Annotated in this window: 45 protein-coding genes and 1 riboswitch (2 of these 46 only partly in view); of the genes, 33 read left to right on the top strand and 12 right to left on the bottom strand. The window is 69.6% G+C overall.

The features are described 5' to 3' along the window. Nucleotides 1–669 carry the end of a vitamin B12-dependent ribonucleotide reductase gene (locus ACH4YL_RS19850; RefSeq protein ID WP_398508675.1) on the top strand. It extends 2,214 nt beyond the left edge of the window, so only the last 669 of its 2,883 coding nucleotides appear in the window; its start codon lies beyond the left edge, outside the window; the stop codon is at nt 667–669. A gap of 83 nt (nt 670–752) precedes the next feature. Here the strand turns inward: ACH4YL_RS19850 and ACH4YL_RS19845 are convergent, their stop codons facing one another. Then, entirely contained in the window at nt 753–1,460 is a 708-nt protein-coding gene (locus ACH4YL_RS19845; protein WP_398508674.1) for an RraA family protein, read from the bottom strand. Between the two features lie 51 nt (nt 1,461–1,511). Continuing rightward, complete coding sequence (locus ACH4YL_RS19840; RefSeq protein ID WP_398508673.1) at nt 1,512–2,039, bottom strand: TerD family protein; 528 nt, start codon at nt 2,037–2,039, stop codon at nt 1,512–1,514. Between the two features lie 289 nt (nt 2,040–2,328). On the opposite strand from ACH4YL_RS19840, the gene ACH4YL_RS19835 reads away from it, so the two are divergent. From ACH4YL_RS19835 to ACH4YL_RS19820, 4 genes are all read left to right on the top strand, one after another. Further along, nucleotides 2,329–2,934 carry a YdbC family protein gene (locus ACH4YL_RS19835; RefSeq protein WP_398508672.1) on the top strand — a complete coding sequence of 202 codons (606 nt, stop codon included), beginning with the start codon at nt 2,329–2,331 and terminating at the stop codon, nt 2,932–2,934. A gap of 106 nt (nt 2,935–3,040) precedes the next feature. Continuing rightward, complete coding sequence (locus ACH4YL_RS19830) at nt 3,041–3,700, top strand: histidine phosphatase family protein (protein ID WP_398508671.1); 660 nt, start codon at nt 3,041–3,043, stop codon at nt 3,698–3,700. 12 nt (nt 3,701–3,712) lie between these two features. Then, nucleotides 3,713–4,612 carry an ADP-ribosylglycohydrolase family protein gene (locus ACH4YL_RS19825; RefSeq protein ID WP_398508670.1) on the top strand — a complete coding sequence of 300 codons (900 nt, stop codon included), beginning with the start codon at nt 3,713–3,715 and terminating at the stop codon, nt 4,610–4,612. Nucleotides 4,613–4,786: 174 nt separating this feature from the next. Continuing rightward, complete coding sequence (locus ACH4YL_RS19820) at nt 4,787–6,490, top strand: DUF4153 domain-containing protein (protein WP_398508669.1); 1,704 nt, start codon at nt 4,787–4,789, stop codon at nt 6,488–6,490. A gap of 109 nt (nt 6,491–6,599) precedes the next feature. Here the strand turns inward: ACH4YL_RS19820 and ACH4YL_RS19815 are convergent, their stop codons facing one another. Next, nucleotides 6,600–8,153, bottom strand: a complete 1,554-nt coding sequence (locus ACH4YL_RS19815; protein ID WP_398508668.1) for an MFS transporter — start codon at nt 8,151–8,153, stop codon at nt 6,600–6,602. A 120-nt stretch (nt 8,154–8,273) separates the two neighbouring features. On the opposite strand from ACH4YL_RS19815, the gene ACH4YL_RS19810 reads away from it, so the two are divergent. From ACH4YL_RS19810 to ACH4YL_RS19800, 3 genes are all read left to right on the top strand, one after another. Then, the gene (locus tag ACH4YL_RS19810) at nt 8,274–8,900 is read left to right on the top strand and encodes a TetR/AcrR family transcriptional regulator (RefSeq protein ID WP_398508667.1); all 627 of its coding nucleotides are present in this window, start codon (nt 8,274–8,276) and stop codon (nt 8,898–8,900) included. A 61-nt stretch (nt 8,901–8,961) separates the two neighbouring features. Next, nucleotides 8,962–9,663 carry a ribonuclease HII gene (locus tag ACH4YL_RS19805; protein ID WP_398508666.1) on the top strand — a complete coding sequence of 234 codons (702 nt, stop codon included), beginning with the start codon at nt 8,962–8,964 and terminating at the stop codon, nt 9,661–9,663. Between the two features lie 82 nt (nt 9,664–9,745). Beyond that, nucleotides 9,746–10,366, top strand: coding sequence for a hypothetical protein (locus tag ACH4YL_RS19800; RefSeq protein WP_398508665.1), 621 nt, complete (start codon nt 9,746–9,748; stop codon nt 10,364–10,366). A 144-nt stretch (nt 10,367–10,510) separates the two neighbouring features. Here ACH4YL_RS19800 and ACH4YL_RS19795 read toward each other — a convergent pair whose 3' ends face one another. Both ACH4YL_RS19795 and ACH4YL_RS19790 read right to left on the bottom strand, forming a co-directional pair. After that, on the bottom strand, nt 10,511–11,140 hold the full coding sequence (locus ACH4YL_RS19795) for a hypothetical protein (RefSeq protein ID WP_398508664.1): 630 nt from the start codon (nt 11,138–11,140) through the stop codon (nt 10,511–10,513). 223 nt (nt 11,141–11,363) lie between these two features. Beyond that, the gene (locus tag ACH4YL_RS19790) at nt 11,364–13,544 is read right to left on the bottom strand and encodes a RecQ family ATP-dependent DNA helicase (protein ID WP_398508663.1); all 2,181 of its coding nucleotides are present in this window, start codon (nt 13,542–13,544) and stop codon (nt 11,364–11,366) included. Between the two features lie 110 nt (nt 13,545–13,654). Here ACH4YL_RS19790 and ACH4YL_RS19785 point away from each other — a divergent pair, with 110 nt between their 5' ends. The 7 genes from ACH4YL_RS19785 (at nt 13,655) to ACH4YL_RS19755 (ending at nt 23,994) form a co-directional block, all read left to right on the top strand. After that, nucleotides 13,655–15,082 carry a DUF4192 domain-containing protein gene (locus ACH4YL_RS19785; RefSeq protein WP_398508662.1) on the top strand — a complete coding sequence of 476 codons (1,428 nt, stop codon included), beginning with the start codon at nt 13,655–13,657 and terminating at the stop codon, nt 15,080–15,082. Nucleotides 15,083–15,196: 114 nt separating this feature from the next. Further along, complete coding sequence (locus ACH4YL_RS19780; protein WP_398508661.1) at nt 15,197–17,254, top strand: glycogen debranching N-terminal domain-containing protein; 2,058 nt, start codon at nt 15,197–15,199, stop codon at nt 17,252–17,254. A gap of 106 nt (nt 17,255–17,360) precedes the next feature. Next, entirely contained in the window at nt 17,361–18,128 is a 768-nt protein-coding gene (locus ACH4YL_RS19775) for an NUDIX hydrolase (RefSeq protein ID WP_398508660.1), read from the top strand. A gap of 157 nt (nt 18,129–18,285) precedes the next feature. Beyond that, nucleotides 18,286–20,049 carry an ATP-binding cassette domain-containing protein gene (locus ACH4YL_RS19770; protein ID WP_398508659.1) on the top strand — a complete coding sequence of 588 codons (1,764 nt, stop codon included), beginning with the start codon at nt 18,286–18,288 and terminating at the stop codon, nt 20,047–20,049. 159 nt (nt 20,050–20,208) lie between these two features. Then, nucleotides 20,209–21,093 carry a FadR/GntR family transcriptional regulator gene (locus ACH4YL_RS19765; protein ID WP_398508658.1) on the top strand — a complete coding sequence of 295 codons (885 nt, stop codon included), beginning with the start codon at nt 20,209–20,211 and terminating at the stop codon, nt 21,091–21,093. Nucleotides 21,094–21,442: 349 nt separating this feature from the next. Continuing rightward, nucleotides 21,443–23,005 carry an RNA polymerase sigma factor gene (locus ACH4YL_RS19760; RefSeq protein ID WP_398508657.1) on the top strand — a complete coding sequence of 521 codons (1,563 nt, stop codon included), beginning with the start codon at nt 21,443–21,445 and terminating at the stop codon, nt 23,003–23,005. 173 nt (nt 23,006–23,178) lie between these two features. Then, nucleotides 23,179–23,994, top strand: a complete 816-nt coding sequence (locus ACH4YL_RS19755) for a serine protease (protein WP_398508656.1) — start codon at nt 23,179–23,181, stop codon at nt 23,992–23,994. 141 nt (nt 23,995–24,135) lie between these two features. Here the strand turns inward: ACH4YL_RS19755 and ACH4YL_RS19750 are convergent, their stop codons facing one another. Further along, nucleotides 24,136–24,366 carry a hypothetical protein gene (locus ACH4YL_RS19750; protein WP_398508655.1) on the bottom strand — a complete coding sequence of 77 codons (231 nt, stop codon included), beginning with the start codon at nt 24,364–24,366 and terminating at the stop codon, nt 24,136–24,138. A 436-nt stretch (nt 24,367–24,802) separates the two neighbouring features. Between ACH4YL_RS19750 and ACH4YL_RS19745 the strand changes: the two genes are divergently transcribed. From ACH4YL_RS19745 to ACH4YL_RS19725, 5 genes are all read left to right on the top strand, one after another. Next, a complete protein-coding gene (locus ACH4YL_RS19745) occupies nt 24,803–26,920 on the top strand; it encodes a type IIA DNA topoisomerase subunit B (RefSeq protein WP_398508654.1) in 2,118 nt (705 codons plus the stop codon). Between the two features lie 96 nt (nt 26,921–27,016). Continuing rightward, the gene (locus tag ACH4YL_RS19740) at nt 27,017–28,177 is read left to right on the top strand and encodes a sensor histidine kinase (RefSeq protein ID WP_398508653.1); all 1,161 of its coding nucleotides are present in this window, start codon (nt 27,017–27,019) and stop codon (nt 28,175–28,177) included. Further along, the gene (locus ACH4YL_RS19735) at nt 28,174–28,866 is read left to right on the top strand and encodes a response regulator (RefSeq protein ID WP_398508652.1); all 693 of its coding nucleotides are present in this window, start codon (nt 28,174–28,176) and stop codon (nt 28,864–28,866) included. Before ACH4YL_RS19740 ends, ACH4YL_RS19735 begins: the two co-directional genes overlap by 4 nt. A gap of 101 nt (nt 28,867–28,967) precedes the next feature. Then, on the top strand, nt 28,968–29,462 hold the full coding sequence (locus ACH4YL_RS19730) for a DUF485 domain-containing protein (RefSeq protein WP_398508651.1): 495 nt from the start codon (nt 28,968–28,970) through the stop codon (nt 29,460–29,462). After that, nucleotides 29,459–31,096 carry a cation acetate symporter gene (locus ACH4YL_RS19725; RefSeq protein ID WP_398508650.1) on the top strand — a complete coding sequence of 546 codons (1,638 nt, stop codon included), beginning with the start codon at nt 29,459–29,461 and terminating at the stop codon, nt 31,094–31,096. Before ACH4YL_RS19730 ends, ACH4YL_RS19725 begins: the two co-directional genes overlap by 4 nt. Before the next feature lie 52 nt (nt 31,097–31,148). Here the strand turns inward: ACH4YL_RS19725 and ACH4YL_RS19720 are convergent, their stop codons facing one another. Together ACH4YL_RS19720 and ACH4YL_RS19715 are read right to left on the bottom strand one after the other, a co-directional pair. Next, entirely contained in the window at nt 31,149–31,868 is a 720-nt protein-coding gene (locus ACH4YL_RS19720; protein ID WP_398508649.1) for a response regulator, read from the bottom strand. Beyond that, nucleotides 31,865–33,514: an ATP-binding protein gene (locus ACH4YL_RS19715; protein ID WP_398508648.1), complete on the bottom strand. Its 1,650-nt coding sequence runs from the start codon at nt 33,512–33,514 to the stop codon at nt 31,865–31,867. The genes ACH4YL_RS19720 and ACH4YL_RS19715 overlap by 4 nt, the downstream gene beginning before the upstream one ends. Nucleotides 33,515–33,784: 270 nt before the next feature. Here ACH4YL_RS19715 and ACH4YL_RS19710 point away from each other — a divergent pair, with 270 nt between their 5' ends. From ACH4YL_RS19710 to ACH4YL_RS19685, 6 genes are all read left to right on the top strand, one after another. After that, nucleotides 33,785–38,083: a discoidin domain-containing protein gene (locus tag ACH4YL_RS19710; protein WP_398508647.1), complete on the top strand. Its 4,299-nt coding sequence runs from the start codon at nt 33,785–33,787 to the stop codon at nt 38,081–38,083. A gap of 119 nt (nt 38,084–38,202) precedes the next feature. Next, nucleotides 38,203–39,210 (top strand): LacI family DNA-binding transcriptional regulator, encoded by a 1,008-nt coding sequence (locus ACH4YL_RS19705; protein ID WP_398508646.1) that lies wholly within the window; start codon nt 38,203–38,205, stop codon nt 39,208–39,210. 159 nt (nt 39,211–39,369) lie between these two features. Further along, entirely contained in the window at nt 39,370–40,782 is a 1,413-nt protein-coding gene (locus ACH4YL_RS19700) for an extracellular solute-binding protein (protein WP_398508645.1), read from the top strand. A 3-nt stretch (nt 40,783–40,785) separates the two neighbouring features. Then, complete coding sequence (locus ACH4YL_RS19695; RefSeq protein ID WP_398508644.1) at nt 40,786–41,742, top strand: carbohydrate ABC transporter permease; 957 nt, start codon at nt 40,786–40,788, stop codon at nt 41,740–41,742. A gap of 16 nt (nt 41,743–41,758) precedes the next feature. After that, nucleotides 41,759–42,634 carry a carbohydrate ABC transporter permease gene (locus ACH4YL_RS19690; protein ID WP_398508643.1) on the top strand — a complete coding sequence of 292 codons (876 nt, stop codon included), beginning with the start codon at nt 41,759–41,761 and terminating at the stop codon, nt 42,632–42,634. 111 nt (nt 42,635–42,745) lie between these two features. After that, entirely contained in the window at nt 42,746–44,362 is a 1,617-nt protein-coding gene (locus tag ACH4YL_RS19685) for a glycoside hydrolase family 13 protein (RefSeq protein WP_398508642.1), read from the top strand. A gap of 19 nt (nt 44,363–44,381) precedes the next feature. Here ACH4YL_RS19685 and ACH4YL_RS19680 read toward each other — a convergent pair whose 3' ends face one another. After that, nucleotides 44,382–45,617 carry a citrate/2-methylcitrate synthase gene (locus ACH4YL_RS19680; RefSeq protein ID WP_398508641.1) on the bottom strand — a complete coding sequence of 412 codons (1,236 nt, stop codon included), beginning with the start codon at nt 45,615–45,617 and terminating at the stop codon, nt 44,382–44,384. A gap of 86 nt (nt 45,618–45,703) precedes the next feature. On the opposite strand from ACH4YL_RS19680, the gene ACH4YL_RS19675 reads away from it, so the two are divergent. After that, nucleotides 45,704–46,846, top strand: coding sequence for a citrate synthase/methylcitrate synthase (locus tag ACH4YL_RS19675; protein WP_398508640.1), 1,143 nt, complete (start codon nt 45,704–45,706; stop codon nt 46,844–46,846). Between the two features lie 57 nt (nt 46,847–46,903). On the opposite strand, the gene ACH4YL_RS19670 is transcribed toward ACH4YL_RS19675, so the two are convergent. Both ACH4YL_RS19670 and ACH4YL_RS19665 read right to left on the bottom strand, forming a co-directional pair. Beyond that, on the bottom strand, nt 46,904–47,140 hold the full coding sequence (locus tag ACH4YL_RS19670) for a hypothetical protein (RefSeq protein WP_398508639.1): 237 nt from the start codon (nt 47,138–47,140) through the stop codon (nt 46,904–46,906). Nucleotides 47,141–47,236: 96 nt separating this feature from the next. Then, the gene (locus tag ACH4YL_RS19665) at nt 47,237–47,905 is read right to left on the bottom strand and encodes a DUF6082 family protein (RefSeq protein WP_398508638.1); all 669 of its coding nucleotides are present in this window, start codon (nt 47,903–47,905) and stop codon (nt 47,237–47,239) included. 224 nt (nt 47,906–48,129) lie between these two features. Here ACH4YL_RS19665 and ACH4YL_RS19660 point away from each other — a divergent pair, with 224 nt between their 5' ends. The 3 genes from ACH4YL_RS19660 to ACH4YL_RS19650 are packed head-to-tail and all read left to right on the top strand — an operon-like array spanning nt 48,130 to nt 51,559. Next, nucleotides 48,130–49,221, top strand: coding sequence for a CobW family GTP-binding protein (locus ACH4YL_RS19660; protein WP_398508637.1), 1,092 nt, complete (start codon nt 48,130–48,132; stop codon nt 49,219–49,221). Between the two features lie 44 nt (nt 49,222–49,265). Then, complete coding sequence (locus ACH4YL_RS19655) at nt 49,266–50,420, top strand: DUF1266 domain-containing protein (RefSeq protein ID WP_398508636.1); 1,155 nt, start codon at nt 49,266–49,268, stop codon at nt 50,418–50,420. Then, the gene (locus ACH4YL_RS19650; RefSeq protein WP_398508635.1) at nt 50,417–51,559 is read left to right on the top strand and encodes a DUF1266 domain-containing protein; all 1,143 of its coding nucleotides are present in this window, start codon (nt 50,417–50,419) and stop codon (nt 51,557–51,559) included. Before ACH4YL_RS19655 ends, ACH4YL_RS19650 begins: the two co-directional genes overlap by 4 nt. Nucleotides 51,560–51,608: 49 nt before the next feature. Here the strand turns inward: ACH4YL_RS19650 and ACH4YL_RS19645 are convergent, their stop codons facing one another. Next, on the bottom strand, nt 51,609–54,059 hold the full coding sequence (locus ACH4YL_RS19645; protein WP_398508634.1) for a DNA topoisomerase (ATP-hydrolyzing) subunit A: 2,451 nt from the start codon (nt 54,057–54,059) through the stop codon (nt 51,609–51,611). A 181-nt stretch (nt 54,060–54,240) separates the two neighbouring features. Between ACH4YL_RS19645 and ACH4YL_RS19640 the strand changes: the two genes are divergently transcribed. The 3 genes from ACH4YL_RS19640 to ACH4YL_RS19630 all read left to right on the top strand — a co-directional run. Beyond that, on the top strand, nt 54,241–55,608 hold the full coding sequence (locus ACH4YL_RS19640; RefSeq protein WP_398508633.1) for a M16 family metallopeptidase: 1,368 nt from the start codon (nt 54,241–54,243) through the stop codon (nt 55,606–55,608). Further along, nucleotides 55,605–56,993 carry a M16 family metallopeptidase gene (locus ACH4YL_RS19635; RefSeq protein ID WP_398508632.1) on the top strand — a complete coding sequence of 463 codons (1,389 nt, stop codon included), beginning with the start codon at nt 55,605–55,607 and terminating at the stop codon, nt 56,991–56,993. Before ACH4YL_RS19640 ends, ACH4YL_RS19635 begins: the two co-directional genes overlap by 4 nt. Nucleotides 56,994–57,229: 236 nt before the next feature. After that, a riboswitch (cyclic di-AMP (ydaO/yuaA leader) is annotated at nt 57,230–57,396 on the top strand. A gap of 12 nt (nt 57,397–57,408) precedes the next feature. Continuing rightward, on the top strand, nt 57,409–57,671 hold the 5' end (the start) of the coding sequence (locus ACH4YL_RS19630) for a M23 family metallopeptidase (RefSeq protein WP_398508631.1). 520 nt of this gene lie beyond the right edge of the window; the window shows 263 of its 783 coding nt (coding positions 1–263); its start codon is at nt 57,409–57,411; its stop codon lies beyond the right edge, outside the window.

Raw genomic sequence — 57,671 nt, 5'->3', positions numbered from 1 at the left:
CCGGTCCGCAAGCGTCTGCCGAAGGGCCGTCCGGGCATCACCACCTCCTTCACGGTCGGTGGGGCCGAGGGCTACATGACCGCCAACTCCTACCCGGACGACGGTCTCGGCGAGGTCTTCCTGAAGATGTCCAAGCAGGGCTCGACGCTCGCGGGCATGATGGACGCCTTCTCCATCGCCGTCTCGGTCGGCCTCCAGTACGGCGTGCCCCTGGAGACGTACGTCTCGAAGTTCACCAACATGCGCTTCGAGCCGGCCGGCATGACGGACGACCCGGATGTGCGGATGGCTCAGTCGATCGTCGACTACATCTTCCGCCGCCTGGCGCTGGACTTCCTGCCCTTCGAGACCCGCTCGGCGCTCGGCATCCACTCCGCGGAGGAACGCCAGCGGCACCTGGAGACCGGTTCGTACGAGCCGACGGACGAGGAGATGGACGTCGAGGGCCTGGCCCAGTCGGCCCCGCGCCACCAGGAGCTGAAGGCGGTCGAGACTCCGATGACGGCGGTCCCGGCCCCCAAGCAGGCGCACACCTCAGCCGAGCTCGTCGAGATGCAGCTGGGCATCAGCGCTGACGCGCCGCTGTGCTTCTCGTGCGGCACGAAGATGCAGCGAGCCGGCTCCTGCTACATCTGCGAGGGCTGCGGCTCGACCAGTGGCTGCAGCTGAGCTGCCGCTGACGGACTGATGGAGGGAGGGCGCCGGCCTGTGGTCGGCGCCCTCCGCCGCGTTTGTGCCTGTTGCGTCTCGGGCTATTCCTCGATGGCTCCGCCGACTGCTCGCAGATGTTGGCGAAAGGTCAGCGAAGGCGTCTGTCTGCGCCGCGCGAGATAGGCGCCGAACTGCACCTGGATGCGCAGGGAGACACCTGAACGGATCCGGTCGGCCTGGGCGCGTTCGGTGTCGCGGATCGTCTCCGCGAGCGTGAACAGCTCCTCGGCGCGGGCGGCAGGCACAAAGAGCACGCCGTCCTCGTCGCCCAGGACCATGTCCTCGCGGCTCACCGTCCAGTCGCCCACGGTCGCGGACTCCAAGGCATCCTTGGGCTGGACGTCGAGGCTCAGCGGCCCGGTCGAGATCGCTCCCAGGCTGAAGACCGGCAGGCCGATCGCTGTGATGTCGGCCGTGTCGCGATGCAGGCCCCAGATGACGATTCCGTCCAGCCCGGCGGCCTGAGCCTCGAGAACCACAAGGTCACCGACGCAGGCTTCGTCGAGTCGTCCGCGATTGTCGACCACCAGCACATCGCCGGGGCCGGCCCCTTCGAATGCCTCCAGGAAGACGTCGACGCTGCCGACATGCCGGGCCGGAGACACCCGGCCGGCCACTCGGCTGCCGGCTTCCACGGCCTGCATGGGAGCCGGCGCGCAGCGCACCGGGAGCTGGGCGCGAATGCACGCGTCCGCGAGATGAGCAGTGGTCAGCGTCGCAAAGCGCCGCTTCAGGTCTTGCTGATCCATGCGGGGTTTCCTCTCACCCTGCCCACCGTCGCCTCGTTCCAGAGCATTCGCTCACCGACGGTTGCCCATCAGCGCGATGAAGGACTGCGGGTCGGTCTCGAATCCGTGCAGGAGCGCCTGGAACTGCCAGTCGCCCGCCTCGCCGCGGGTGAACTCGCCGACAACGGCGGCGCTGGCCCCTGAGACGTCGGCGAAGTCGTTCTTGCACAGCTCGGTGTGCGCCTCCATCACCCTGACGAGCGGGCTCGCTATGTCACCGAACACCCGCTGTCCGTCCCGCTGCTGAATGACAACGCCGATGACGACACGGCCGTACGCGGCTGCCAGCCGGTCGAACTCCAGCGTCATGACCTCGTCGTTGCCGAAGCCCTGGCCGGTCTTGCTCTCTCTGACGAGCGTGATCGTGCCGTCGGGTGAACGGCTGTCGAAGTGGACGACGTACGCCGCCTTGCCGTAGAGGTCGTCCGCCCGGTACGTCGCGGCGACGATGTCGAGATCGTGGGGCGACTCGCCCAGCGGGCTCGGATCCCACTTGAGGGTCACCTCGGCCCTGCGGACCCCCTTGTTGAGACTGCTCACCAGTTGTCCCTTCCCCGTAACTGCCTGCAGATCTGCACCAGTTGACCGTAGCCGCTCAGCGCGGGCCGCGGCGAGGCGCTCTGTACGCCGCAGTCCTGTGCGCGGCTGTCTGCCGATGGCGAGTCCGGACGGCTCGGCTTCGGAACGGACCGTTCTGGTACCGGAGTTGGCGAAGATTCTCGCTGATGTGTTCGGGATCGAACTGGACGCCGAGGATTCCGCTGAGCTGGTACGAGTGCACTCCGCCGGAGAGTGACCCGCGCCACGCCACGGGCCGTACGATGGCGCGGTGCTGGTCAAGTGGATTCGCTGCACCGTGGTGGACCGTCGAGGGTTCGAGCGGGGGCAGCGGAAGTGGGCGGGGCTGCTGGGTGAGCCGGGTTTTCGGGGACAGGGCGGTGGATGGAGCAAGGGGCGGCCTCATGTCGCCCATGTCTTTACGTTCTGGGAGAGCCGGGCGTTCTACGACTCGTTCATGGCGCGCTCGCACGACAGACTGGCGGCCGGGCAGTCGGGGACGTTCAAGGACAGCCAGGTCAAGCTGTTCGACTACCGCTTCGATGTGAAGACGGGTTTCGAGCCGCGCTTCACGGGCGCCGACGTGGTGCGGGTGGCGCACTGCAAGGTCCGTGCGGACCGGGTCGAGCACTATGCGCTGATGCAGGAGAAGGTGTGGAACCCGGCCATGGCCGGGTCGCCGGGGATGGTGCGCGGCCTGTTCGGCGAGGCGCCGGGCAGCGAGTTCCTGGTCATGTCCATGTGGCAGTCGGACGCCGAGCACGGGAAGTACCGCAGAGAGCGGGTGGAACGGCTGCTGCTCCGCGCGCAGACCGAGGCGGACGTCGCGGCCCTGAGCGGAGACGTCGTGCAGCTCGAACCGTCCTGGACGGTCTGACCGGCCTTCCCCGCGTACGGCCCCGCAGCCGCCGTGCCCGGCCCGATACGCCGGATGGACTCGGGCCGACTGCTCGGCCGGAGCCGGCCCGAACTAGGGTCGAGGCATGGCACGACCGCGACGCATCGTCCTTGTCCGGCACGGCGAGTCGGAGGGGAACGTCGATGACACGGTGTACGAACGCGAGCCCGACCATGCGCTGCGGATGACCACCAAGGGGTGGGCCCAGGCCGAGGAGACGGGCCTCCAGCTGCGTGAGCTGTTCGGAAGCGAGCCGGTCAGCGTCTATGTATCGCCCTACCGCCGCACCCATGAGACCTTCCGCGCGTTCGCTCTCGACCCCTCCTTGGTGCGCGTGCGCGAGGAGCCGCGCCTGCGGGAGCAGGACTGGGGGAACTGGCAGGACCGGGAGGACGTGCGCCTGCAGAAGGCGTACCGCGACTCCTACGGGCACTTCTTCTACCGCCTCGCCCAGGGAGAGTCCGGAGCGGATGTGTACGACCGGGTCGGGGCGTTCCTGGAAAGCCTCTACCGCAGCTTCGAGGCCCCAGACCATCCGCCGAACGTCCTCATCATCACGCACGGACTGACCATGCGGCTGTTCTGCATGCGCTGGTTCCACTGGTCGGTCGCGGAGTTCGAGTCGCTCTCGAATCCGGGCAACGCCGAGACACGGATACTGCAGCTGGGCGAGGACGGCCGCTACACCCTTGACCGGCCGTTCGAGCGCTGGCGTACTCCTGAGCCGTACGGCGTCACCGGATAGAGTGGCAGGAAGATGACCGCTGACTCCACTCGCGACCGGCGCTTTGAACGCGCCCTGGACAGCCTGCGCGGCCTGTCCGTGGGAGACGCCCTGGGCTCCCAGTTCTTCGTTCCTTCGAACTACCCCCTGCTGAAGCGGCGCGAGCTGCCGCCCGGAATCTGGCAGTGGACCGACGACACAGAGATGGCCTGCTCCGTGCTGGCCGTGCTCGCCGAACACGGCCGGGTGGACCAGGACGAGCTGGCCCGCTCCTTCGCCGACCACCACGACTTCGACCGCGGCTACGGCCCCGCCGTCAACCGCATGCTCCGGCTCATCCGCGAGGGCGGCGACTGGCGAGAACTCGCCGCGGCCCTTTTCAACGGTCAGGGCTCGTGGGGTAATGGATCTGCGATGCGGATCGCGCCGCTCGGCGCCTGGTACGCCGACGATCCGGAGCAGGCCACGCACCAGGCCGAAATCTCCTCCTACACCACACACCAGCACCGCGAGGCCGTCGTCGGAGCCATGGCCGTGGCGGCCGCGGCAGCGCTCGCGGCCGATCCGGCAGGCCCGCCCTCGCCCGCGGATCTGCTGGACGGAGTCATCGCGCTCGTACCGCGCAGTGCGGTGGGCGCCGGGCTCCGGCGGGCCCGGGACATGCTGGACTACGGCGACGCCGGGACGGTCGCCGCAGTTCTCGGCAGCGGCAGACGCACGAGCGCGCACGACACGGTGCCGTTCGCACTCTGGTCGGCCGCCCGTTCGCTCGGCGACTTCGAGCGAACGTTCTGGACGACCGCGCAGGTGGGCGGCGATGTGGACACGACATGCGCCATCGCCTGCGGAGTGGTCGCCGCGGGCAAGGCCGGACAGCCGCCGGCGGACTGGCTCCAGCGGACAGAGGACCTCCCGGACTGGTGCCCGACCTGACCTGCTGAGGGACGCCGTCGCGGCGCACGGCCCATGGTCACGGTCCGGCTTCGTCCGGGCCACTGCGTCGTCGTCGCGGTGGCCCGCGACTAGCCTGTCCGTCACGCAACGACGCGCTGGTCATCGCGATTGTGCGCGGCTAAGGCCGGTTCGTGCGACCTGTGCTGTCGGCAGGTGCGATCCGGTCGGGAGGGGGATCCCGTGTCAGACGTACGGTCCACGCAGTCACCGGCTTCCGAGCCGGATCCGGCCGATGAGCAGGACCAGGCCCCGCAGCGGTCGCGGGCAACGACCGACCCGTGGCAGTCGCCGGCCCGGCCGTGGCAGCCCAAGAACGAGCCGAACTCCTGGCTTGCTCGAATACGTCCGCACCCGCCTGCCGCCGTGCAGGCGGCCACACTGTGGTCCGCCCTGGCCACAGCCTTGCTCAGCGCGCTTCTGCTGGGCGACGGGCTCGGCGTGAACCTGCTGATCGTGGCCGTGCCCGCCGTGCTCGGCGCATACTTCGCCGCTCGCGAAGCGGGCCGCCGCCTTCGGCCGTGGACGCTCGTGTGGGCGGTCGGCGGGCTGGCGCTGCTGGTCGTGCCGGCCCTCCGGGACGCGGGCTGGCCCACCTTCCTGGCCGTTGTCGGTGCTCTGGCCGCCGGTTCACTGGCGTTGCACGGCGGCCGCACCTGGCCGGGCGTACTTCTCGGCTCGCTCGGCCTGCTGGACTCGGTCGCGTCGGGCGTGACCTGGGGATGGCGAGGCCTGCGCGAGCGGGCGGGCGGCTCGCAGGGCCGCTGGGGTCCGGTGGTGCGTACGACCGCGGTGGCCGCCGTCCTGCTGGTTGTCTTCGGCGCGCTCTTCGCGGGGGCGGACGCGGCCTTCGCCGATCTCCTCGGCGGGCTGATCCCGGATGTCTCCGTGGCAGACGGGCCGTTGCGCACTTTCCTGTTCGTACTTGGCCTGGTGGGGGCGCTCGCCGCCGCACGCACGGCGGCTGCCCCGGTGCGCTGGGACCGGATCACGGTCCGGCCAGGCCGGGCGCGCTCCCGCTGGGAGTGGGCGCTGCCGCTCGCCGTGCTCGATCTGCTCTTCGCGGCGTTCATCGCGGTTCAGCTCGCCGTGCTCTTCGGTGGCTACGACAAGGTGCTGGACGAGACCGGGCTGACGTACGCCGAGTACGCCAGGCAGGGCTTCTGGCAGTTGCTGTGGGCGACGCTGCTCACCCTGCTGGTGATCGCGCTCGCCCTGCGCTGGGCACCGCGCGGAGCCGCCGGCGACCGCACCCTGGTCCGCGCCGTCCTCGGCACCTTGTGCCTGCTCACCCTGGTGGTCGTGGTCTCGGCGCTGCGGCGACTCGATCTGTACGTCGACGCGTACGGGCTGACCCGGCTGCGGATCTCCGTGGCCGCGATGGAGATCTGGCTCGGTCTGGTGATCGTGCTGATCATGGCGGCCGGGGTTTTCGGGGTGAAGTGGCTGCCGCGCGCCGTCGCGGCGAGCGGCGCGGCCGCCGTCCTCGCCTTCGGCCTGCTCTCGCCGGACGGAATGGTCGCCGATCGCAACGTCGAGCGCTATCAGAAGACCGGGAAGATCGACATCGACTACTTCCAGGAGCTGTCGGCCGATGCGGTGCCGGCTCTGGACCGACTGCCCGAGCCGCTGCGCTCCTGTGCGCTGGAGGGCATAGCCCGGGACCTCATGGACGAGGACCCGCCCTGGTACGCGACGAGTTGGGGCGAGTCGCGGGCGCGGGAGATCTTGGCAAAGCGGGAAGTCGACGCCTATCGCTATGCCTGCGTCGAGCTGCGGGGGCCGGGCGGGGAGGTCGATCGGTACGACCCGGACGCCGGGTTCGAGGAGGAGGGCGAGATCGATCCGTACGGCGTCTGAGTGCCGGACGTACGGGCGCTGAGCGACTGAACCACCGCCTCGGAGCGACGGAAAGGGGTACGGGCCGCACCCCCAAGTACGGCCCGTACCCCCGTTCTGCGCGTCGCCGCTATGCGGCGTGGCCTCCGGGGCCCGTCGTCCCGCTGAGTGCCTCCAGGTCGCTCTTGCGCACCCGGAGGACGAACACAGCCGTGACCACGGCGAGCGCGACCAGGCCCACGCCCGCCCAGAACGAAGTCGCGATGCCTTCGGCGAGGACCTGGTGCCCCCACGGCGGAGGCAGTTCGTGCGTCTTCTCGAATACGGCCTTCTGCGCGGGGGTGGATTCTGCGAGGAAGGACGGCAGCTGCCGCTCGGCCTCGTTGCGGCTCGCGGTGCTGAAGACGGTCACGAGAATCGACAGTCCCAGGGAACCACCCACCATCTGCGTCGCGTTGAGCAGACTGGAGGCCGCGCCCGACTCGTGCTGAGAGACGCCCGAGACCGCCGTCAGTGTCGCTGTCACGAAGACCAGACCCATGCCGAACCCGAAGAGCAGCATCGGTCCGAGTACCCCGCCGAGATACGAGCTGCTGGGATCGAGCGCGGTCAGCCACGCCATGCCTCCGCCGGTGAACACCGCACCGGCCGTCAGGAACGGCTTGGGGCCGAGCACCGGCAGGAGCTTGGAGGAGATGCCTGCCGCGGTGACGATCATCACCGTGACCGGCAGGAAGGCGAGGCCGGCGTCTATGGGGGTGTAGCCCAGTACGTTCTGCACGAACAGCACGATGAAGAAGAACATGCCGAACATCGCCGCGGCGAGGCTCATCATGATCACGTACGTGCCCGAGCGGTTGCGGTCGGCGAACATCCGCAGCGGAGTGATCGGTTCCCGCGCCTTGCGCTCGGTCAGGATGAACGCCGTGAGCAGAACGACCGCCGCGCCGAACGCAGCGAGGGTCAGACCGTCGCTCCACCCGTCCTCGGATGCCCGGATGAACCCGTAGACCAGGGACGCCATACCCGCGGTCGAAGTCAACGCGCCGGCGATGTCGAACTGGCCGGTGTGCCGCTCGGACTCGTTGATGAACACCGGCGCGAGGACGGCAATCAGAATGCCGATCGGCAGGTTGACGTAGAACACCCAGCGCCAGTCCAGCCACTCGGTGAGCATGCCGCCGGCGAGGAGGCCGATGGCCGCGCCACTGGCCGAGACCGCCGCGAAAATGCCGAACGCCCGGTTGCGCTCGGGCCCTTCGCTGAAGGTGGTGGTGATCAGGGCGAGCGCGGTGGGCGAGGCTATGGCGCCGCCTATGCCCTGGAGCGCGCGGGCCGCCAGCATCTGCCACGGCTCCTGGGCGATGCCGCACAGCAGCGAGGCGAAGGTGAAGAGCAGCACGCCGAAGACGAACACCCTGCGGCGACCGAGGATGTCACCTGCCCTGCCGCCCAGCAGCAGGAGTCCGCCAAACGTCAGGGTGTAGGCGTTGACCACCCAGGAGAGCTGGGTTGTGCTGAACTCAAGGGCTCCCTGAATGTGCGGGAGAGCGATATTCACAATCGTCGTGTCGAGGACCACCATGAGCTGCAGGGCGGCAATGACGGTGAGGGCAATCCCTGGGCGGCCCTGCCTGCGGGCCGCCCCTGGTTTGCTCGGAGCCGATAGCTGAGAGGTTGTCACGATGAGTCCCCCACAAGTGTTTTAGTGAACGTAGCCGTTCACTGTCTCGTCAACCGTAGAGAATCCCCCTCAGTGAACGCAAGCGTTCACTGTGCTCGTGTCCCCAACGGAGAGAAGATGATGGCCAATTCGCGCTTGACGGCCGCCGCTGAGACATCCCCGGTCTCGCTGCGCCGTCGAGGGCCAGTGCTGGAACGCGCGATCCTTGAGGCCGCACTGGAGCAGCTGAGTACCGTCGGCTGGAGCGGGCTCACCATGGAAGGCGTCGCCGCCGGGGCGCAGACCGGGAAGGCCGCCGTCTACCGCCGATGGCCGTCGAAGGAGGATCTCGTCGCCGACGCACTGGAGGCGGGACTGCCCAGGCTGGACGAGGCCGCCGACCACGGCAGCATCCGTGAGGACCTCTTCCAACTCTGCCGCCGGGTGCGCGACGCGATGTTCTCAAGGTCCGGCTTCGCGCTCCGTTCCGTCCTTTACGAATGCGACACGGCCGCCGCCGAGCGGTTCCATGCCGTGATCGTGCGCGGCGTCATCGATCCGTCCACACAGCTCTTCCGGGATGTGATGAGCCGCGGCGTCGGACGTGGCGACGTCCGTCCCGACATCACCAGCGAACTCGTCTTCGATGTGATTCCGGGCCTGATGATGTACCGCTCGAAGGTGTGCGGCAGCGAATGGGCCGACGAGGACATCGCCGAGATGATCGATCAGGTGATGGTGCCATTGCTCCGTCCCCGCAAGGGCTGAGCGCGGCCATCGGAATCCGGTTGTTGTGCGTGGGGTCCGGCGGCGTAGGCTTGCTGGCGCCATGCCGTACGAACCACCTACACACACAGTCGAGCGCTCGATTCGAGCCACCACCGGCGCCAAGACCATCGCTGGAGTCGACGAGGTCGGACGCGGGGCGTGGGCCGGTCCGGTCACGGTGTGCGCGGCGGTCACCGGACTGCGCAGACCGCCCGAAGGGCTCACCGACTCCAAGCTGATCAGCCCGAAGCGCCGTGCCGAACTGGCCGTGGAACTGGAGCGGTGGGTCACCTCGCACGCTCTGGGACACGCCTCGCCGGAGGAGATCGACGCCCTCGGGATGACCGCGGCGCTACGCCTCGCCGCCTGCCGCGCCCTCGATGCGCTGCCGGTGCGACCCGATGCGGTCATCCTCGACGGCAAGCACGACTACCTCGGTGACCCCTGGCGCGTTCGTACGGTCATCAAGGGGGACCAGTCCTGTGTCGCGGTCGCTGCCGCCTCGGTGCTCGCCAAGGTGCGCCGGGACGCGATGATGGCGGAACTGCCCGGGGAGTTCGCCGATTTCGGCTTCTCCGCCAACGCCGGATACCCCTCGCCCGTCCACAAGGCCGCCCTCGAAGCCCTGGGCCCCACGCCGTATCACCGGCTCTCGTGGGCCTATCTCGACGCGCTGCCCCGATGGCGGCACCTCAAGAAGGTTCGTCTCTCCGCGGAGGCGGCAGAACTTGAGAGTGGGGGCCAGCTCGGCTTCGAATTCTGAACCGGCCCTGCCAACAGGGCAGTCGCACTTATGTGCCCACCCGCCTATGCCGTTCGAACCGGCATTTGATAGACATCCACCCATGCCTCTCATTCCCGAGGAGCCTCAGATTCACGAGAGTGCCCAGGGTCCCCGCGCCACTCCGGCCGCAGCCGGTACCGCGCCGACCCCTCGTCCCGTACCCGGTCCGCGTTCCATGGCCTCGCCGCGTCCCGGCCACCCGGGCCCCGGTTCCGCCAGGCCCGCCCCGCCCACGCAACGTACGCACACCTCCGCCGGGCAGCCCCAGGCATCCCGGCCCGAGAACCGTTCCCAGCCGCAGATCCAGCTGATCCCCGCTCCGGTGGACGGTGCGCTCGACGCCGCCGGCGAAGCGGTCGACCTGCTGCTCGACACAGGCCGTGCACCGGGCGACGTCCTGGTGCTGACCACCGGTGAACAGCACCCGTGGGCCGCGCACGAACTGTCCTTCGGCGAGCCCGCCTACTGGGCCCAGCACGACGCCCGCGACGACGTCTTCTATGCGGACGCCTCCGCGGCGGGCCGGGCCTCTGCCCGTCCCGTGGTCGTCGTAGCGGTCAACGGAGGCACCGACGACGACGCCGCCCGTGCACTGCCCGCCGCCATGGAGAAGGCGACGGCGCTGCTGATCGTGTGCGGCGACCCCAAGCGGATCAACAACGTCCTCGGCGCGGGCGTCTGAGCCGTACGGCCTTACACGGACCACACGGTCCGGTAGCGGATCCGGCTGCCTCTCCGACAGGCAGCCGGAGGTGGCACCTTCTGCGGGCCTCTGCGCGCCAAAACCCGAGGACGCAGAGGCGGCGGGCTGAAGCGCTCGGGGCGCTCAGCGGGCCGCCGTGCGGCGGAGCGCTTCCGCCGCGCCGCCGGCCGTGCGCAGGGCCAGCGGTTCCGCGACCGCGGTGCCATTGGCGAGGTCGTCCGGTGACGAGGTCGAGTTGGGCCGCCGGCCGCCGCGGCCCTCGCCCAGCACCTGCCAGCCGCCGCGGGTCAGCGTGATGTACGCACCGCAGCGCAGCCCGTGCAGAGTGCACGCGTCCCGCAGCCCCCACATCCAGGCACCGTCCTCCTCCGTCCACCGCTCGTCCCCGTCGCGGCAGTAGAGCAGCACGGCCGTGCGCGCCGGCGTGCGGCGCCGCAGATCGTGCGGGATCACCCGGCGCAGGTGGGCCAGCAGCACGTTCCGGAACTCCCAGCCGTCCACAGGGGCGGCGCGGCGGGCGAACGACGCGCTGGCGGCGAGCCGTTCCTCATGGTCGAGAACGGCGACGACCGCCGTCGCCGGCGTCGGCAGGTGCCGGGAGTGCAGTCCGCTGACCACGTCTCGGGGGTTGCGCAGCAGCGGGATTCCGGCTGCTGCCCACTCGGCGGGCTCGAGCAACCTGGCGAGGTTGCTGGCAGCGTTCGCCGAGGCGGTGATCGAAGTGGCTGCGGACGAAGCGAATCCGAAGGTCACGGTCCTCCCTTCGCATACGCGCCCACAGAGCGGGCAGGGGCGGGTGGGTGCTGGGCGCACCGCGGCACGGCCCTTCCGGACCGCGAACGGACCGTGCGGGGGAGCGCTCCAATTCTTGCTGGCGCCGGGGCATGCGGCAACGAGCAATTTGACGTCGGCGGCGGGAATCGGCGGGTATGACGCTCATATCCCTGCCCAGCAGGCGCCCCGATGACCCTTTCTTTCACGTCTGGACGGCCAGGACCAGCGGAAACACTCCCTTCGCCCCGGACTTGCGCAGCAGCCGCGCCGCCACCGCGAGAGTCCAGCCGCTGTCCGAAAGATCGTCCACCAGTAGTACAGGACCATCGGCCGAGGCCAGCGCCTCGGCCAGCCGGTCCGGCACGGTGAGCGCTTCATGCAGGCCCCGCACCCGCTGGGCGCTGTTGGTGCGCGAGATCGGCGAGTCCCACGCTTCGGGTGTGTACTCGACCGAGCCGAGGAGGGGCATCCGGCCCACCTCGGCGATCCGGCCGCCGAGCGAACCGACCAGTTGAGGCCTGCTGCGCGAGGCGACGGTGACGACACCCACCGGCCTGGCAGGTGCATCCGGCGTGCCGGAGGACCATCCACCGGGACCCTTGGCCCAGTCGGCCAGCACGGTGACGACGGCGTTCACCACATCGTCCGGGACCGGCCCGTCGGGTGACTGCGGCGCCAGCATCGGACGCAGCCGGTTGCCCCAGCCGATGTCGGAGAGCCTGCCGAGCGCCCGGCCCGTGAAGGACTGCTCTCCTTCGGAGATGCGACCCTTGAGGTTCACGCCCACCGCGGGCAGTCCGGTCGGCCACATCTTGCGCGGCTCGACTTCCACGCCCGGCCTGCTCAGCTCCCCGCGTGCGGCGTCCAGAGCCGCGTCGGAGACCTTGTCGCTGAACCGGCTGCCCGAGCAGTTGTCACAGCGCCCGCACGGCGCCGCCTCCTCGTCGTCCAGCTGCCGCCGCAGGAACTCCATCCGGCAGTTCGTCGACCGCGCGTAGTCCCGCATGGCCTGCTGCTCGGTCTCCCGCTGCCGAGCCACCCAGGCGTACCGGTCGGAGTCGTACGACCAGGGCTGCCCGGTGGCGGTCCAACCACCCTTGACCCTGCGCACCGCGCCATCCACATCGAGGACCTTGAGCATCGTCTCCAGGCGAGTACGCCGCAGCTCGACCAATGGCTCCAGCGCGGGCAGCGACAGCGGCCGGTCCGCCTGTGCCAGGACGTCCAGCGTGCGCCGCACCAGTTCCTCGGGCGGGAACGCCACCGAGGCGAAGTACTGCCAGATCGCCTCGTCCTCCCGGCCAGGCAACAGCAGCACCTCCGCATGCTCCACACCGCGGCCGGCCCGGCCCACCTGCTGGTAGTAGGCGATGGGTGAGGATGGAGAGCCGAGATGGACGACAAATCCGAGGTCGGGCTTGTCGAAGCCCATACCCAGAGCGGAGGTGGCGACCAGGGCCTTGACGCGGTTGGCTAGCAGATCCTCCTCCGCCTGCTGCCTGTCCGCGTTCTCCGTGCGGCCGGTGTACGAAGCCACCGTGTGCCCGCACTGGCGCAGATACGCGGTGACCTCCTCGGCCGCCGCGACCGTGAGGGTGTAGATGATGCCGGAGCCCGGCAGCTCGCCGAGATGATCGGCCAGCCAGGCCAGCCGAGTGGCCGCATCCGGCAGCTGGAGCACCCCGAGGCTGAGGCTCTCCCGGTCCAGCGGGCCGCGCAGGACGAGGGCATCCGTGCCCGCCCCCGTCCCCAGCTGCTCGGCGACATCCGCGGTCACCCGAGCATTGGCCGTCGCGGTGGTGGCCAGCACCGGGACACCTGCCGGAAGGTCCGCCAGCATCGTCCGGAGCCGGCGGTAGTCGGGGCGGAAGTCATGGCCCCAGTCAGAGATGCAGTGGGCCTCGTCCACCACGAGCAGACCGGTGGCAGCGGCCAGCTTGGGCAGGACCTGGTCACGGAAGTCCGGATTGTTCAGGCGCTCAGGACTGACCAGCAGCACATCCACCTCGCCGGAGGCCACCTCGGCCTGGACCGTGTCCCACTCCTCGGTATTGGAGGAGTTGATGGTGCGGGCGCGAATGCCGGCGCGCGCCGCCGCATCCACCTGATTGCGCATGAGGGCAAGCAGTGGCGAAACGATCACGGTCGGTCCGCTGCCGCGCTCCCGCAGCAGCGAGGTCGCGACGAAATACACCGCGGACTTGCCCCAGCCGGTCCGCTGTACGACCAGCGCTCGGCGCTTGTCGGCGACGAGCGCCTCGATCGCCCGCCACTGGTCTTCGCGCAGCCGGGCCGTGCCGGTGGTGTCCGAGACGAGGCGGGCGAGGACGGCATCGGCCGAGGCCCTGAGGTCTCCGGAAGCTACGAGGTCTGCGTTGGTCATGCCCCCATGCAACCTGATCGCACCGACAAAGCGCGAACGCGGACGCGAGCCTGTGGATAACGTTATCCACAGGGGTCGCGAGGCTGAACTCTTCGCGAGACGGTCTTGCCATGAACAAGCGCCACGAACCCACCCGCCAGACCGACGAGCAGCAGATCACCCTCCGCAGCCCGGCCGAACTGGCCGATGCTCTCCCGTACATGATGGGCTTTCATCCCACCGATTCGATCGTGCTCGTCGCGCTGCACGGCAGCCGCGGACGCTTCGGCGGGCGGCTGAGAATGGGAATTCCCCACTCACCGCGCGAATGGTCGCCCGTCGCACAGCAACTGGCGGAATGCCTGGTCGAAGGAAGTGAGCGCCGCGGGTACCGCCCTGACGGAATCGTTGTCTTCCTCTGCCAGGACCCGGCCGAAGGTGAGACCAGCCACGGCGTGATGGAGCGGTTGCGTCCGCTCGCACAGGGGTTGCGGACCGCCTGCGGCACCCTCGAGGTGCCCGTCTACGAAGCGATGTGCATTTCCGACGGTCGCTACTGGTCCTACTGCTGCCCCGACGCGCGCTGCTGCCCACCGGAAGGAAGGGCGCTCGCTATCCCCGGAACATCGGTGATGGCAGCGGCCGCCGCCTATGCGGGCATCCAAGTCCGCGGATCCCTGCGGGAGATGGAAGCGCGACTCGAGCCCTGGACCACGCCGTCCGCCGCAGAGCAGGAGATAGCGCTGGACACGGCGGGTACGGCGATCGTGCCCAGGATCCTGTTCGGCGCAGCGCGCGAAGAGGTCGCCGGGGAGACGCTCACGCTCGCCCGGGAGGTGATGGCGCGCATCGCGCAGACACCCCGGCCCACCACGCGGGCCGAAGCGGATGCGGCCGACGACCGCCTCATCACCCATGACGAGGCCGCAACGATCATCCTCGGCCTCCAAGACCGGGACACCAGGGACCGGGCCGCGCAGTGGATGGAAGGGCCGGACGCGGATTGCGCACTGCGGCTCTGGCGGGCGCTGTCCCGGCGCTGCGTCGGCTCCTACGCAGAGCACGCAGCCGCACCGCTGACCCTCGCAGGCTGGGTCGCGTGGTCCACCGGTGACGAACCCGGCGCGCGGGTGGCACTCGGACTCGCTCTGCGCGTCGACCCCGAGTACGTCTTCGCCCGCCTGTTGCACCAGGCCTGCAACGAGGGACTTGATCCGGAGACGCTGCGCAACTGTCTGCGCAAGGAGCAGTCCACGCAGGACACCTCCCCGGCTGGGGCCATCGACGAGCGCGACGAGCGCGATGAGACCGATGAAACCGATGAGCGCCAGCGGCGCTCGCACGGCCGCCGGGTCCGGCCGCCCCGGGGAAGGAAACCCTCGAGCCCCAACAGGAGCCGCAACGAAAAGGCATCCCGGACCTCGGCCGGTGCTCGCCCCCGTCCTCGAAAGGCCGTGGCGAGCCCAGCCGGAAGCCGAAACCGGAAGCCGACCGACGCGGGAAACCGCGGTCGAGCAAACGGCGACACAGAGCAACGCGACGCACGGAGCGAACGATGACCGCGTGACCTGGCTGCCTGCGCCGACGTTCACCGTCGTGGCCGGGTCGCACGCCCCGTGCCGTCGCCCTCGCAGCGGCTGTCCTGAGCGCACGGAAGGCACAGCAGACCACCCATGGCCCTCATCGCCCCACGCCCGCCCCGCCCACCGCAGCCGGGACAGGGCCCCGGCCCCGTGCCGCCAACAGCGGGACGGTCCGGCGAGCTGCCCCCTGCCCACACCGCGCTCATCTGCGTCGCACTGCCCTGCCTGGCGATCTCTCCCGAGCACGGCCAGCTCACCGGGCGAGGTCTCGAAGGCGTCTACCAGTCGGGTCGCCGACTGCTCTCCCGCTGCCAGTTGCGCGTGGCCGGACGTGAACCGGTCGCGGTGCAGGGCCGGTTGGTCTCCGCGGGCCGCGCACGCTTCGTCGCAGTCGCGCGTACGCCTGCCGACTCCGGACCCGACCCGGAGATCGCCGTGGAGCGGACGCGCGACGCCGACGGCACGGAACGGATCACCTTGCGCAGCTCGGCAAGCAGACCGCTTCGGCTGCCCGTGGAAATCGCGCTCGGCACCGATCTCGCGGATCTGGCGGCGATCGCGGCCGGGCGCCCAGGTCCCGAACTGCCGCCCAGCGTCCACGCCTCAGGCATGCGCTGGACAGCTGGCCCCGGTGCCCACGCGCTGGTCACCGCCGATCCGCACCCGAAGGACGCCCTCGCTTCCGCCGGACTCCTGCGCTGGGAGCTGGAGCTCGCGCCCGGGGCCGCGCGCACGATCGATCTGCGTGTCCGCTCCGACGGCCGGGGCAGATGGGCGCCTGGATCCGGCCGACCTGCCCGTGCGTCCGGCCGCACCGGCAGCCACCTCCTGTCCGATGCCCGGGTCGAGGGCGACGATCCGCGGCTGGAGACCCTGCTCCGAACCAGCCAGGACGACCTCAGGGCGCTGCTGCTGCGGGACCCGGGAGGATCCGCGGACATGTACCCGGCGGCGGGCGCGCCCTGGCGCTGCGGGCCGGCACCCGCCGAAGCGCTGTGGGCCGCGCGGATGGCGCTCCCGCTCTCCACCCGGCTCGCCGCGGCCACCCTGCGCACCTTCGGACGCACCCAACTGGCCGGACCGGGACCGGACTTCGGGCGCATCCCCGGGGCGCTGCGGGACGCAGGCCCGCATCTGCCGCCGAGTTGCACGGGCGTCGAGGCCACCCTCGCATTCCCGGCGGTCCTTGCCGAGGCATGGCGGTGGGGGCTGCCGGACCAGGAGCTGGCTGGGCTGCTGCCGGTGGCGGAGCGCTGTCTGCGCTGGTTGCGGCAGGCCGCCGGCGACGACGGAACCTTGTCCGAGCCAGGCGCATACGGAGTGCAGAGGGCCGAGACGCAGGCGCACGCGCATCGGGCCGCGGTCCTCGGAGCCGACCTGCTGGCGGCGTACGGCCGTCCCGGTGCCGACGAATGGCGCGAGTGGGCGAGTGCCCTGCGCCGGCGGTTCCAGCAGGGCTTCTGGATCGACGACCGGGCGGGCGGTCGGCCGGCGGCGGCGCGGCTGGGGGACGGCCGGCTTGTGGCGCACCTGGGTGGGAGCGCCGCGCACCTCCTCGACACCGGCCTGCTCGGCGGTGGGCGGCTTGCGCCCGGACTGCTCGACAGGGTGCAGACCGAGCAGCTGGCCCGACTGCTCGGCGGGCCGGCACTGGACTCCGGCTGGGGGCTGCGCAGCCTGAGCAGGAAGGAGCCGGGGCACAACCCGTTCGGCCACCGGGCCGGAGCCGTGAGGGTGCACGAGACCGCGGTCGCGGTCGCGGGTCTGGCGGCCGGTGGGTACGAGAAGGAGGCGGTAGGGCTGCTGCGCGGTGTGCTCGATGCGGCGGAGGCGTTCGGGTACCGGCTGCCGGAGATGTACGCGGGAGAGCAGCGGACTGCGGACGGGCTGCCCGTGCCGCACCCGGCGGCGTGCCGCCCTGCGGCGCTGTCCGCGGCCGCCGGGATCCATCTGCTGACCACGCTGGCGGGCATTCGCCCCGACGCCCCCGCCGGTGCGGTCGCACTGCATCCGGTGCGCTGCGCTCCGCTGGGCGCGGTGCGGATCTCCGGGCTGTACGTCGCCGGTGAGCCCTTCGCCGTGCGGATCAGCAGGCTCGGGCAGGGCATGGTCGAGGAGGCCGCACAAGGTCTCCAGCTGGGGGTGTGAGCGGGCGGGCGGGGAGGGTGGGCGGGGGTGGGGGAGGGGGGAAGAAACCGAACCCGCAGCCACCGAAACGAGTGTTTATCGTCAGGCAGACGACTATGATCACGGCATGTCTCCCTACGACCCGTCGGCCTTTCCTCCGTTCGCTGTCACCGTCGACCTGGTCGTGCTCACCGTGCGTCGTCATGCGCTGTGCGCGCTGGTCGTACGCCGCGGAGAGCCGCCGTTCCAGGGTCGCTGGGCGCTGCCCGGTGGCTTTGTGCGGGGCGACGAGGATCTGGCAGCGGCAGCGGCGCGGGAGCTCGCCGAGGAGACCGGGCTGTGCGTGCACGACCCCGGCTCGCCGGCGGCCGCGGGCAACGGCGCGCATCTCGAGCAGCTCGCCACGTACGGCGACCCCAAACGGGACCCCCGGATGCGGGTCGTCAGCGTCGCCCACCTGGTGCTGGCGCCCGATCTGCCCGCGCCAAGGGCGGGCGGCGACGCGAACAGCGCACGCTGGGCGTCCGTCGAGGATCTCCTCGGCCAGGAGAACGGGTTCGGCAGGGACGACGAGCAGTCCGCGCCGCTCGCCTTCGACCATGCGCGGATCCTCGGTGACGGGGTGGAACGGGCCCGTTCCAAGATCGAGTACTCCTCGCTGGCCACGGCCTTCTGCCCGCCGGAGTTCACGGTCGGCGAGTTGCGACGGGTGTACGAGGCGGTGTGGGGAGTCGCCCTCGACCCGCGGAACTTCCACCGCAAGGTGACCGGCACCCCTGGATTCCTGGTGCCCGCCGGCGGCACGACCACCCGTCAGGGCGGCCGTCCCGCACAGCTGTTCAGGGCCGGCGGCGCGACCATCCTCAATCCGCCGATGCTGCGCCCCGAGGTCTGACAGACACCCACAACGAACCGGCACAGGTTCGACGGGCCCTGACACCCCGTTCGCTCGCTGCACAAAAAGTCGGAAATGTCGCGTTATCGTGCTTCGGTACCCACCCTGCCGCCGAGCGGTCTCACCTCCGCCCTTCCGCCGTCCCGCGAGAGTAGCGATGCTCCAGGCCTTCGGACTGACCAGCGCCCACCGCCGAACCCTTCCGCCCGCCGTCGACGACCTCACGTTCGAGGCCCGGCCGGGCCGGGTCACGGCTCTCCTCGGTGCGGCCGGATCGGGCAAATCGACGGCGCTGCGTCTGATGCTGGAGCTGGAATCCGGCCGGGGCGTCACCTACTTCCGCGGGAACCCCCTCCATCGCATCGCCCACCCCGCCCGCGAGGTGGGCGTGCTGCTCGGCGATGTACCGGGGCATCCTTCACGGACCGCGCGTGGGCAGCTCCGTATGCTCTGCGCCGCCGCGGGCGTTCCTGTCTCCCGCGCCGACGAGGCGCTCAAGGCCGTCGGCCTCGCCGGCCTCGGAGGCCGGCGCATCGGCACGCTCTCGCTCGGCATGGACCGCAGACTCGGGCTGGCCTCCGCCCTGTTGGGCGACCCGCAGACGCTCATCCTCGACGAGCCTTCCAAGGGGCTTGCGCCCGGTGAGAACAGCTGGCTGTACGGACTGCTGCGCGGACACGCAGACAACGGCGGAACGGTTCTCTTCACCACCGCCGATCCCAAGGAGGCCGCCCGTATTGCGGACCGCGTCGTCACCATCGACGCCGGCCGACGCGTCGCCGACCAGGACGCGACCGACTTCTCCCGCACCAGGCTCCGCCCCCGCATCGCCGTCCGTACCCCGCACGCCGCGCGCCTCGCCGCTGTCGTCCACCGTGAGGCGCGCGCCGCCCAACGCTCCGTCGAAGTGATCGCCGAGAGCAGCAATCTGCTCTCCGTGTACGGCAGTACCTGCGCGGAAGTAGGCGAAACCGCCTTCCGGCACGGCGTACTCGTCCACCGGCTCACCGACGAGATCGGTGACACCGGCCCCCAGCCCCAGCCCGACACCGGACCCCAGCCTGGCACCGGCCCCGAACCTGCCGCCCACAACGAGGAACGGCCTCCCGCACAGGCTCCCGGATCGCCGCCACGCTCGCCGCGTCCTGTGTCCAGCCCCGTGAGGCCGCTGCGTTACGAGCTGCGCCGCCTGCTCGGAGTCCGTACCACCGCTCTCATCGCGACCGCCGCCATCGTCGCCTCGCTCGCTCTGTGCGTACTGCTCGCCCGTTCCAGGGGCACGCCGGTGCCCGTGGCTCTCGCCGCATGGCCGGAGTTTCTTCCGCTGCCGCCCGCGGCGTTCGGCGCCGGGCTGATCGGAGCGCTCTCCTTCGGCGAGGAGCACCGCTATCCCGCTCTCGCCGCCGCCCGCGGCACCGTGCCACGCCGTCTCGGTCTCCTCCTCGCCAAGCTTGCAGTGACCGCCGCAGCGGCGCTGTTGCTCGCACTGCTCGTGGTGGTGGCCGACGATCAGGTCCTGCGCCTCGTCTACGGAAGCGATTTGACCGCACTGCCGCAGAACTGGCCGACCCAGGCCGCCAGTTGGTGCGGACTGTCGGTCGGCTGCGCCTGGGCCGGTCTGCTCGCCGCCGGCGTGTTCCGGGTCACGGCCGCCGGAGTGGCGGCTGTCCTCGCCGTACCGGTCCTCATCGCGCCACTCGTACAGAAGACGATTGTCGTTCCGTCAGCGCGTTCGATCGCCGGACTCCCGGGCAGAATCCGCGAACTGGCCTGGGTGCGGCTGCCGGTGCAGGCCGACGAGTGGCTGATGGCCGTGGTGCATGTAATGGCTCAACCTGTGGGAGTGGCGCTGGCGTTGTCGGTCTCGGTCCTGATCTGCGCATATCTGTTCACGGGCCTTCGTGGCCGGGCCCGTTGGTGATCATGATCGACCGGTACTCCGCGAACTGTTCACAACTCCCTTGAGCGTGCCCGTTTCTTTCCGATAAGGCGTCAATTGCAGGGCGAGCGCCGATCACCCTTTCGTGTGCTTTTCACCAAAGACCTCAAGGGCCGTCGAAGCCACGCCGACAAAGGATGCGTGAGTACCCTTGCGCACACCATGATGACCGCCCGCCCCGCCGATTCCGGCCTCGTCGGCCCGGGCGAACTCGACCGATACCCCTACGCGGAGTCGCCAGGCGTCGACCGCGTCGGGCCGCCCTCCTGGGACGGCGCCGACACGGAGCTGGGCCGGGTCGGCCGCCGCGCGGCAGGCAGCCGGGGCCGCGGGCTGCACGGCCAACTCGTCCAGCAGCTCGGCCAGATGATCGTTTCCGGCGACCTGGGGGCCGACCGCCCGCTCGTCCCCGAGGAGATCGGGCAGCGCTTCGAGGTCTCCCGGACGGTCGTCCGCGAGTCGCTGCGCGTCCTCGAGGCCAAGGGCCTGGTCAGCGCCCGCCCCAATGTCGGCACCAGGGTCCGTCCGGTCAGTGACTGGAATCTGCTGGACCCCGACATCATCGAGTGGCGTGCCTTCGGCCCGCAGCGTGACGATCAGCGCCGCGAGCTGTCCGAGCTGCGGTGGACCATCGAGCCACTCGCCGCCCGTCTCGCCGCAGGTCACGGCCGTGAGGACGTCCAGCAGCGGCTCGGCGACATGGTCGAGATCATGAGCCACGCCCTCGCTCAGAGTGACGGGATCACCTTCTCCCGTGCCGATGCGGAGTTCCACTCCCTGCTCATCCAGCTCGCCGGAAACCGCATGCTGGAGCACCTCTCGGGCATCGTCGGCGCCGCGCTCCAGGTCTCCGGCGGCCCGGTCACTGGCTGTGACCGCCCTACCGAGGTCTCGCTCGCGCACCACGCCCGGATCGTCGAGGCCCTCGCCGCCGGCGACGCGCACGCCGCCGAGTCCGCCATGCGCCAACTGCTCACCGTCCACCTGGAAGTGGAGCGGGTCGTGCCCGCGCCGCGCGAGCACTGACCGTCGGCCGCGGTCGGGAGTGGTCGGGAAGGACGAGTGCGTACGCATTGTGTGTCGCCGGATTCCATGGGGATCCGGCGGCACGATTGTGTGGTGAACGCCCACTCTGGCCGTTTCGCCGCATATGAGGTGTGACTCGGGCCACGCGGATTGGGCGTAACACTCCTCGAAACAGCGCGATGACCTAAGAGGTGACAGCCGAGGAGGGAATACAGCAGTCGTTCACGACGCTGTGTAGTTCCTAGGTTCCGCCCGCGCCACCGGCACATCCGCAGCTCGGTGGTCGTCGGCTCCGGCCCGATCATGGGTGGGGCCGGAAGCCGTTTTCCATCGTTCCGAGAGGTTGTTCGTGTCGGCCAGCACATCCCGTACGCTCCCGCCGGAGATCGCCGAGTCCGAGTCTGTGATGGCGCTCATCGAGCGGGGAAAGGCTGATGGGCAGATCGCCGGCGATGACGTGCGTCGGGCCTTCGAGGCTGACCAGATTCCGCCAACCCAGTGGAAGAATGTTCTGCGCAGCCTCAACCAGATCCTCGAGGAAGAGGGTGTGACGCTGATGGTCAGTGCCGCGGAGTCGCCGAAGCGCGCCCGCAAGAGCGTCGCAGCGAAGAGCCCGGCAAAGCGCACCGCCACCAAGACCGTCGCGGCCAAGACCGCCACGGCGAAGACTGTCGCGGCCACCGCGGCGCCGACGGCCGAAACCGTCGACGTCCAGGCCGACGACGAGGTCACGGCAACCGCGCCTGCCAAGAAGACGGCCGCCAAGAAGACGGCGGCCAAGAAGACGGCGGCCAAGAAGACCGCCGCCAAGAAGACCGTGGCCGCCAAGAAGACCACGGCGAAGAAGGACGCAGACGAGCCCGCCGAGGGCGAAGAGCCGACCGATGAGGTCCAGCCCGGTGCGAAGGCCGAGGAGGAAGAGGCCGAGGGCGAGAACAAGGGCTTCGTCCTCTCGGACGACGACGAGGACGACGCGCCCGCACAGCAGGTCGCCGTCGCCGGTGCCACCGCCGACCCGGTCAAGGACTACCTCAAGCAGATCGGCAAGGTGCCCCTCCTCAACGCCGAGCAGGAGGTCGAGCTCGCCAAGCGCATCGAGGCGGGCCTGTTCGCCGAGGACAAGCTGGCGAACTCCGACAAGCTGGCGCCGAAGCTCAAGCGCGAGCTGGAGATCATCGCCGAGGACGGCCGCCGCGCCAAGAACCACCTGCTGGAGGCCAACCTCCGGCTGGTCGTCTCGCTGGCCAAGCGCTACACCGGCCGCGGCATGCTCTTCCTGGACCTGATCCAGGAGGGCAACCTCGGTCTGATCCGCGCCGTCGAGAAGTTCGACTACACCAAGGGCTACAAGTTCTCCACGTATGCCACCTGGTGGATCCGGCAGGCGATCACCCGCGCGATGGCCGACCAGGCCCGCACCATCCGTATCCCGGTGCACATGGTCGAGGTCATCAACAAGCTCGCGCGCGTCCAGCGTCAGATGCTCCAGGACCTGGGCCGAGAGCCCACCCCGGAGGAGCTGGCCAAGGAGCTCGACATGACCCCGGAGAAGGTCATCGAGGTCCAGAAGTACGGTCGCGAGCCGATTTCCCTGCACACGCCGCTGGGCGAGGACGGCGACAGCGAGTTCGGTGACCTGATCGAGGACTCCGAGGCGGTCGTCCCGGCAGACGCGGTCAGCTTCACGCTCCTGCAGGAGCAGCTGCACTCGGTGCTCGACACCCTGTCCGAGCGCGAGGCCGGCGTGGTCTCCATGCGCTTCGGTCTCACCGACGGGCAGCCGAAGACCCTGGACGAGATCGGCAAGGTCTACGGCGTGACGCGTGAGCGCATCCGCCAGATCGAGTCCAAGACCATGTCGAAGCTGCGCCACCCGTCGCGTTCGCAGGTCCTGCGCGACTACCTGGACTGAGCGGCTTCCGTACGAGCGGTTCCGATACGCGAGCGGTTCCGATACGTCGGACAGGGCCCGGCCACCCTCTGGGGAGGCCGGGCCTTGCGCGTACGTGCGGTGGGCGCGGGTGCGGACAGCGGCTCGTTGCCTGACCCTGAGTGAACTCTATTCACGCAGAGTCAGGAGGCCCCATGCGTCGTCCCCTTGCCCGAGCCCTGGCAGGGCTGCTGGCCCTGGTTGCCGCCGCGGCCGTGGCGCCGTTCGCATCGCCCGTCCCGGCAGCCGCCGACGGCGTCGTCGTGGGTGGCTTTCAGGTCCGGGCCGCCGACACCCCCTGGGTCGTCGCGCTCTCCAGCCGTGACCGGTTCGGAGGAACGCGTGCCGGCCAGTTCTGCGGCGGTGTCGTGGTCGCGCCGACCAAGGTGATGACGGCCGCCCACTGTCTGAGCCGGACCGTCCTCGGGCAGGAGGTGAACCAGGTCCGGGATCTGCGGGTCATCTCCGGACGCGCCGAGCTGGAGGGTGCGGGCGGCCGGGAGATCGCGGTCACCGACAGCTGGGTCTCGCCGGGGTACGACCCGCTCACGAACAGCTCGGACCTTGCGGTGCTGACGCTGGGGCAGGCGTTGCCCGCCTCCCATGTGGTCCCGCTGGCGGCCGAGGGCGACCCGGCGTACAAGCCCGGGACGAGTGCCACGGTCTACGGCTGGGGGGACACGAGCGGCAACGGCAGCTTTGCCTCCTCGCTGCGTGCGGCTCCTGTGACAGTGCTGGCCGACCAGGCGTGCGGGCTCGCTTATCCGGGCGGTCTCGGCGGGCGCTACGTGGCGTCCACGATGCTCTGTGCGGGAGACCCGCAGGGCGGCCACGACGCCTGCCAGGGAGACAGTGGCGGGCCGCTGGTGGCCCGCGGAAGGCTTGTCGGCCTGGTGTCCTGGGGGAACGGCTGCGGGCAGGCGGACAGCCCCGGGGTGTACACCCGGATCTCGGCGTTCGTCAGGTCGTAGACACCGAAGAGAGCCTTGCTGCCGCCGGGGCAATCGCCCGGGCGGTCACGGTACGAGAGCGGGCGGCAGCCTCTGGTATTCAGAGGCTGCCGCCCGTCGGCCGGTCCTGGACCGGCCTTGTGCTCGTCGGGATGCGAGGTGTCAGTGGTCCTCTTCACCGACGGCCGCCGGCACGGCCGTGAGTCGGTCGGTCTCATCCTGTATTTCCGCGGCGATCTTCTTGAGTTCCGGCTCGAACTTGCGTCCGTGATGGGCGCAGAAGAGCAGTTCACCACCGCTGGTCAAGACGACGCGCAGGTAGGCCTGGGCGCCGCAGCGGTCGCAGCGGTCAGCGGCCGTCAGCGGGCTCGCGGGGGTCAGAACAGTAGTCACGTCGCCTCTTCTCTAGCTCGACGAGCTGTCGTACCAGGGTCAACATCCAACCAGCCCGAAAACGTTCCCGCTCGGGGCTTTTCCTCGAAACTTCTTCCATCAAGGCGGCTGTCTGCTGCCGGTTGGCGGCGAATGAGCCGTATTGCTGTGCTCTACGGATTTCGCGGTTGCTTGTCTCGTTTAGCCCTCCCGGCTGGGTTGCCGGTTGTTCATGAGGACGTGCCCGGAGCCTAAATGGTTCATGCCTGGAAGGGAACGTGATGTACGCGTCACTCCATCGAGGGATCGAACATGTGTGTGAGTCTGGACTAGCATGAAGAATCACGAGGGTGGCGTTACATCGGCTCTACCAGGCCTCGGTACCCTCTGACCGGCGACCGACGCCGGGCCTTTACCCCACGGGGCCACATCTGAAATTCAGCGAGGAGCGAACCGCGTGACCGCCGAAACGTCCGTGCCGTCCAGTGCGGTACTGACCGCAGACCGTGACGGTTCCAACTACACCGCGCGGCACCTGCTCGTACTCGAGGGGCTCGAGGCGGTTCGCAAGCGCCCCGGCATGTACATCGGGTCGACTGACAGCCGCGGTCTCATGCACTGCCTCTGGGAGATCATCGACAACTCTGTCGACGAGGCCCTCGGCGGTTACTGCGACCACATCGAGGTCATCCTGCACGAGGACAGTTCCGTCGAGGTGCGGGACAACGGCCGGGGCATCCCGGTCGACGTCGAGCCCAAGACCGGCCTGTCCGGCATCGAGGTCGTGATGACCAAGCTGCATGCCGGCGGCAAGTTCGGCGGCGGCTCGTACGCCGCCTCCGGCGGTCTGCACGGCGTCGGCGCCTCCGTGGTCAACGCGCTCTCCGCCCGCCTCGACGTCGAGGTCGACCGGAACAGCGCCACGCACTCGATCAGCTTCCGGCGCGGTGTCCCCGGCATCTTCACCGAGCAGGGCCCCGACGCCCCCTTCGACCCGGCGAACGGACTGCTCAAGGGCAAGCGTGTCCCGAAGACCCGCACCGGCACCCGGGTGCGGTACTGGGCGGACCGCCAGATCTTCCTCAAGGACGCCAAGCTCTCCCTGGACCACCTCCACCAGCGCGCCCGCCAGACCGCCTTCCTCGTACCCGGCCTGACCATCGTGGTCCGCGACGAGCGGGACCTGGAGGGCGAGGGCAAGAGCGAGGAGATCTTCCGCTTCGACGGCGGCATCAGCGAGTTCTGCGAGTACCTCGCCCAGGACAAGGCCGTCTGCGACGTGGTGCGGCTGAGCGGTCAGGGCACCTTCAAGGAGACCGTCCCGGTCCTCGACGACCGCGGACACATGACCCCCACCGAGGTCACCCGCGAGCTCGCCGTCGACATCGCGCTGCGCTGGGGCACGGGCTACGACACCACCGTCAAGTCGTTCGTGAACATCATCGCCACGCCCAAGGGCGGCACCCATGTCACCGGCTTCGAGCGCTCACTCACGAAGACGGTGAACGAGGTGCTGCGCTCCGCCAAGATGCTGCGCGTCGCCGAGGACGACATCGTCAAGGACGACGCGCTGGAGGGCATCACCGCCGTTGTCACGGTCCGGCTTGCGGAGCCCCAGTTCGAGGGTCAGACCAAGGAGGTCCTCGGCACCTCGGCGGCCAACAGGATCGTGGCCAATGTCGTCGCCAAGGAGCTCAAGGAGTTCCTGACCTCCACCAAGCGCGACGCAAAGGCGCAGGCCCGGGCGGTGCTGGAGAAGGCCGTCGCTGCCGCGCGGACCCGTATCGCGGCCCGCCAGCACAAGGAGGCGCAGCGCCGGAAGACGGCCCTGGAGTCCTCCTCGCTCCCCGCGAAGCTGGCCGACTGCCGCAGCGACGACGTGGAGCGCAGCGAGCTCTTCATCGTCGAGGGTGACTCCGCGCTCGGCACCGCCAAGCTCGCGCGGAACAGCGAATTCCAGGCGCTGCTGCCGATCCGCGGAAAGATTCTGAACGTCCAGAAGTCGTCCGTCTCGGACATGCTCAAGAACGTCGAATGCGGCGCGATCATCCAGGTCATAGGAGCCGGATCGGGCCGGACCTTCGACATCGACGCCGCTCGCTACGGCAAGATCGTTCTGCTGGTCGACGCCGATGTCGACGGCGCCCACATCCGCTGTCTGCTGCTCACGCTCTTCCAGCGCTACATGCGGCCGATGGTCGAGGCGGGCCGGGTCTTCGCCGCTGTGCCGCCGCTGCACCGGATCGAGCTGAGCCAGCCCAAGAAGGGCCAGGACAAGTACGTGTACACGTACTCCGACAGCGAGCTGCGGCAGACCCTGCTGGAGCTCCAGCGCAAGGGGACCAGGTTCAAGGACTCCATCCAGCGCTACAAGGGCCTCGGCGAGATGGACGCGGACCAGCTGGCGGAGACGACCATGGACCCGCGCCACCGCACCCTGCGCCGGATCAACATCGGTGACCTCGAGTCCTCCGAGCAGGTCTTCGATCTGCTGATGGGCAACGAGGTCGCGCCCCGCAAGGAGTTCATCACCAGCTCGGCGGCGACGCTGGACCGCTCGCGGATCGACGCCTGACGTCCACCCGGGGGTGGAGCCGCCGGCTCCACCCCTGATCCGATCCCGGGCCGGGACCTGCTCCGTAGCATCGAGGGTGACGGAGGAGGACGTGACGTGCGCAGCAGCATGTGGACCGCATGGCCCACCCGGGAAGCGCTGTCCCGCCTTGGCGTGCCGCGAGCCCGTATCGCACTCGACATCGCCCTGCTCGCCGGTCTTGCGACCTGGGCGGTGTACAGCGCGTACGGCTCTGAGGTCTTCCACGGCTGGGGTGCGGTGCTCCCGCCGCTGGGTCTCCTGTGCTGTGCCGCCGCGGTCCTGGGCTTTCACCACACGACCGTCGCCAACAGGCTGGGGCTCTCGATCGGACTGATCGCCGCCATCGGGGTCTTCGGTGCGGGGGCGCTCGCCGCAGGGGCCGAAGTCCCCGCGATGGTGCTGTGGATCACGGCATCCGTGACGGCGGTGGAGCGCCTCCCGCTCGTCGCCGGTCTGGGAACGGTCGCGGTGCTGTCCGTCGCGTTCACGCTGGCCGACGACAGCGAACTCGGCGCCTACTTCACGATCGCCGTGGTGCTGCTCAGCGGCTACGCACTGCGCCTGGACGCTCAGGCCCGGGGTTCCGGATTCCGGCTGCTCGCCCAGGAGCGGGCCGCCCGCGAGGCCGAGGCCACGTCGGCCGCCCTCGCCGAACGGGCCCGTATCGCACGTGAGATACACGATGTCCTCGCGCACAGCCTCTCCGCGCAGCTCGTCCACCTGGAAGCGGCCAGGCTGCAGATCGAGCGGGGACCGGAAGGGCCGTTTCGCGAACAGATCCTGGAGCGGGTCGTCGCAGCGCGGGTGATGGCCCGCGAAGGGCTCGCGGAGACCCGGCAGGCGCTCTCCGCCCTGCGCGGCGAGATGGCGCCCGTCGAGGACTATCTGCGCGAGCTCGCCGTCGCTGACGGCGCGACGACCGATGTGAGCGGCGAGCGGCGGCAGCTGACCGCGGAGGCCTCGCAGGCCGTACGGAGAGTGGCACAGGAGGCGCTGACGAACGCCCGGAAGCACGCGCCGGGTGCCAAGGTGCGGATGCTGCTGGCGTACGGGACCGGTGAAGTGACCCTGGAAATACGGGACTCGGGCACGACCGCGCAGGCCGGTGAGCTCGGCATGTCGGGCGCCGGGTACGGTCTGCTGGGGATGCGCGAACGGGCCGAACTGCTCGGCGGCACCCTGGAGGCGGGACCTGAGGGAGAGGGCTTCGTGGTGCGGCTGCGGGTGCCGGCATGACCGAGCAGAGCGGCATGACCGTGCGGAACGCCAGAGTGATCGTCGCCGACGACCAGGCGGTGGTGCGCGAAGGCATCGTGATGCTTCTGGGGCTGCTGCCCGGCATCGAGGTCGTCGGCTCGGCGAAAGACGGCGAGGAAGCGGTCGCGCTCGTCGCCGAACTTGCCCCCGATGTCGTCCTGATGGACCTGCGGATGCCCCGTTGCGACGGGGTCGAGGCGACCCGGCGTATTCGCGAAGCACACCCCGGCACGCAGATCGTCGTGCTCACCACCTATGCCGACGACGACTCGCTCTTTCCCGCGCTGCGGGCCGGAGCGCGCGGCTATCTCACCAAGGACGCCGACGGCGACGAGATCGTACGGGCCATCCAGGACGTCATGGCCGGTCGCGCCGGGCTCTCGCCGGTCGTCCAGCAGCGGCTGCTGGAGCAGGTCACCTCGGCGCCACCACCGAGCGCGCCGAAGCTGCCCGACGGCCTGACCGCTCGCGAGGGCGAGGTGCTGACCCTGATCGCCGAGGGACTCACCAATACGGACATCGCGCGCAGACTGTACATCTCCACGGCCACCGTGAAGACGCACATCAACAACCTGTTCGCGAAGGCCGATCTGCACGACCGCGCCCAGGCGGTGCGGTACGCCTACCGGCAGGGCCTGGCGCAGCCACCTGGCACAAGCATCACCTGATGGGGTGAAGACCACCGGGAGAAGAGTCCTGGATCTTCCCGCTCTGTCCATCCTTGGGCAGGCGAGCCGAAGCGGCTCGCCTGCCCAAGGAGAGTTGATCGGTGGAGAAGCAGGAAGGGCGGGAAGCGGCGGCCGCACGGCTCGACGACCCGTGGTACGACGCCCTGGCTTCCGGCTGGGGCGAGTTGGACGGCACGGGTGCCCCCGCGCCCGTCGCGTCGCCCGGACCCGCAGTCCCGGACCGGGCACCGAGCGCGGCCGACATCTATCTGGAAGTGCAGCGGAGCACCGCCTTCCAGGAGGTGCGCAGCCGCTATCGCAGGTTCGTGATCCCCACCGTTCTCGCCTTTCTCATCTGGTACTTGGCGTATGTCGTCACGGCGACCGCCGCGCCCGGGCTGATGGCCCGGCCGGTGGCGGGAGCGGTGAATGTGGCGATGGTCGCCGGGCTCGCGCAGTTCCTCACCACCTTCCTGCTGACCTGGGCGTATGCACGGCATGCGCGCCTGTACCGGGACCGGGCCGCGCTCGACCTCCGCTGGACCGTGTTTGAACAGGAACGGGGACAAGAGCTGACGCGGGGGACCGGGCGTTGAGCGGCGACCACCAGACCCTGGCTCTGCTCCTGTTCAGCGCCTTCATCGCGGTCACGCTTGCCATCACCACCTGGGTGAGCCGCAACAGACATGGTTCGGCGGAGGAGTTCTATGCCGGCGGGCGGTTGTTCTCGCCGATGGAGAATGGTTTCGCCATCGCGGGCGACTACATGTCCGCAGCCTCCTTCCTCGGCATCTCCGGGCTGATCGCCCTCTTCGGCTACGACGGAATGCTCTACTCCGTGGGCTTCCTGGTCGCCTGGCTGGTCGTCCTGTTCCTGGTCGCCGAACTCGTGCGCAACTGTGGGCGGTTCACTCTCGCCGACGTCGTGGCGTCACGGATGAGCGAGCGTCCGGTCCGTATCGCGGCGGGAACTTCCTCGGTCACCGTGTCCGTTCTCTATCTGGTGGCGCAGATGGTCGGGGCCGGCAGCCTGGTCGCGCTGCTCCTCGGTGGTACGAGCGAGGCCGCGCGCTCGTGGACCGTGATCGGCGTGGGTGCCCTGATGGTGATCTATGTGTCGTTCGGAGGGATGCGAGCCACCACCTGGATCCAGATCGTGAAGGCCGTGCTGCTGATGGCCGGTGCCATCGCCATGACCGTCCTCGTCCTCGTCCGCTTCCACGGCGACTTCAACCAGCTGCTCACCACCGCTGCCGAACGAAGCGGCCACGGCAAGGACTTCCTCTCGCCCGGCCTCAAGTACGGCGGCGACTGGACCGCGCGATTCGACTTCATCAGCCTCGGTCTGGCCCTCGTGCTGGGCACGGCCGGCCTGCCGCACATCCTGTCCCGCTTCTACACCGTGCCGACCGCGCGGGCCGCCCGCCGCTCGGTCGTCTGGTCGATCGGCCTCATCGGCAGCTTCTATCTGATGACGATCGTGCTCGGCTTCGGCGCCGCGGCCGTGCTCGGCAGCGACGAGGTCCGCGCGTCGAGCGCCGCGGGGAACACCGCTGTGCCGCTGCTCGCCCTGGACCTCGGCGGCGGTGCGGGATCCACCGGAGGCACGGTGCTGTTCGCCGTGGTCGCCGCGGTGGCCTTCGCGACGATCCTGGCCGTCGTCGCCGGCATTACCCTGGCCTCGTCGGCCTCGGTCGCCCACGACCTGTACGCCTCGCTGAAGCGCAAGCGCCGCCGTGCGCCGGGCGGCACGGGCGACAGCGGCGACGAGGCCGCGCATGCGCAGCGCAGCGAGGTCGCCGTCGCACGGGTCGCGTCGGTCGGCATCGGCGTCGCGGCGATCGGGCTCGGCCTGCTCGCCCGCGATCTGAATGTGGCGTTCCTGGTGGGCCTCGCCTTCGCGGTGGCCGCCTCCGCCAATCTGCCCGTACTGCTCTACTCGCTGTTCTGGCGGAACTTCACCACACGCGGTGCGGTCTGGTCGGTCTACGGAGGGCTGATCCCGGCCGTGCTGCTGGTGCTGCTCTCACCGGTGGTCTCCGGCAGTCCGGAGTCGCTCTTTCCCGGGGTCGACTTCCATGTCTTCCCGCTGCAGAATCCTGGCCTGGTCTCGATCCCGCTGGGCTTCCTGGCGGGCTGGATCGGCACGGTGACCTCCCGGGAAGGGCCGGACGAGGCGAAGCACGCGGAGACAGAGGTGCGGGCACTCACGGGTGCGGGCGCGGTCTGAGAAACCGCCGGCCCGAGAACCGACCCGACGCACGCCCCAGTCCCTCGGCAGGTCAGAGACTCGCCGACCAGAGATAGCGGTGTTCCGGCCGGCCCGTCTCGCCGTATCGCAGGCTGAGCCGCACCCGGCTCGTCCGCTCCAGCAGCTTCAGATAGCGCTGCGCGGTCTGCCTGCTCACCCCGGCGCGGTCCGCGATCTCCTGTGTGGACAGCGGGCCTTCCGCGGCCAGCAGCACCTGGCGCACCAGCTCGGCGGTGGTCGGCGAGTGGCCCTTCGGCAGATCGGGGACGACGGAGCCCACGGACAGCGCGCCGAAGATCCGGTCCACCTCCGCCTGTTCCGCCTCGCCGCCGCCTTCCAGGGTGCGGCGCAGCTCCGCGTACGCCTCCAGTTTGGCGCGCAGACCCGCGAAGTTGAACGGTTTCACCAGGTACTGGAGTGCGCCGTGGCGCATCGCGGCCTGGACGGTGGCCACGTCCCGCGCGGCCGTCACCATGATCACGTCTGTCTGGTGGCCGAGCCGGCGCAGTTCCCGTACGACCGCGAGACCGTTGCCGTCCGGCAGATAGTGGTCCATGAGGATCAGATCCACCGGAGTGTCGGCGATACGGGCGAGCGCCTCGGCCGCCGAGTGCGCCTTCGCGGAGACCCGGAAGCCCGGCACCTTCGAGACATAGGCGGCGTTGATCTGTGCGACCCGGACGTCGTCGTCGACCACGAGGACGCCGATCGTGCCGGGGCTCTCGGACCCGGCCGCCTCTGTGCCGGTCATCGTGCCTCCACTGCCGCCGCCAGCCCTGGCTCCGTCAGCTCGGTGAGCGCTTCGGGCAGTACGACGGTGAACTCCGCGCCCCCGCCCGGCCCCTCGCCCACCATGGCGCTCCCGCCCTGCCGCTCGGCGAGCCTGCGCACCAGCGCCAGCCCGAGTCCGCGTTTGCCGTGCGCCGGGAGGTCCTTGGTGGACCAGCCCTCGGTGAAGATCAACTCCCGCTGCTCGGGCGGGACTCCGGGCCCGCTGTCCGAGATCCGCAGCACGGCCGCGCGGCCCTCCGCACGCAAGTCGACCTCGATCTGAGGCTCCTCGGAGCCGGCGGACGCGTCCATCGCGTTGTCCACGAGATTGCCGACGACCGTGACCAGACCGCGCGGGTCCACCAGCCGGTCGGGCAGCAGTGTTCCGGGCGCGATGCGCAGCGAGACACCGCGCTCGGCGGCCACGGTCGCCTTGCCGACAAGCAGCGCGGCGAGCAGCGGATCGTGGACCTTCTCGGTGACCTGCTCCGCCGTGGCCCGGTGCACGCCGATCACCTCGGTCACGAACTCCACCGCCTCCTCGTGCATCTCCAGCTCCAGGAGGCCGAGCAGGGTGTGCATCCGGTTGGCGTGCTCGTGGTCCTGCGCGCGCAGCGCGTCGATCAGTCCCCGGGTGGAGTCCAGCTCCCGGCCGAGCTGCTCCAGTTCGGTGCGGTCACGCAGGGTGGCGACCGCACCGCCGTCGTCCGTCGGCATCCGGTTGGCGATCAGCACCCGGGCGCCGCGAACGGTCACCAGGTCCTCGCCGGTGACGCGACCCGCGAGCACATCGGTGGTCCGGCCGCCGCCCAGCACCTCGTCCAGCGGCCGTCCCCTCACATCGGAGCCCAGGCCGAGCAGCCGCTCTGCTTCGTCGTTCATCAGCCGGATCCTGCCCGCCGCGTCGAGTGCCACGACACCCTCACGGATGCCGTGCAGCATCGCCTCGCGTTCGGCCAGCAGCGCGGAGATGTCGGAGAAGGCCAGGTCGTGGGTCTGCCGCTGGAGCCTGCGGGAGATGAGATAGGCGGCCAGCGCGCCGACGGCCAGCGCCCCGCCCGCGTACAGCAGAAGCCCCGGGATGGCGGCCAGCAGCCTGGCCCGCACGCTGTCGTACTCGATTCCCACCGACACCGCGCCGACGATCGTGCCGTCGTCGTCGCGCAGCGGAACCTTTCCGCGCGCGGAACGGCCGAGCGTGCCGCTGTCGATCTCCATGACGTCCTTGCCCGCGAGCGCCTCGCTGGGGTCGGTGGAGACGACCCGGCCGATCTGCTCCGGCGACGTGTGGGACCAGCGCACTCCGCGCCGGTCCATGATCACCACGTACTCGGCGCCGGTGGCACGCCGGATCCGCTCGGCCTCTGCCTGGACAGGACCGCCGGGCGTCGGCCGTGAACCGGTGAGCTCGTCGGCGACGTCCGTCGACGCGGTGGTCTCGGCGATGGCGAGCGCCCGGCGCATCGCCTGATCGTCGAGCTGTGAGCTGAGCGGTGCAAGGAAGAGGCCGGTGGCCAGCACTGTGACACCGGTGGCGATGGCCAGCTGCATGAGCAGGACCTGTGAGAAGACCCGCTGCGGCCAGCCGAACCGCCGGCGTCGGGCCGGAGCGGGTTCGGGGCTCATACCCAGGAACGGTAGAGGCCGGGCGGCCCTTTCCGAAATTCCCTGTTCCGTGGCTCCCTGTTCCGCGCAAACCGCTTGCGTTGCTTGCGGCCGATTTACGTTCCGGTGGAAGTGGGCTGCAAAGCCGCTGGTGTGGCCATATCCCGGGCTTTCGGCCTCGCGGGCGAGAGAGATTTGACGCGGTCATGGCGGTAGACGATGTATCAATCCTCTGCAACTCTCTGACCATCCAACGCAAAGTACTCAATCTGACGTGCAGATCGGGGACATATGAGACCGCAACGCTGGAGTTGGCGGGTGCTCGCCGCCGTGATCGCCACCAGCCTTCTGATGATCACCTGGCCGTCGTTCACCGCCTCGGCGGCCGGCGGCCCCAATCTCGCGGCGGGCCGTCCCGCCGCCGCGAGCAGCGCCCACAGCGAGTACTCCGCGGCGAACGTCACCGACGGAAACACGTCGACCTACTGGCAGAGCGCCGGAACGGCCTTCCCGCAATGGGTCCAGACCGACCTCGGTACCAGCAGCCGCGTCGACGAGGTGGTGCTCGCACTGCCCGCCGGATGGGAGAGCAGAAAACAGACCCTCTCCGTCCAGGGCAGCGCCGACGGCACCGGCTTCGCCACACTGAAGACCTCGGCCGAGTACACCTTCAGCCCGGGCGGCGCCGACGCCAACACCGTGACGATCGCCTTCCCGGCCACCCAGGCCCGGTTCGTACGCGTCCACATCACCGCGAACACGGGCTGGCAGGCGGCCCAGCTGTCCGAACTCCAGGTCCACGCGGCCGGTGAGTCCTCCGTCAATCTCGCCCGCGGCAAGACGCTGACAGCCAGTAGCCACACCGAGGTCTACACGGCCGCCAACGCCAACGACGGCAACGCCGCCAGCTACTGGGAGAGCGCCAACGGCGCCCTGCCGCAATGGATCCGCGCCGACCTCGGCTCCTCCGTGCGCGTCGACCGCGTCGTGCTGCGCCTGCCCGACGGCTGGCCGGCCCGGACACAGACGCTCCAGGTCCAGGGCAGCGCCGACGGCACCGACTTCACCGATCTCGTGGCCTCCAGGGCGTACGCCTTCGACGCGGCCGGCGGTCATGCGGCGACGATCACCTTCGACGCCGCGACCACGCGGTACGTCCGCGTCCTCGTCACCGCCAACACCGGTCAGGCGGCGGCCCAGCTGTCGGAGTTCGAGATCTACGGACCGGCCGGCGGCGACACGCAGGCGCCGACCGCGCCCACCGCACTCGCCTACACCCAACCCGCCACCGGCCAGATCAGGCTGACCTGGGAGGCCGCCACCGACAACACGGCGGTCACCGGCTATGACATCTATGCCAACAACGTGCTGCGTACGTCTGTCGCGGGCAATGTGACGGCGTACACGGACACGCAGCCGGCGAGTGCGACCGTCTCGTACTACGTGCGAGCCAAGGACGCCGCCGGGAACCAGTCGGCCAACAGCAACACCGTCACCCGCCAGGGAGAGAGCGGCGACACTCAGGCGCCGACCGCACCCGCGGGCCTCGCCTTCATCGAGCCCGCCTCCGGCCAGATCAGGCTGACTTGGGGCGCGTCCGCGGACAACACGGCGGTCACCGGCTACGACATCTATGCCAACAACGTGCTGCGTACGTCCGTTGCGGGCAATGTGACGGCGTACACGGACACGCAGCCGGCGAGCGCGACCGTCTCGTACTACGTGCGAGCCAAGGACGCGGCCGGGAACGAGTCCGGCAACAGCAACACCGTCACCCGCAACGGCTCCACCGGCGCGGCCTCGAACCTCGCCATCGGCAAGCCGATCACCGCGTCCTCCGTGATCCACACCTTTGTCGCGGAGAACGCCAACGACAACGACCTGACGACCTACTGGGAAGGCGCGGCGGCCAGTTATCCCAACACGCTCACCGTGAAGCTGGGCGCCAACGCCGATCTCAGCAGCCTCGTCCTCAAGCTCAACCCGGACAGCGCCTGGGGCACCCGGACGCAGAACATCCAGGTGCTCGGGCGCGAGCAGAGCGCATCAGGCTTCACCAGTGTGGTCGCGGCCAAGGACTACACCTTCAACCCGGCGAGCGGGAACGCGGTCACCGTCCCGGTCGAGGCGCGCGTCGCCGACGTGCAGCTCAGGTTCTCCGCCAACAACGGCGCCACGGCCGGTCAGCTGGCCGAGTTCCAGATCACGGGCGTCCCGGCGCCAAACCCCGATCTCGAGGTCACGGGCATCGCGGCCTCGCCCGTCGCCCCCGTCGAATCGGACCCGATCACGCTGTTCGCCACCGTCCGCAACAGTGGTCCGCTGGCCTCCGCGGCCAGCGCGGTCGCACTCCGGCTCGGCGGCACCAAGGTCGCCACGGCGCAGGTCGGCGCGCTGGCGGCCGGGGCATCGGCGACGGTCAGCGTTTCGATCGGAGCACGTGACGCGGGGACGTACCAGCTGAGCGCCGTCGCCGACGAAGGCGATGCCGTCATCGAGCAGAACGAGACCAACAACACCCACACCAGCCCGACTTCACTGGTGGTGAAGCCGGTCGCCAGCTCCGACCTCGTCGCCTCCGCGGTGAACTGGACGCCGAGCGCCCCGGCGGCCGGCGACACCGTCACCTTCACCGTGGCGATCAAGAACCAGGGCACCGAGCCGTCCGCGGCAGGCAGCCACGGCATCACGCTCACGCTGCTGGACTCGAACGGCGCGACGGTCCGGACGCTGACCGGCGCGCACAGCGGAACCATCGCAGCGGGAGCGACCAGTCCCGCGGTGAACCTCGGCACCTGGGCCGCCGCGAACGGCTCGCACACCGTCAAGGTCGTCATCGCGGACGACGCCAATGAACTGCCGGTCAAGCGCGCCAACAACACCAGCACCCGACCGCTGTTCGTGGGCCGCGGCGCCAATCTGCCGTTCGACATGTACGAGGCCGAGGACGGCACGCTCGGCGGCGGAGCCCAGAAGGTCGGGCCCAACCGGACCATCGGCGATCTCGGCGGCGAAGCCTCCGGCCGCCAGGCCGTCACGCTCAACAACACCGGCAACTATGTGGAGTTCACGACCAGAGCCAGCACCAATACGCTGGTCACGCGGTTCTCCATCCCCGACGCGGCGGGCGGCGGAGGCATCAGCTCCACGCTCAACGTGTATGTCGACGGAACCTTCCGCAAGGCCATCGACCTCACGTCCAAGTACATGTGGCAGTACGGGGCCGAGGCCAGTCCCGGCAACTCTCCGAGCGCCGGCGCGCCCCGCCACATCTATGACGAGGCCAATGTGCTGCTGGGCGAGACGGTCCCGGCCGGGTCGAAGATCCGGCTGCAGAAGGACGGCGCCAACCCGCACACGTACGCGATCGACTTCATCAACCTGGAGCAGGTCACCGCGGCGGCGAACCCGGACCCGGAGGCGTACACCGTCCCGGTCGGCACCACCCACCAAGACGTCCAGAACGCCCTCGACAAGGTCCGCATGGACACCACGGGCAAGCTGATCGGCGTCTATCTGCCACCGGGCGACTACCGGACGTCGAACAAGTTCCAGGTGTACGGAAAGGCGGTCAAGGTCGTCGGCGCGGGCCCCTGGTTCAGCCGCTTCACCACCCCGCCCGACCAGGAGAACACCGACGCCGGTTTCAGCGTCCAGGCCACGGCCAACGGCTCGTCCTTCGCCGGATTCGGCTTCTTCGGCAACTACACGAACCGCAACGACGGTCCCGGCAAGGTCTTCGACTGGTCGAAGGTCGCCGACATGACCATCGACAACATCTGGACCGAGCACATGATGTGCCTCTACTGGGGCACGGACACGGACCGGATCACCATCAAGAACTCCCGGATCCGGGACATGTACGCCGATGGGCTCAACTTCACCAACGGCAGCAGCAACAACCTCGTCAGCAATGTCGAGGCGCGTACCACCGGCGACGACAGCTTCGCGCTCTTCCCGGCGGTGGACATCGTCAACGCCGACCAGACCGGGAACGTCTACGAGAACCTGACGGCCCTGCTGACCTGGCGGGCCGCCGGAGTCGCGATCTACGGCGGGTCCGGAAACACCGTCCGCAACATCCGCGTCGCGGACATGCTCACCTATCCCGGCCTCACCATCGCCACGCTGAAGTTCGGCGGGATCAACGCGCTGGGCTTCGGCACCACTCCGACCAGGTTCGAGAACATCTCGCTGGACCGGTCCGGTGGCCACTTCTGGGGCAACCAGGCTTTCCCGGCACTGTGGATGTACTCGGCGGAGTACGAGTACCAAGGGATCCGGATCAGCGGCCTGGACATCACCGAACCGACGTACTCCGGGATCATGTTCCAGACGAAGTACAACGGCAGCACGCCGATGTTCCCGATCAAGGACAGTGTGCTCACCGATGTCGCGGTCAGCGGCGCGAAGAAGAGCGGCGACGCCTTCGATGCCAAGTCCGGCTTCGGGCTCTGGGCGAACGAGTTGCCGGAGCCGGGGCAGGGTTCCGCGGTCGGTGAAGTGACCTTCAACGGCCTGAAGTTCAACGGCAACGCGCAGGACATCAAGAACACCACGTCCACCTTCAAGATCAACATCAATCCGTAGGGAGTTCTGTAGCGAGCTCCGTAGGGAGTTCCGTGGAGCGGGTCGGCGGCGAAAGTCCCTGACCCGGATACGTGAGACTGGCGCAAGCCGCTTGCATGGTTTGCGCTAGTCTTGCGTGTATGACGCGACGACTTGCTCAGGTGGCCAAGAAGGTTGGAGTCAGCGAGGCCACGGTCAGCCGGGTGCTCAATGGCAAGCCGGGAGTCTCCGAGGCCACCCGGCAGTCCGTGCTGACCGCGCTGGACATCCTCGGATACGAGCGGCCGACCCAGCTGCGCGGCGAGCGCGCGCGGCTGGTCGGCCTGGTCCTGCCGGAGCTCCAGAACCCGATCTTTCCCGCGTTCGCCGAAGTGATCGGCGGGGCGCTGGCCCAGCAGGGACTCACTCCGGTCCTGTGCACCCAGACCAAGGGCGGCGTGTCCGAAGCGGACTACGTCGAGCTGCTGCTCCAGCAGCAGGTGTCCGGAGTGGTGTTCGCCGGCGGTCTCTTCGCGCAGGCCGACGCCCCGCACGACCACTACCGGCTGCTCGCCGAACGCAAGATTCCGGTGGTGCTCATCAACGCCTCCATCGAGAATCTCGACTTCCCCTGCATCGCCTGCGACGACGCCGTCGCAGTGGAGCAGGCCTGGCGTCATCTGGCCTCGCTCGGCCACGAGCGGATCGGGCTCGTCCTCGGCCCGCTGGACCATGTGCCCTCCCGCCGCAAGCTCGCCGCGGCCCACGCGGCGGCGAAGACCGCCGGGGGCGAGCTGCCGGACGAGCGCATCGAGCGCTCGATGTTCTCGCTGGAGGGCGGGCAGGCGGCGACCGCGCGGCTGCTGGAGCGCGGGGTCACCGGGATCATCTGCGCCAGCGACCCGCTTGCGCTCGGCGCCGTAAGGGCCGCGCGCCGGCGGGGACTTGCCGTCCCTGGCGACGTCTCGGTGGTCGGCTACGACGACTCGGCCTTCATGAACTGCACCGAGCCGCCGCTGACCACTGTGCGCCAGCCGATCGAGGCGATGGGCCGGGCCGCGGTCGAGCTGCTCGCCGCGCAGATCCAGGGCGGCGACGTGCCGCCCGGTGAGCTGCTCTTCGAGCCGGAGCTGGTGGTACGCGGCTCCACGGCACAGGCTCCGCGCTAGCGCGCAGGGCCCGAACGCCCCTCCGTACAACCGACTGTCAAACTTTTACGAAATCGGCGCGAGATATTGCGGTCTCCTGTCGCCGGTGGTTGAGTGTGCCGCGCCCCCGCTGCGTGTCGGCCGCGGGTCTTCCACGCTCATGCCCGAAGGGGACCACCGATGAGAAGAGCTTGGTTCCGTCGTACGCGCCGCACCACCGCGACCGCCCTTGTCTCCGCGCTCGCCCTGACCGCTCTCGCCGCCTGCGGCACGAGCAGCAGCAGCGACAACGACGAGGGCTCCGGCGGCGGTTCGACCGATCCGTCAGCGCCTCTGGACCCGAAGACCAAGCTGACGCTCACGATCGACTGCATGCCACCCGCGGCCAAGGCCGCGGAGCTCAAGGAGTGGAACGAGGACGTCAAGGCGTTCAACAAGACGTACCCGAACATCAAGATCGAGGGACGTTCCACGCCCGGCCAGTGTCTGGAGCCGCCGCGGTTCACCGCGATGCTCAAGGCCAAGTCCCAGCCGGACGTGTTCTACACCTACTTCACCGATCTCCAGCAGGTGCTGGACAACGCGGGCGCCGAGGACATCTCCGCCTACGTCACACCCAAGACCGTCCCGGCGATCAATGACATCGACGCCGACGTGATGAACTCCCTCAAGCAGGACGGCAAGCTCTACGGCCTGCCGACCAGCAACTACCGCATGGGCCTGCTGATCAACCGCAAGCTCTTCGAACAGGCCGGGCTCAACCCCGACACTCCGCCGACGACATGGGAAGAGGTCCGGAGCGCCGCCAAGAAGATCGCCGGACTGGGCAGCGGAATCGCCGGCTTCGGCGAGTACAGCGCGGGCAACACCGGCGGCTGGCACTTCACCGCCACCATGTACGGCCTCGGCGGCGAGATCGTCGACGCGAGCGGCAAGAAGGCCGCCTTCAACAACGACCTCGGCAAGCAGATCGTCCAGAACCTCAAGGCCATGCGCTGGGACGACGACAGCATGGGCAAGACCCAGCTGCTGAAGTGGGGCGATCTGCAGAAGCAGATCGCCAGCGACAAGCTCGGCATGTTCCTCGCCGCGCCCGACGACATCGCGTACATGGTCCAGCAACTCGGGGCCAAGTACGAGAACTTCGGCATGGGCCCGCTGCCCGGCGAGAAGTACACGCTCTTCGGCGGCAACAACTACATGATCAAGAAGGGCATTTCGCCCGACAAGATCAAGGCCGCCGTCGCCTGGCTCAACTACAAGAACCTCACCGTCGGCAAGGGCCAGTTCGACTGGGCGCGCACCAAGGCCGACGGTCTGCCCGTCGGCGTACCGCAGCCGAACTTCTGGCTCAACGACGCCAAGACCAAGGACGACGCGGCACGCGCCGCCAGCGCCACGATGCCGGTCGAGAACTTCAAGGCCTTCGTGGACAACCCGGTCAAGGGCAAGGCCGAGCCGCCGAAGGCGCAGGAGATCTACAAGGTCCTCGACAACGTGATGTCCGCGGTGCTGACCAACAAGAACGCGGATGCGGCGGGGCTGCTCGCCACGGCGGAGTCGCAGGTCAACCAGATCCTGGCGAACCAGTAGCCGATGTCGGCCCCCACGCTCTCGCCGCACAAGGCCGCGCCCGGACCCGGGCGCGAGGCCGGGCCCCGTACGAACGCATCGCGGGAGGCGTTCGTACGGGCCCTGCGCCGCAATCTGTCCGCGCACGGTTTTCTGATCGGCGCCGTGCTCTGTTTCTCGTTCTTCTCCTGGTATCCGATGGTCAGGGAGTTCATCCTGGCCTTCCAGAAGACCGAGAACGGAGAGACCACCTGGGCCGGCTGGTCCAACCTCACCACGGTCTTCAACGACCCGGCGTTCTGGCAGGCCTGGCGCAACACGCTGCTGTTCACCGGCCTCGCGCTGGTCTTCGGCTTCATCGTCCCGTTCGTCATCGCGCTGGTGCTCAATGAATTCCGGCACGGGCAGGGCTACTTGCGGCTGCTGGTCTATCTGCCCGTGATGCTGCCGCCGGTCGCCTCCGTACTCCTCTTCAAGTATCTGTACGACCCCGGACACGGACTGCTCAACCGGCTGCTGGAGCTGGCGCACCTCCCGCAGCAGCAGTGGCTGCAGGATCCCGACACCGCCATGCTCTCCGTGGTCATCGCCGCCACCTGGATGAACATGGGCGGCGCCACGCTGATCTACCTCGCCGCGCTCCAGGGCATTCCCGGCGAGCTGTACGAGGCGGCCGAGATCGACGGCGCGGGGATTGTGCGCAAGATCTGGTACGTCACCATCCCGCAGACCCGCCTCATCCTCTCGCTGATGCTGCTGATGCAGATCATCGCGACGATGCAGGTCTTCACCGAGCCGTTCCTGCTCGCGGGCGGCGCGGGCCCGGAAGGGTCCACGACAACCGTCGTCTACCTCATCTACCAGTACGCCTTCAACTTCAACAACTACGGCAGCGCTGCCGCGCTCGGCCTGGTCCTGCTCGTGCTGCTGGCGGGATTCTCCGCGGCGTACGTACGGCTCAGCCGCAGCGAGGAAGACTAGGGCGGGGGACACGGACATGAGCACACGCACACTGATCTCACCGGCCCAACTCGCCAGACCACGCGCCAAGTTCTTCTACTGGGCCGCGTTCGTCCTGGTCATGGTCCTGTTCACGCTGGTCTTCCTCGGCCCGCTGTACTGGATGGTCTCCGGCGGGCTCAAGACCACCCAGGAGGTCGTCCAGTCGCCGCCGACGCTGCTGCCTTCGTCCGTGCACACCGAGAACTACTCCCGGGCGTGGGAGGTGATGGATCTGTCCCGGCTGCTGTTCAACACGCTCTACTACGCCTTCGGAGCGCTCGCGTTCCAGCTGGTCCTGGATGTGGCCGCGGCCTACTCGCTCTCCCGGCTCCGGCCCGTGTTCGGCAAGGCCATCCTGGCGATGATGCTCGTGACGCTGATGATTCCGGCGACCGTCCTGGTCGTACCGCAGTATCTGACCGTGCTCGACGTGCCGATCGTCGAACGCAATCTGCTCAACTCGCCCTGGGCGATCTGGCTTCCGTCCGTCACCAACGCCTTCAACATCTTCCTGCTGAAGCGCTTCTTCGACTCGATCCCGCGTGAGCTCATCGACGCCGCGGCCATCGACGGAGCCTCCCGGCTGAGAACCCTGTGGTCGATCGTCCTGCCGATCTCACGGCCGATCCTCGGCGTCGTGTCGATCTTCGCGGTCGTCGGCGTCTGGAAGGACTTCCTCTGGCCGATGCTCACCTTGCCCGACCCGAGCAAACAGACACTCAACGTCGGCATCTACTCGCTGTCCAACGGCGTGCCCGAGAACGTGCTGATCGCCGCGCTGACCATCGCGTCCGTCCCCACGCTGCTGATCTTCCTGGCCTTCCAGCGCAACATCATGAGCGGTCTCACCGCGGGCGGCCTCAAGGGCTGACTCCGGGCCCGTGCCGCCCTGCTCCACCCTCAAGCCTCCGCCGCCGGCCTCGCCGTGGCGCCCCGCTGTCCGGGCCGGCGGCGGAGCCGACCCTGCCCGAAAGGACCTCACGTGGCAGCCCCTCGATCGGATGCCCCTCATCGGGATCACACGGACGACTGGTGGCGCAGCGCCGCCATCTATCAGGTGTACGTGCGCAGTTTCGCCGACGGTGACGGCGACGGCACCGGTGATCTCGCCGGAGTGCGGGCCCGGCTGCCGTACCTCGCCGAACTGGGCGTCGATGCGATCTGGTTCAACCCCTGGTATCTCTCGCCGATGGCGGACGGCGGCTACGACGTGGCCGACTACCGCGCTATCGACCCGGCGTTCGGCACGCTCGCCGAGGCCGAGAAGCTGATCAGCGAGGCCCGCGAGCTCGGCATCCGCACCATCGTCGACATCGTGCCGAACCACCTGTCCGACCAGCACACATGGTTCCGGTCCGCGCTCGCGGCAGGGCCGGGCAGCGCCGAGCGCGAGCTGTTCCACTTCAGACCGGGCCGCGGCGAGAACGGTGAACTGCCGCCCAACAACTGGCCGTCGCAGTTCTCGGGGGAGACGTGGACCCGGGTCGCCGACGGCGAGTGGTACCTGCATCTGTTCACCCCGGAACAGCCCGATCTCAACTGGGACCATCCCCTCGTGCGCCGCGAGCACGAGGACGTGCTCCGCTTCTGGTTCGAGCGAGGAGCCGCCGGCGTACGCATCGACTCGGCGGCCCTGTGCGCCAAGGCTCCCGGGCTGCCGGACTCCGCCGACGGCGACACGAGCCTCTATGTCGACCGCGACGAGCTGCACGACATCTACCGCTCCTGGCGCGCGGTCGCCGACGAGTACGGGGGAGTGCTCATCGGCGAGCTGTGGGTGCCCGACCCGGACCGGTTCTCCCGCTATCTGCGGCCGGACGAGCTGCACACCGCCTTCAACTTCGACTTTCTGGCCCGTCCTTGGGACGCGGCCCAGCTGCGTGCCTCCATCGACACCACGCTGGCGTACCACGCACCGGTCGGCGCGCCCGCGACCTGGGTGCTGTGCAACCACGATGTGACGCGCACGGTCACCCGGTACGGCCGGGCCGACACCGGCTTCGAGTTCGCGAAGAAGCGCTTCGGGACGCCTGCCGACCTGACTGTGGGGACGCGTCGGGCGCGCGCCGCGGCCCTGCTCTCGCTCGCGCTGCCCGGCTCGGTCTATCTGTTCCAGGGCGAGGAACTGGGGCTGCCCGAGGCGGAGATACCGCTGGACCGCATCCGCGATCCGATGCACTTCCGCTCCGGCGGCGTCGACCCCGGCCGGGACGGCTGCCGGGTGCCGCTGCCGTGGGCGGCGGCGGAGCCGTACGCCGGATTCGGCTCGGTCGCCCAGCCGTGGCTTCCGCAGCCCGAGGGCTGGGCCTCGTACGCCGCCGACCAGCAGGCGGCGGCGCGGGACTCGATGCTCGCTCTCTACCGCGAGGCACTGCGCCTGCGCCGCACCGAGGAAGGCTTCGGAGACGGGCCGCTGACCTGGCTGCGGTCCACTCCGGGAGTTCTCGCCTTTGTGCGCACCGGCGGCCTGATCTGCGTCGTCAATCTCACCGCGGAACCCGCCGAACTCCCCGGCCACACAAGCGTCCTGCTCACGAGCGGGCCTTTGGACGCCGGCGGGCGGCTCCCGCAGGACACGGCGGCCTGGCTGCGGAAGTAGGAGATGTCCGGCGATCCGCCTACGGCAGCGGCCTGGGCGGACGGGGCCCGCTGTAGTGCCCGCTCGGACGCATCCGCAGGGGGCGCTCCTCGTACTCCTCCAGCGCATGCGCGATCCAACCGGCCGTACGCGCCACGGCGAAGACCGTCTCACCCGCCTCCGCAGGCATGCCGGACGACACCGAAAGCACCGCCAGCGCCAGATCCACATTGGCGTGCAGCTCCACATGGCGCGCGGTCGTCGCCTCCACCTCGCGGGCGGCGTCCAGCGCCGGCCGGGCGCCGGGGATCTGCGCCAGCACGTCGAACAGGGCCTCGGCGCGCGGGTCCTGGCCCGGGTAGAGCCGGTGCCCGAGGCCCGGCACGCGGCGGCCCGCCCGAAGGTGGTCCGAGACGACCGCGGCGGCGCTGCCACGCTCCAGCACCTCGGCGAGCATCCGGTGCGCGAGCCCGCTGGCGGCCCCGTGCAGCGGACCGTCCAGCGCGCCGAGACCGGCGGAGACGACGGCGTACGGATGGGCGCGCGCGGACGCCGCGACCCGTACGGCCAGTGTGGAGGCGGCCAGATCGTGGTCGATGAGCAGCGACAGCGCCCTGTCCAGGGCTCGCAACGACTCCTCGTCGGGTCGCTGGGCGGTGAGCCGTGACCAGAGCCGCCACGCCAGCCTGCCCTCGCCGCGATGTGTCCGGCCGATCGTGGGCAGCGCGTCGACGAGGGTGGGGATGAGGGAGCGGGCCATGCCGAGCACGGAGAGCCGGTCGAGGTCGAAGCGGAGCGGATCGGCGATTCCCGCGGCGATCGCGGCCACCCGCAGCCGGTCCGTCGAGCCGCTGTGCTCGGGCAGCGCCTCGACCGCGCGCCGGGCGGCGGCGAGGGTGTCGGGCGGAGCGGTGAACCGGATGCCGTGCTGCAGGGTGCCGGTCCACAGCCAGTCGGCGATCTCCTCGTAGTGGTGGTTGCGGGCGAGTTCGGTGGCGTCGACGCCGCGGAAGTAGTAGCGGTCCTTGTCGATCAGCGTGATGCCGGTGCGGATCCGCTGGGTGACATCGCTTCCGGCGGCGGGCTCCCGCCTGCCCCGGCGGACCAGGGCGTCGACCTCCTTGGCGTCGAAGGTGCTGGCGCGCCCGCCCGGTTCGCGGCGGCTGTTGAGCTGGCCGCGGCTGACATACGCGTACACCGTCTCGGGCTTCACGCCGAGCCGCTCGGCGGCCTCACGGGTGGTGAGCCGCTGTCCGTCCGCTGGGTCGTCCGTCATGAGGACACCGTACACATGTTGATCCAATCAATATTGACAGTGATTGAGTCATGCATGGACAGTCGAATCAATTCAAGGAGGCTGTTATGCAGATGGACGTACCGCGTGGACTCGCCGGTGTCGTGGTCACCGACACCGCACTGGGGGATGTCCGGGGGCGGGAGGGCTTCTACCACTACCGCCAGTACTCGGCCGTCGAGCTCGCGCAGGGCAGCGGGTTCGAGGACGTCTGGCATCTGATGTTCTTCGGGGAGCTCCCGGACCCGGCCCGGCGCAAGGACTTCGTCGCCGAGACGGCGTCACTGCGCCGGCTGCCCGACGACGTACGCGCGGCACTGCCGGCGATCGCCCGCTCCGGCGCGCCCTCCGGCCCGCTCGCCGGACTGCGCACGGCGCTCTCGCTGCTGGGAGCCGCGTCCGGACTGCGCCCGGTCTACGACCTCGACGCCGCGTCCCGTCGCGCGGACGCGCTCCGGGCCTGCGCCGCCGTGCCGACGCTGCTCACCGCGCTGCACCGGCTGGGCCAGGGCCTACAGCCGGTCGAACCGCGCGAGGACCTTCCGTACGCCGCCAACTACCTGTACATGCTGACCGGTTCGGAGCCGGAGCCGGCCCGTGCGCGGGCGATCGAGCAGTATCTGATCTCGACGATCGACCACGGTTTCAACGCGTCGACCTTCACCGCCCGGGTGATCGCCTCCACCGGCGCAGACCTCGCGGCCTGCCTGGTCGGCGCGGTCGGCGCGCTCTCGGGCCCGCTGCACGGCGGCGCGCCGAGCCGCGCCCTCGACACGCTCGACGCGATCGGCACACCGGAGCGCATCGACCCCTGGATCAGAGAACGGGTCCTCGCGGGCGACCGGATCATGGGCTTCGGCCACCCCGTCTACCGCACCGAGGACCCGCGCTCCCGGATGCTGCGCTCGATCGCCGAGAGCTTCGGCGGACCGCTGGTGGAGTTCGCGATCGAGGTCGAGCACCGGGTGGAGGCGATCCTCGCGGAGCTGAAGCCGGGCCGGGAGCTGCACACGAACGTGGAGTTCTACGCGGGGGTGGTCATGGAGCTGTGCGGGCTGCCGCGGGAGATGTTCACGCCGACGTTCTGTGCGGCGAGGGTGGTGGGCTGGAGCGCCAATATCCTGGAGCAGGCATCCGACTCCAAGATCATCCGCCCGGCGGCGAGGTATGTGGGACCGCCTCCGCCGCAGCCCGTGCCGCAGGCGTCCTGACGGCAGAAAATGAGCCCGGCACCTTGGTTCGGTGCCGGGCCCTTGTTCGGCCTGCGGTCAGGCGTCGGGGATGTCGTTTCTCGCTCTGATCAGGGTCTCCCGCGAGATCACGACGATCCGCTCATGGTCGGCCCGACCTGCGTCGGAAGGGAGCTCATGGTCGAGAGCGGCCGTCGCCTCGGTGCCGATGACGGCGAAGTCGCCGTTGCTCAGCTCGAAGATGTCGGGGCATGTCTGGCCTGACATGCTCCCGCGCTGACGGGGTGATGCTCCGATCCGGCGCACGATCTTCAAGTGTCGTCCCTGGGTCGAGTTATGCAACCCGGCGATCGTAGTCACACCGAGCCCGCTTGTGATCGATGGGCTCACCAGCCATTGAGTCCCGTTGGGTCAATCGGCCCACCATGCATGGCCTTCCTCGTTCGCGCGCTCGATGAGGCGATCTACCACGCGTCCCAGGTATGCCTCCTGCGACTCGTACCTCACACTTGCGCGATGGTCCCTTGTAGCAGCCCAGAACTCCCGGAAGATGGGGTTCCGGCAAATCACTCGAAGGTGTCCCCTTACGTCGTCCTCGCTTGCCGCTCCGATGCGGTACGCGTGTAACACATGCTGATAGAGGGCGTTGGCGTAGAGAAACTGCCGCTGCTTCACCGGGGACATAGACGTGTCGTCGTACGCATCTAGCACCGCGGCCAGATCGGGATCGTCCATCGCCTTGCTGAGCAGCTCGAAGTGCAGCCGCTGCTGGTTCGTGATGTCGGCGCGGCGCTGGAAGTCGTTTGCCCGTTCCATATGTGTGAGCTGACTGGTCAGATTGCCGTTCTGGCGATGCATCTGCTGGTGTTGGACCACCAGCGCGACGATGACTGCGCCGAACGCCAGCCCCGAGAAGACCGCGTTGGCGGCCGATGTGTCCGTGTCGGGAGCCAGTTCGTGCATCGTGGTGCTGATGGCCAGACTGAGCGCCGCGACAAGCCCGATGACGGCTACGGCGCACACGATGACTACAGCAACTCCGGCGACTACTCCCCGCTGGCCGTTCCCCTGTGTGCTCATCCAACCCCCGATTCACAGTGATCGGCCAACTCCGAGGCCGCTGACTGCGCACACCGGCTCCCAGAGTGCCGGGCAGCTCTGACCGGCAGAGGAGGCGGAGAGGAGGCGCACGGATGGAACGATTTTTCGTGAAACCGGGCGCCGTGTCGAAGTGTGCCCGCTGCGCGCCGCTGACAATCGCGGCTCGGCCCGGTGTTCCGGCACGTCCACTACGCTCGACGCTCATGACCAGCAAACCCGTACCCGTTCTCGTCCTCGCGGGCTTTCTGGGATCCGGCAAGACCACCTTGCTCAACCATCTGCTCAGGGCGAGCCGCGGCACCCGGATCGGCGCGATCGTCAATGACTTCGGGTCCATCGAGATCGACGCCATGACCGTGGCAGGACAGCTCGGCGACTCCACGGTGTCGCTCGGCAACGGGTGTCTGTGCTGCGCCGTCGACGCGAGCGAGCTCGACGTCTTCCTCGACAAGCTCACCCGGCCCGCCGCCCGCCTCGATGTGATCGTCATCGAGGCGAGCGGTCTCGCCGAGCCGCAGGAACTCGTCCGGATGCTCCTGGCCAGCGACAACGAGCGGATCGTGTACGGCGGCCTGGTCGAGGTCGTCGACGCGGCCGAGTTCGAGGCGACGCGGGAGCGGCATCCCGAGCTCGACCGGCATCTGGGGATCGCCGATCTGATCGTGCTCAACAAGGCGGACCGGGTCGGCGACGTGGCTTGGCGGCTGCTGCGGGAGCGGATCGGGGGCCTCGCCGACGGGGCCGCCGTGATCCCGGCGACGTACGGACGCATCGATCCGGAGCTGCTCTTCGAATGCCGCCCGCGGACCGAACGCGTCGGGCAGCTGTCCTTCGAAGACCTCCACGACCCTGATGATCACGACGGTCACGACGGTCACGACGGTCACGACGGCCACGACGGGCATCTGCACGACGCCTACGAGACCGTCGCCTTCACCGCCGCCGAGCCCCTCCATCCCCGCAGGCTGCTGGACTTCCTCGACTCCCGGCCCGAAGGGCTCTACCGGATCAAGGGATTTGTGGACTTCGGCGCGGCCGATCCGCTCAATCGGTATGCCGTCCACGCCGTCGGCCGGTTCCTCCGGTTCTATCCCGAGCCCTGGCCCGGCGACGCGCAGCGACAGAGCCAGCTCGTCGTGATCGGCTCCGGCATCGACACCGGAGCCATGCGCAAGGAACTCGACGCCACCCCGGTGACGGGACCTCAGGACGCCCCGGGCGAACAGGCCATGTGGGGCATCCTGCGCTACGTACCGAACGGGCAGGCCGGGTCGGACGACGACTACGTGGGGTGACCCCCTGACCCTGCACCGTGCGGGGAGTTCGTAGGATCGACCCCGTGACAACGAGGACAACGGGGTGGGTTCCGCCGACGGAGACCGAGCGACTGCTGTACGAGGCACGAGCGGCCGGCGACGAGGCAGCCGGAATCGGCGTACTCTCCCGCGCGAAGCTCTTCCTGCCGACCGGCCGGCTCTACGCCGACACCCCCGGCGCCACCGCCCCGTTCACTCCGGTCAAGGACCCCGAGAACGGGAAGTGGAGCGTCCACGTCCGCACGGCGGGCATGCTCCAGCCCTGGCATCCGGACTGGGTGCACTTGTCCGTCACCCTGGCGGAACTGGCCCGTGTCTGGCCGAACGCCTCATGGCGGCTCGCCGTCAACTCCGGTACTCCGTGCGCCATCAGCCTCAAGGCCAAGCCGTCCCACCGACAGGCCTGGCTGAAAGCCGGCAACGAGAGCGGCGGTCCGCCACGGGGGTTGCTCGTCGCGTATGCGGGCGGCCCGTCACACGGCGCTCTGGCTCACGGCCTGGCCTGCGGGGCGCACCTGTCGCTGCACAACAGCGTTGCCTGGAACGAACTCGGCACGACGTACTTCGACTACCGCAGGGACGCCGCCAGCCTGCGCGAGGTCTGGCGAGTGACGAACCGGGCCCAGTACGCCGACAAACTGGAAGAACTCTACGGGGCCCGGCTCTGCGGCTGGGAGGAGGCCATCGCGCTGAACTCGCGTGCCGCTCTGCACGAGCACCTGGGCAGAGCGCCTTCCGAGGCCGAGTGGCAGGACGCCCTTGCAAAGGCCCCCGCCTTGCACCGGGCCGACGCGGAGACCGTCGCGGAGGTCCGGTGGACCGCGGGGCGCATTGCCCGCTACGAGGAGCGGTTCCGCGCCGACGGGATACTCACCGCCGGTGAACGCGTCGACTCGCTGAGGGCCTTCGACTACGGCCGCATCATCAGCTTCGTGCGCATGGGACTCGGTGCCCGCCTCACCGAACCGGGACCAGCGGAAGAAGCCGTTCTCGCGGCGGGCAGGCTGAGCCGGGAGACCTACAACTCGTGGGAGGCGTTCTCCGCCGCGTACGCGCTGGCCCGGGTACTCGCCTTCGACGACGGGGAGTTCGGCCGGACCTATCAGGAGTCGGTCGCCCAGCACCGCATCCTGACCCAGGACCTCAAGAGCCCGTACCGGAGCCTGCCGTGGTCATGAGCTGGACACCACCGACGCACGTCGAGCGTGAACTGCACGAGGCGGGGCTTCGAGGCGACACCAACGCGCAGCTGAGAGTGCTGGCCAGGGAGGAGCTGTTCATCGGGCAGCCTCGGGCCGACTACGAGGCCAAACCGGGCCTGGTCACGTGGCGCACGATCGCTCACCCGACGTCCGGGGCCCGCTGCATGGCCCTCCTCACCCGCGGCATGCTCCCACCCTGGCACCCGGACTGGGTCTTCTTCGAGGTCGGCCTGGACTGGGTGGCGGACCACGACTGGAACGATCCGAAACTGTGGCTCGCCGTCAACCCGGGCACTCCTGCCTCCGTGAGCCTGCCGGCGGCGGCGCGGGACAGGGCGCTGTGGCGCCGCTACCACGCGGAGAACGACCGCACCACGACGGACCGGCTGAACGCCCTGCACACCGGCCCGCTCTTCGGGCCACTCGCCTTCGGGCTCGCCTGCGGGGCGCACCTCTCCGTGGCCAACGGCGTGCCCTGGAACGAGGCCGGCACGGTCTACCTCGACTACCACTCCCAGCGGCGCATGCTGCGCGAATCGTGGGCGATCAGCGACAACGCAAGCTGGCACCGGCAGATGAGCGCTCTGCTGGACTTCTCCAACAGCCCGCCGGAGCCCGAGTTCGCGCTGCGGGTGCGCGAGCAGCTGCGCAGAGGGCGGGGCGAGCTCCCGTCCGCGGACCTGTGGCGCGAGACCGCCGCCGGAACCCTGCACGATCACGGCGCACCGCAGACCCTCGTCACGGAGATGGAGGAACTGGTCCGCCGCATCATGCGCTACGAGGCCAGATTCCGGGCCGACGGGCTGCTGCCCGAGGACGGCCGGGTCGTCACCGCCGCCGCGTACGACTACGGACGCGCGCCCACCGTCGCCCGCTGGGGCCTGGCCGCCCGGTTCTGCACCCCGCACGAGGCGGAACAGGCGATCGTCCACGCGGGCGCGCTCAGCAAGGCGGCTTACGGATCGTGGGCGGAGTTCTCCGCGGGCTATGCGCTGGGCAGGGCGCTGCGCTTCGACGAGGAGGAGTACGGCCACTACTACGAGTGCTCGCTGACATCCCACCGGATCCTGACGGAGAACGAGGCCAGCCCCTGGCGGAACATCCCCTGGAGCTGACCTCCCTCGGTCCGTCCGCGCAACCGGACAGGCCGAGGCCGCAGTTGTGCTAACTCGCCGGGCCCGCCAGCACCGCCACCGTCGAGACCGGCGGCGTGCCCGAGCCGTCGCGGCGCGGGTCGAGCTCCGGGAGCCGGGCGGGTGTGCCGTTCTGCTGGGCCGCGCGGGCCGGGGACTCGCCCGCCCAGGCCAGCAGCAGCACGTCCTCGCCCTTGAGGAAGCGCTGGCAGCGGACGCCGCCCGTGGCCCGGCCCTTGCGCGGATACTGGTCGAACGGCGTGAGCTTCACCGTCGTCACCGAGTCGTCCAGCGCGCCGGTCGAACCCGCTGCTGTGAAGACCACCGCATCCCGCGCCGGATCGACCGCGGTGAACGAGATCACCTGCGCGCCCTCCGAGAGCTTGATGCCGGCCATGCCGCCCGCCGCCCGGCCCTGCGGCCGCACCTGAGAGGCCTGGTAACGGAGCAACTGGGCGTCGGAGGCGATGAAGACCAGGTCCTCCTCGCCCGTACGCAGCTCGACACCGCCGACGATCCGGTCACCGTCCTTCAGCGTGATGACCTCCAACTCGTCCTTGTTCGCCGGGAAGTCGGGCACCACGCGCTTGACGACACCCTGCAGGGTGCCGAGCGCCAGGCCCGGCGAGGACTCGTCGAGCGTGGTGAGGCAGATCACCGACTCGTCCGCCTCCAGTGACAGGAACTCCGAAAGCGGCGCTCCGCCCGAGAGGTTGGGCGCGGACGCGGTGTCCGGGAGCTGCGGCAGATCGATCACCGAGATCCGCAGCAGCCGCCCGTCCGAGGTGACGGCGCCGACCTCGCCGCGCTGTGTCGCCGGCACGGCCGAGACGATCACATCGTGCTTGGTGCGCTTGTCGGTCTCCGTCAGCTGGGCCTCGGCCGTGGCCGTACGCGCCAGCAGACCGGTCGACGACAGCAGCACCCGGCACGGGTCGTCCGCGACCTGCAGCGCCGCCGTGGCCACCGGCGTGCCCGCCGACTCCAGCAGCACGGTCCGCCGATCGGTGCCGAACTTCTTGGCCACCGCGGCCAGTTCGCCCGAGACCAGCTTCCGCAGCTCGGCGTCGGACTCCAGGATCCGGGTCAGCTCGGCGATCTCCGTGTTCAGCCGGTCGCGCTCGCTCTCCAGCTCCAGGCGGTCGAACTTGGTCAGCCGGCGCAGCGGCGTGTCCAGGATGTACTGCGTCTGGATCTCGCTGAGCGAGAAGTGCTCGATCAGCCGCCGCTTCGCCTCCGCGGAGTTCTCACTCGACCGGATGAGGCGGATGACCTCGTCGATGTCGAGCAGCGCGACGAGCAGGCCCTCGACCAGATGCAGCCGGTCGCTCCGCTTGCTCCGCCGGAACTCGCTGCGCCGCCGCACCACCTCGAAGCGGTGGTCGAGATAGACCTCCAGCAGCTCCTTCAGGCCCAGCGTCAGCGGCTGGCCGTCCACCAGCGCCACGTTGTTGATGCCGAAGGACTCCTCCATCGGCGTCAACTTGTACAGCTGCTCCAGAACGGCCTCCGGAATGAAGCCGTTCTTGATCTCGATGACCAGACGCAGGCCGTGCGAGCGGTCGGTGAGGTCCTTGACGTCCGCGATGCCCTGGAGCTTCTTGCTGGAGACCAGGTCCTTGATCTTCGCGATCACCTTCTCCGGGCCCACGGTGAACGGCAGTTCGGTGACGACCAGACCCTTACGGCGCGCCGTGACGTTCTCCACGGCCACGGTGGCCCGGATCTTGAAGGTGCCGCGGCCGGTCTCGTACGCGTCCTTGATGCCGGCGAGGCCCACGATCCGGCCGCCGGTCGGCAGGTCGGGCCCGGGGACCAGGCGCATCAGCGTCTCGAGGTCCGCGCCGGGGTGCTTGATCAGATGGCGGGCAGCGGCGATCACCTCGCCGAGATTGTGCGGCGGCATATTGGTGGCCATGCCGACCGCGATTCCGGACGCGCCGTTGACCAGCAGGTTCGGGAAGGCCGCGGGAAGCGCGACGGGCTCGCGCTCCTGGCCGTCGTAGTTCGGTGAGAAGTCGACGGTGTCCTCGTCGATCGACTCCGTCATCAGCGACGTCGCGTCGGCCATCCGGCACTCGGTGTAACGCATCGCGGCCGGCGGGTCGTCATTGCCGAGCGAACCGAAGTTGCCGTGGCCGTCGACCAGCGGGAGGCGCATCGAGAACGGCTGTGCCATGCGCACCAGCGCGTCATAGATCGACGCGTCGCCGTGCGGGTGCAGCTTGCCCATCACCTCGCCGACGACGCGGGCGCACTTCACATAGCCGCGGTCGGGGCGCACCCCCATCTCGTTCATCTGGTACACGATGCGGCGGTGCACGGGCTTCATGCCGTCGCGGGCGTCCGGCAGGGCTCGCGAGTAGATCACGGAGTACGCGTACTCGAGGAAGGAGCCCTGCATCTCGTCGACGACGTCGATGTCGAGGATCCGCTCCTCGAAGTCGTCGGGCGGCGGGGTCTTCGTGCTGCGGCGGGCCATCGCGGCTGCTGCTCCTTCACGTACCGGATCTGGATCTGACGCCGACCATTGTGGACCGTCCCACTGACAACGTGGACCACGACCCGGGAACAACGCCGATCACGGCCCTGGAACTTCGCCAGGTGTCAGCACGCTTGCATACAGTGGCAGCACTCTCTGTATCGCGATCGAAGGGACGTACATGCCCATGGGTCACACGGCCACAGCGCAGGCCGGTTCCGGCGGCCTGACAGCGACAGAGCACCGGCTGGCCAACGGCCTGCGCGTGGTGCTCTCGGAGGACCACCTGACCCCGGTCGCCGCGGTCTGCCTCTGGTACGACGTCGGCTCGCGCCACGAGGTCAAGGGCCGTACGGGGCTCGCCCACCTCTTCGAGCACTTGATGTTCCAGGGCTCGGCCCAGGTGAAGGGGAACGGCCACTTCGAGCTGGTGCAGGGCGCCGGCGGTTCGCTGAACGGCACCACCAGCTTCGAGCGCACCAACTACTTCGAGACGATGCCCACCCACCAGCTGGAGCTCGCGCTCTGGCTGGAGGCCGACCGCATGGGCTCGCTGCTCGCCGCCCTCGACGACGAGTCGATGGAGAACCAGCGCGACGTCGTCAAGAACGAGCGCCGCCAGCGATACGACAACGTCCCGTACGGCACGGCGTTCGAGCGGCTGACCGCGCTCGCCTACCCCGAGGGCCACCCGTACCACCACACGCCGATCGGCTCGATGGCGGACCTGGACGCGGCCACTCTCGAGGACGCCCGCGCCTTCTTCCGTACCTACTACGCGCCGAACAACGCTGTACTCTCCGTGGTCGGCGACATCGACCCGGAGCAGACGCTCGCCTGGATCGAGACGTACTTCGGCTCCATCCCGTCCCACGACGGCAAGCAGCCGCCGCGCGACGGCTCGCTGCCGGTCACCATCGGCGAGCAGCTGCGCGAGGTCATCGAGGAGGAGGTCCCGGCCCGCGCGCTGATGGCCGCCTACCGCCTGCCGCACGACGGCACCCGCGAGTGCGACGCGGCCGACCTCGCCCTCACCGTCCTCGGCGGCGGAGAGTCCTCCCGGCTGCACAACCGTCTGGTGCGCCGCGACCAGACCGCCGTCGCCGCCGGATTCGGTCTGCTGCGCCTCGCCGGCGCTCCCTCGCTCGGCTGGCTCGACGTCAAGACGTCCGGCGGCGTCGAGGTCCCGCAGATCGAGGCCGCGGTCGACGAGGAGCTGGCGCGGTTCGCCGCCGAAGGTCCGACGCCCGAGGAGATGGAGCGCGCGCAGGCGCAGTTGGAGCGCGAGTGGCTGGACCGGCTCGGCACGGTCGCGGGCCGCGCGGACGAACTGTGCAGGTACGCCGTGCTGTTCGGCGACCCGCAGCTGGCGCTGACCGCAGTCCAGTGTGTCCTCGACGTCACCGCCGAGGAGGTGCAGGCCGTCGCCGAGGCGCGGCTGCGCCCGGACAACAGGGCGGTGCTGGTCTACGAACCGGTGGCGGGCTCCGAGAACGGCGACGTCAGCGACGAAGACGTCAGCAACGAAGAGGAAGAGGCGGACCAGTGAGCGACGCTGCCGTGACCATGGACTTCCACCCGCAGCCGACGGCCGGACCCGCCCGGCCCTGGGCCTTTCCCGCCCCCGACCGCGGCACGCTGGACAACGGCCTGACGGTGCTGCGCTGCCACCGCCCCGGCCAGCAGGTCGTGGCCGTCGAGCTCTCGCTCGACGCACCGCTCGACGCCGAGCCGGACGGCCTCGACGGCGTCGCCACGATCATGGCCCGCGCCCTGTCGGAGGGCACCGACAAGCACTCGGCCGAGGAGTTCGCCGCCGAGCTGGAGCGCTGCGGCGCCACGCTCGACGCGCACGCCGACCACCCCGGCGTCCGGGTCTCGTTGGAGGTCCCGGTCTCCCGGCTGCCGAAGGCGCTCGGTCTGCTCGCCGACGCGCTGCGGGCACCCGCCTTCGCCGACAGCGAGATCGATCGGCTGGTCAAGAACCGGCTGGACGAGATCCCGCACGAGGCGGCCAATCCGGCCCGGCGTGCCGCCAAGGAGCTTTCCAAGGAGCTCTTCCCGTCCGCGCTGCGGATGTCGCGCCCGCGCCAGGGCACCGAAGAGACCGTGGCGCGGATCGACTCCGCGTCCGTACGGGCCTTCTACGAGGCGCATGTCCGGCCCGCCACCGCCACCGCGGTGATCGTCGGCGACCTCACCGGAGTCGATCTCGACGCCGTGCTCGCGGACAGCCTGGGCGCCTGGACGGGCGACAAGGCATCGCCGCGGCCCGTACCGCAGATCTCCGCCGACGACACCGGCCGCGTGGTCATCGTGGACCGCCCGGGTGCCGTGCAGACGCAGCTGCTGATCGGCCGCGTCGGCCCGGACCGCCACGACAGCGTCTGGCCGGCCCAGGTGATCGGCGCGTACTGCCTCGGCGGCACGCTCACCTCCCGGCTCGACCGCGTGCTGCGCGAGGAGAAGGGCTACACCTACGGCGTACGGGCCTTCGGCCAGGTGCTGCGCTCGGCTCCGGACGGCTCCGGCGCGTCCATGCTCGCCATCAGCGGCTCCGTGGACACGCCCAACACCGGACCGGCGCTGGACGACCTCTGGAAGGTGCTGCGCACGCTCGCGGCCGAGGGGCTGACCGACGCGGAGCGCGATGTCGCCGTGCAGAACCTGGTCGGCGTCGCGCCGCTGAAGTACGAGACGGCGGCGTCCGTCGCGAGCACGCTGTCCGACCAGGTCGAGCAGCATCTGCCGGACGACTTCCAGGCGCAGCTGTATGTGCGGCTGGCGGACACCGGCACCGTGGAGGCGACGGCCGCGGCCGTGAGCGCCTTCCCGGTGGACCGGCTGGTCACTGTGCTCGTCGGTGACGCCTCGAAGATCGAGGAGCCCGTCAGGGCGCTCGGCATCGGCGAAGTGACCGTCGTCACGGGCTGATCGGGCACCTCGCGCCGTTCGATGCAAGGCCGATCGAGGCGAACAACTTCACAACGAAGAACGGAACCCCGGCGTCCACCCGACGCCGGGGTTCCGTCATTTGCCCCTTTTGTAGCGGTGGTGCCTGTCTGTCCTGTGGCATGCGTGACAAACGGGGCTGACTTTTTGGTGATGGGAAGTTGATCCGTTTAGCGTCGGTCGGGCTGTCCGCCAGTAGCCCGCCGCATCCGCGGCACGGGCAGCCATCGCCGAGTCCCCGTCAGGCGCGAGCCTGGGGAGCCGGGGACCCACATGAAGTCCCTGGGGTGAATCGGACGCCTTCGCACTCGTGTGAAGGGGCCCGTAGGAGACCTTCCTGCTCCGAACCCGTCAGCTAACCCGGTAGGCGAGAAGGAAGGAAAGGACCAGCCACTTCATGGCGTTCACCCGTGCCACCGGGAAACACCGTGCCCCCAGCCGGATGTCGCGCAAGAGCGCGAACATCGCCGGCGTTGCGGCTCTCACCACCACCGGCGTCATCGGAGCCATCGCTTCTCCGGCCTTCGCCGCCGAGACCGCTGCCGCGCCCGCCGCGGCCACCGTCACCGACTCCGGTCCCACCCAGGTCGTCGGCTCCGCGTCGCTCGCCGCCCAGATCGCCGAGCAGGCCGAGGCCCAGGAGCGCGAGGCCGCCGAGGC

Source organism: Streptomyces sp. NPDC020681 (assembly GCF_044334895.1).
In the GTDB taxonomy this organism is placed as follows: Bacteria; Actinomycetota; Actinomycetes; order Streptomycetales; family Streptomycetaceae; genus Streptomyces.
The sequence above is the reverse complement of the archived record's forward strand: the minus strand, read 5'-3'. Positions and strand labels throughout refer to the sequence as shown.

Excerpts from the sequence above, each read along its gene's own strand:
- ACH4YL_RS19690 (WP_398508643.1), top strand. The coding sequence starts at position 41,759 with ATGAGCACACGCACACTGATCTCACCGGCCCAACTCGCCAGACCACGC.
- ACH4YL_RS19735 (WP_398508652.1), top strand. The coding sequence starts at position 28,174 with ATGACCGAGCAGAGCGGCATGACCGTGCGGAACGCCAGAGTGATCGTC.
- ACH4YL_RS19715 (WP_398508648.1), bottom strand. The coding sequence starts at position 33,514 with ATGAGCCCCGAACCCGCTCCGGCCCGACGCCGGCGGTTCGGCTGGCCG.
- ACH4YL_RS19755 (WP_398508656.1), top strand. The coding sequence starts at position 23,179 with ATGCGTCGTCCCCTTGCCCGAGCCCTGGCAGGGCTGCTGGCCCTGGTT.
- ACH4YL_RS19640 (WP_398508633.1), top strand. The coding sequence starts at position 54,241 with ATGCCCATGGGTCACACGGCCACAGCGCAGGCCGGTTCCGGCGGCCTG.
- ACH4YL_RS19800 (WP_398508665.1), top strand. The coding sequence starts at position 9,746 with ATGCCTCTCATTCCCGAGGAGCCTCAGATTCACGAGAGTGCCCAGGGT.
- ACH4YL_RS19785 (WP_398508662.1), top strand. The coding sequence starts at position 13,655 with ATGAACAAGCGCCACGAACCCACCCGCCAGACCGACGAGCAGCAGATC.
- ACH4YL_RS19775 (WP_398508660.1), top strand. The coding sequence starts at position 17,361 with ATGTCTCCCTACGACCCGTCGGCCTTTCCTCCGTTCGCTGTCACCGTC.
- ACH4YL_RS19825 (WP_398508670.1), top strand. The coding sequence starts at position 3,713 with ATGACCGCTGACTCCACTCGCGACCGGCGCTTTGAACGCGCCCTGGAC.
- ACH4YL_RS19720 (WP_398508649.1), bottom strand. The coding sequence starts at position 31,868 with ATGACCGGCACAGAGGCGGCCGGGTCCGAGAGCCCCGGCACGATCGGC.
- ACH4YL_RS19790 (WP_398508663.1), bottom strand. The coding sequence starts at position 13,544 with ATGACCAACGCAGACCTCGTAGCTTCCGGAGACCTCAGGGCCTCGGCC.
- ACH4YL_RS19830 (WP_398508671.1), top strand. The coding sequence starts at position 3,041 with ATGGCACGACCGCGACGCATCGTCCTTGTCCGGCACGGCGAGTCGGAG.
- ACH4YL_RS19710 (WP_398508647.1), top strand. The coding sequence starts at position 33,785 with ATGAGACCGCAACGCTGGAGTTGGCGGGTGCTCGCCGCCGTGATCGCC.
- ACH4YL_RS19645 (WP_398508634.1), bottom strand. The coding sequence starts at position 54,059 with ATGGCCCGCCGCAGCACGAAGACCCCGCCGCCCGACGACTTCGAGGAG.
- ACH4YL_RS19650 (WP_398508635.1), top strand. The coding sequence starts at position 50,417 with ATGAGCTGGACACCACCGACGCACGTCGAGCGTGAACTGCACGAGGCG.
- ACH4YL_RS19845 (WP_398508674.1), bottom strand. The coding sequence starts at position 1,460 with ATGGATCAGCAAGACCTGAAGCGGCGCTTTGCGACGCTGACCACTGCT.
- ACH4YL_RS19665 (WP_398508638.1), bottom strand. The coding sequence starts at position 47,905 with ATGAGCACACAGGGGAACGGCCAGCGGGGAGTAGTCGCCGGAGTTGCT.
- ACH4YL_RS19780 (WP_398508661.1), top strand. The coding sequence starts at position 15,197 with ATGGCCCTCATCGCCCCACGCCCGCCCCGCCCACCGCAGCCGGGACAG.
- ACH4YL_RS19810 (WP_398508667.1), top strand. The coding sequence starts at position 8,274 with ATGGCCAATTCGCGCTTGACGGCCGCCGCTGAGACATCCCCGGTCTCG.
- ACH4YL_RS19675 (WP_398508640.1), top strand. The coding sequence starts at position 45,704 with ATGCAGATGGACGTACCGCGTGGACTCGCCGGTGTCGTGGTCACCGAC.
- ACH4YL_RS19695 (WP_398508644.1), top strand. The coding sequence starts at position 40,786 with ATGTCGGCCCCCACGCTCTCGCCGCACAAGGCCGCGCCCGGACCCGGG.
- ACH4YL_RS19705 (WP_398508646.1), top strand. The coding sequence starts at position 38,203 with ATGACGCGACGACTTGCTCAGGTGGCCAAGAAGGTTGGAGTCAGCGAG.
- ACH4YL_RS19805 (WP_398508666.1), top strand. The coding sequence starts at position 8,962 with ATGCCGTACGAACCACCTACACACACAGTCGAGCGCTCGATTCGAGCC.
- ACH4YL_RS19660 (WP_398508637.1), top strand. The coding sequence starts at position 48,130 with ATGACCAGCAAACCCGTACCCGTTCTCGTCCTCGCGGGCTTTCTGGGA.
- ACH4YL_RS19770 (WP_398508659.1), top strand. The coding sequence starts at position 18,286 with ATGCTCCAGGCCTTCGGACTGACCAGCGCCCACCGCCGAACCCTTCCG.
- ACH4YL_RS19700 (WP_398508645.1), top strand. The coding sequence starts at position 39,370 with ATGAGAAGAGCTTGGTTCCGTCGTACGCGCCGCACCACCGCGACCGCC.
- ACH4YL_RS19680 (WP_398508641.1), bottom strand. The coding sequence starts at position 45,617 with ATGACGGACGACCCAGCGGACGGACAGCGGCTCACCACCCGTGAGGCC.